Source organism: Sanguibacter massiliensis (assembly GCF_900240335.1).
GTDB classification, from domain to species: Bacteria; Actinomycetota; Actinomycetes; order Actinomycetales; family Cellulomonadaceae; genus Flavimobilis; species Flavimobilis massiliensis.
Map to the genome: position 1 here is coordinate 2,021,470 of NZ_LT964979.1, position 56,666 is coordinate 2,078,135.

The 56,666-nt window shown below is 71.7% G+C and carries 51 protein-coding genes and 1 tRNA gene (2 of these 52 only partly in view); 24 read left to right on the top strand and 28 right to left on the bottom strand.

The window, feature by feature from the left end:
* Together nagB and C1729_RS09435 are read right to left on the bottom strand one after the other, a co-directional pair.
* Positions 1-761 carry the 5' portion of a glucosamine-6-phosphate deaminase gene (gene nagB / locus C1729_RS09430; protein ID WP_102509715.1) on the bottom strand. 22 nt of this gene lie to the left of the window's left edge, so 761 of the gene's 783 nt are visible here — the first part of the coding sequence; it begins with the start codon at positions 759-761; the stop codon falls past the left edge of the window.
* 95 nt (positions 762-856) lie between these two features.
* Positions 857-2,014 (bottom strand): ROK family protein, encoded by a 1,158-nt coding sequence (locus tag C1729_RS09435; RefSeq protein ID WP_102509716.1) that lies wholly within the window; start codon positions 2,012-2,014, stop codon positions 857-859.
* Positions 2,015-2,152: 138 nt separating this feature from the next.
* On the opposite strand from C1729_RS09435, the gene C1729_RS09440 reads away from it, so the two are divergent.
* From C1729_RS09440 to C1729_RS09455, 4 genes are all read left to right on the top strand, one after another.
* Positions 2,153-2,695, top strand: a complete 543-nt coding sequence (locus C1729_RS09440) for a PH domain-containing protein (protein WP_102509717.1) — start codon at positions 2,153-2,155, stop codon at positions 2,693-2,695.
* Between the two features lie 196 nt (positions 2,696-2,891).
* Positions 2,892-3,893: a methylenetetrahydrofolate reductase gene (locus tag C1729_RS09445; RefSeq protein ID WP_102509718.1), complete on the top strand. Its 1,002-nt coding sequence runs from the start codon at positions 2,892-2,894 to the stop codon at positions 3,891-3,893.
* Between the two features lie 22 nt (positions 3,894-3,915).
* Complete coding sequence (metE, locus tag C1729_RS09450; protein WP_102509719.1) at positions 3,916-6,303, top strand: 5-methyltetrahydropteroyltriglutamate--homocysteine S-methyltransferase; 2,388 nt, start codon at positions 3,916-3,918, stop codon at positions 6,301-6,303.
* A gap of 142 nt (positions 6,304-6,445) precedes the next feature.
* A complete protein-coding gene (locus tag C1729_RS09455) occupies positions 6,446-7,243 on the top strand; it encodes a DUF2510 domain-containing protein (protein ID WP_207204595.1) in 798 nt (265 codons plus the stop codon).
* Positions 7,244-7,250: 7 nt separating this feature from the next.
* Here C1729_RS09455 and C1729_RS09460 read toward each other — a convergent pair whose 3' ends face one another.
* Positions 7,251-7,958 carry a Type 1 glutamine amidotransferase-like domain-containing protein gene (locus C1729_RS09460; protein ID WP_102509721.1) on the bottom strand — a complete coding sequence of 236 codons (708 nt, stop codon included), beginning with the start codon at positions 7,956-7,958 and terminating at the stop codon, positions 7,251-7,253.
* Between the two features lie 157 nt (positions 7,959-8,115).
* Here C1729_RS09460 and C1729_RS09465 point away from each other — a divergent pair, with 157 nt between their 5' ends.
* The gene (locus C1729_RS09465) at positions 8,116-9,171 is read left to right on the top strand and encodes a hypothetical protein (RefSeq protein WP_129590718.1); all 1,056 of its coding nucleotides are present in this window, start codon (positions 8,116-8,118) and stop codon (positions 9,169-9,171) included.
* Here the strand turns inward: C1729_RS09465 and C1729_RS09470 are convergent.
* Entirely contained in the window at positions 9,151-10,050 is a 900-nt protein-coding gene (locus C1729_RS09470) for a formate/nitrite transporter family protein (RefSeq protein WP_102509723.1), read from the bottom strand. The genes C1729_RS09465 and C1729_RS09470 overlap by 21 nt on opposite strands.
* 104 nt (positions 10,051-10,154) lie before the next feature.
* On the opposite strand from C1729_RS09470, the gene C1729_RS09475 reads away from it, so the two are divergent.
* Entirely contained in the window at positions 10,155-11,012 is an 858-nt protein-coding gene (locus tag C1729_RS09475; protein WP_102509724.1) for a sugar phosphate isomerase/epimerase family protein, read from the top strand.
* A 39-nt stretch (positions 11,013-11,051) separates the two neighbouring features.
* Here the strand turns inward: C1729_RS09475 and C1729_RS09480 are convergent, their stop codons facing one another.
* A complete protein-coding gene (locus C1729_RS09480) occupies positions 11,052-12,596 on the bottom strand; it encodes a hypothetical protein (protein WP_102509725.1) in 1,545 nt (514 codons plus the stop codon).
* The gene (locus C1729_RS09485) at positions 12,578-13,363 is read right to left on the bottom strand and encodes an ABC transporter ATP-binding protein (RefSeq protein WP_242493887.1); all 786 of its coding nucleotides are present in this window, start codon (positions 13,361-13,363) and stop codon (positions 12,578-12,580) included. The genes C1729_RS09480 and C1729_RS09485 overlap by 19 nt, the downstream gene beginning before the upstream one ends.
* 222 nt (positions 13,364-13,585) lie before the next feature.
* On the opposite strand from C1729_RS09485, the gene C1729_RS09490 reads away from it, so the two are divergent.
* The 5 genes from C1729_RS09490 (at position 13,586) to rlmC (ending at position 17,547) form a co-directional block, all read left to right on the top strand.
* Positions 13,586-13,894 carry a hypothetical protein gene (locus C1729_RS09490; RefSeq protein WP_102509727.1) on the top strand — a complete coding sequence of 103 codons (309 nt, stop codon included), beginning with the start codon at positions 13,586-13,588 and terminating at the stop codon, positions 13,892-13,894.
* A gap of 20 nt (positions 13,895-13,914) precedes the next feature.
* Positions 13,915-14,175 carry a hypothetical protein gene (locus C1729_RS15050; protein ID WP_102509728.1) on the top strand — a complete coding sequence of 87 codons (261 nt, stop codon included), beginning with the start codon at positions 13,915-13,917 and terminating at the stop codon, positions 14,173-14,175.
* Positions 14,176-14,251: 76 nt separating this feature from the next.
* A complete protein-coding gene (locus C1729_RS09500) occupies positions 14,252-15,739 on the top strand; it encodes an SDR family NAD(P)-dependent oxidoreductase (RefSeq protein ID WP_242493777.1) in 1,488 nt (495 codons plus the stop codon).
* Between the two features lie 77 nt (positions 15,740-15,816).
* Positions 15,817-16,260, top strand: a complete 444-nt coding sequence (locus C1729_RS15290; RefSeq protein WP_102509729.1) for a cation transporter — start codon at positions 15,817-15,819, stop codon at positions 16,258-16,260.
* A gap of 108 nt (positions 16,261-16,368) precedes the next feature.
* On the top strand, positions 16,369-17,547 hold the full coding sequence (gene rlmC, locus C1729_RS09510) for a 23S rRNA (uracil(747)-C(5))-methyltransferase RlmC (protein WP_102510621.1): 1,179 nt from the start codon (positions 16,369-16,371) through the stop codon (positions 17,545-17,547).
* 13 nt (positions 17,548-17,560) lie between these two features.
* On the opposite strand, the gene C1729_RS09515 is transcribed toward rlmC, so the two are convergent.
* From C1729_RS09515 to C1729_RS09530, 4 genes are all read right to left on the bottom strand, one after another.
* The gene (locus tag C1729_RS09515; RefSeq protein ID WP_129590719.1) at positions 17,561-18,562 is read right to left on the bottom strand and encodes a type IV toxin-antitoxin system AbiEi family antitoxin domain-containing protein; all 1,002 of its coding nucleotides are present in this window, start codon (positions 18,560-18,562) and stop codon (positions 17,561-17,563) included.
* Positions 18,563-18,747: 185 nt separating this feature from the next.
* A complete protein-coding gene (locus C1729_RS09520; RefSeq protein ID WP_102509731.1) occupies positions 18,748-20,022 on the bottom strand; it encodes a hemolysin family protein in 1,275 nt (424 codons plus the stop codon).
* 147 nt (positions 20,023-20,169) lie between these two features.
* The gene (locus tag C1729_RS09525) at positions 20,170-20,583 is read right to left on the bottom strand and encodes a (deoxy)nucleoside triphosphate pyrophosphohydrolase (RefSeq protein ID WP_102510622.1); all 414 of its coding nucleotides are present in this window, start codon (positions 20,581-20,583) and stop codon (positions 20,170-20,172) included.
* A gap of 24 nt (positions 20,584-20,607) precedes the next feature.
* On the bottom strand, positions 20,608-20,838 hold the full coding sequence (locus C1729_RS09530) for a helix-turn-helix domain-containing protein (protein ID WP_102509732.1): 231 nt from the start codon (positions 20,836-20,838) through the stop codon (positions 20,608-20,610).
* 327 nt (positions 20,839-21,165) lie between these two features.
* Between C1729_RS09530 and C1729_RS09535 the strand changes: the two genes are divergently transcribed.
* Together C1729_RS09535 and C1729_RS09540 are read left to right on the top strand one after the other, a co-directional pair.
* Entirely contained in the window at positions 21,166-22,254 is a 1,089-nt protein-coding gene (locus C1729_RS09535) for an ABC transporter ATP-binding protein (RefSeq protein WP_102509733.1), read from the top strand.
* A complete protein-coding gene (locus tag C1729_RS09540) occupies positions 22,254-23,246 on the top strand; it encodes an ABC transporter permease subunit (RefSeq protein WP_102509734.1) in 993 nt (330 codons plus the stop codon). Before C1729_RS09535 ends, C1729_RS09540 begins: the two co-directional genes overlap by 1 nt.
* 85 nt (positions 23,247-23,331) lie before the next feature.
* Here the strand turns inward: C1729_RS09540 and C1729_RS09545 are convergent, their stop codons facing one another.
* The 3 genes from C1729_RS09545 to C1729_RS09555 all read right to left on the bottom strand — a co-directional run bounded on the left by C1729_RS09545 (position 23,332) and on the right by C1729_RS09555 (position 26,273).
* Positions 23,332-24,519 carry a pyridoxal phosphate-dependent aminotransferase gene (locus C1729_RS09545; protein ID WP_102509735.1) on the bottom strand — a complete coding sequence of 396 codons (1,188 nt, stop codon included), beginning with the start codon at positions 24,517-24,519 and terminating at the stop codon, positions 23,332-23,334.
* A 57-nt stretch (positions 24,520-24,576) separates the two neighbouring features.
* Complete coding sequence (locus C1729_RS09550; RefSeq protein WP_242493778.1) at positions 24,577-25,080, bottom strand: low molecular weight protein-tyrosine-phosphatase; 504 nt, start codon at positions 25,078-25,080, stop codon at positions 24,577-24,579.
* A gap of 287 nt (positions 25,081-25,367) precedes the next feature.
* The gene (locus tag C1729_RS09555; RefSeq protein ID WP_102509736.1) at positions 25,368-26,273 is read right to left on the bottom strand and encodes a LysR family transcriptional regulator; all 906 of its coding nucleotides are present in this window, start codon (positions 26,271-26,273) and stop codon (positions 25,368-25,370) included.
* Between the two features lie 107 nt (positions 26,274-26,380).
* Between C1729_RS09555 and C1729_RS14625 the strand changes: the two genes are divergently transcribed.
* Together C1729_RS14625 and C1729_RS09560 are read left to right on the top strand one after the other, a co-directional pair.
* Positions 26,381-26,527, top strand: coding sequence for a hypothetical protein (locus C1729_RS14625; RefSeq protein WP_165375473.1), 147 nt, complete (start codon positions 26,381-26,383; stop codon positions 26,525-26,527).
* A gap of 189 nt (positions 26,528-26,716) precedes the next feature.
* On the top strand, positions 26,717-27,514 hold the full coding sequence (locus C1729_RS09560) for a hypothetical protein (RefSeq protein WP_102509737.1): 798 nt from the start codon (positions 26,717-26,719) through the stop codon (positions 27,512-27,514).
* 2 nt (positions 27,515-27,516) lie between these two features.
* Here the strand turns inward: C1729_RS09560 and C1729_RS09565 are convergent, their stop codons facing one another.
* Together C1729_RS09565 and C1729_RS09570 are read right to left on the bottom strand one after the other, a co-directional pair.
* Positions 27,517-28,617: an FAD-dependent oxidoreductase gene (locus C1729_RS09565; protein WP_102509738.1), complete on the bottom strand. Its 1,101-nt coding sequence runs from the start codon at positions 28,615-28,617 to the stop codon at positions 27,517-27,519.
* Between the two features lies 1 nt (position 28,618).
* On the bottom strand, positions 28,619-29,443 hold the full coding sequence (locus tag C1729_RS09570) for a YwiC-like family protein (RefSeq protein WP_277985811.1): 825 nt from the start codon (positions 29,441-29,443) through the stop codon (positions 28,619-28,621).
* Between the two features lie 161 nt (positions 29,444-29,604).
* Here C1729_RS09570 and C1729_RS09575 point away from each other — a divergent pair, with 161 nt between their 5' ends.
* Positions 29,605-31,176 carry an aspartate:alanine exchanger family transporter gene (locus C1729_RS09575; RefSeq protein WP_102509740.1) on the top strand — a complete coding sequence of 524 codons (1,572 nt, stop codon included), beginning with the start codon at positions 29,605-29,607 and terminating at the stop codon, positions 31,174-31,176.
* 41 nt (positions 31,177-31,217) lie between these two features.
* Here C1729_RS09575 and C1729_RS09580 read toward each other — a convergent pair whose 3' ends face one another.
* Both C1729_RS09580 and C1729_RS09585 read right to left on the bottom strand, forming a co-directional pair.
* Positions 31,218-31,562 (bottom strand): HepT-like ribonuclease domain-containing protein, encoded by a 345-nt coding sequence (locus C1729_RS09580; RefSeq protein ID WP_102509741.1) that lies wholly within the window; start codon positions 31,560-31,562, stop codon positions 31,218-31,220.
* The gene (locus tag C1729_RS09585; protein ID WP_102509742.1) at positions 31,559-32,002 is read right to left on the bottom strand and encodes a helix-turn-helix domain-containing protein; all 444 of its coding nucleotides are present in this window, start codon (positions 32,000-32,002) and stop codon (positions 31,559-31,561) included. Before C1729_RS09585 ends, C1729_RS09580 begins: the two co-directional genes overlap by 4 nt.
* Before the next feature lie 272 nt (positions 32,003-32,274).
* On the opposite strand from C1729_RS09585, the gene C1729_RS09590 reads away from it, so the two are divergent.
* Positions 32,275-33,234: a glycosyltransferase gene (locus C1729_RS09590; protein WP_102509743.1), complete on the top strand. Its 960-nt coding sequence runs from the start codon at positions 32,275-32,277 to the stop codon at positions 33,232-33,234.
* Here C1729_RS09590 and C1729_RS09595 read toward each other — a convergent pair.
* The 11 genes from C1729_RS09595 to C1729_RS09650 form a co-directional block, all read right to left on the bottom strand.
* The gene (locus C1729_RS09595; RefSeq protein ID WP_129590720.1) at positions 33,134-34,561 is read right to left on the bottom strand and encodes a hypothetical protein; all 1,428 of its coding nucleotides are present in this window, start codon (positions 34,559-34,561) and stop codon (positions 33,134-33,136) included. The genes C1729_RS09590 and C1729_RS09595 overlap by 101 nt on opposite strands.
* Positions 34,562-34,710: 149 nt before the next feature.
* Positions 34,711-36,036 (bottom strand): anaerobic C4-dicarboxylate transporter, encoded by a 1,326-nt coding sequence (locus C1729_RS09600; protein ID WP_277985812.1) that lies wholly within the window; start codon positions 36,034-36,036, stop codon positions 34,711-34,713.
* A complete protein-coding gene (gene aspA / locus C1729_RS09605; protein ID WP_102509746.1) occupies positions 36,033-37,487 on the bottom strand; it encodes an aspartate ammonia-lyase in 1,455 nt (484 codons plus the stop codon). The genes C1729_RS09600 and aspA overlap by 4 nt, the downstream gene beginning before the upstream one ends.
* A gap of 108 nt (positions 37,488-37,595) precedes the next feature.
* A complete protein-coding gene (locus C1729_RS09610) occupies positions 37,596-38,345 on the bottom strand; it encodes a succinate dehydrogenase/fumarate reductase iron-sulfur subunit (protein ID WP_102509747.1) in 750 nt (249 codons plus the stop codon).
* Entirely contained in the window at positions 38,342-40,306 is a 1,965-nt protein-coding gene (locus tag C1729_RS09615) for a fumarate reductase/succinate dehydrogenase flavoprotein subunit (protein ID WP_207204597.1), read from the bottom strand. The genes C1729_RS09610 and C1729_RS09615 overlap by 4 nt, the downstream gene beginning before the upstream one ends.
* Complete coding sequence (locus C1729_RS09620; protein WP_102509749.1) at positions 40,303-41,112, bottom strand: succinate dehydrogenase cytochrome b subunit; 810 nt, start codon at positions 41,110-41,112, stop codon at positions 40,303-40,305. The genes C1729_RS09615 and C1729_RS09620 overlap by 4 nt, the downstream gene beginning before the upstream one ends.
* Before the next feature lie 254 nt (positions 41,113-41,366).
* On the bottom strand, positions 41,367-42,032 hold the full coding sequence (locus tag C1729_RS09625; protein WP_102509750.1) for an SPFH domain-containing protein: 666 nt from the start codon (positions 42,030-42,032) through the stop codon (positions 41,367-41,369).
* 322 nt (positions 42,033-42,354) lie between these two features.
* Positions 42,355-43,299, bottom strand: coding sequence for a class C sortase (locus tag C1729_RS09630; protein ID WP_102509751.1), 945 nt, complete (start codon positions 43,297-43,299; stop codon positions 42,355-42,357).
* A 53-nt stretch (positions 43,300-43,352) separates the two neighbouring features.
* The gene (locus C1729_RS09640) at positions 43,353-44,888 is read right to left on the bottom strand and encodes a SpaH/EbpB family LPXTG-anchored major pilin (protein WP_102509752.1); all 1,536 of its coding nucleotides are present in this window, start codon (positions 44,886-44,888) and stop codon (positions 43,353-43,355) included.
* Between the two features lie 94 nt (positions 44,889-44,982).
* On the bottom strand, positions 44,983-48,561 hold the full coding sequence (locus C1729_RS09645) for a DUF7927 domain-containing protein (RefSeq protein WP_129590721.1): 3,579 nt from the start codon (positions 48,559-48,561) through the stop codon (positions 44,983-44,985).
* Between the two features lie 292 nt (positions 48,562-48,853).
* Positions 48,854-48,936 (bottom strand) — tRNA-Leu (locus C1729_RS09650).
* Between the two features lie 218 nt (positions 48,937-49,154).
* On the opposite strand from C1729_RS09650, the gene C1729_RS09655 reads away from it, so the two are divergent.
* The 7 genes in view from C1729_RS09655 to pknB are tightly spaced (at most 22 nt apart) and all read left to right on the top strand, a layout consistent with a single transcriptional unit that may run on beyond the window.
* Complete coding sequence (locus C1729_RS09655; protein ID WP_102509754.1) at positions 49,155-49,865, top strand: FhaA domain-containing protein; 711 nt, start codon at positions 49,155-49,157, stop codon at positions 49,863-49,865.
* Between the two features lie 10 nt (positions 49,866-49,875).
* On the top strand, positions 49,876-50,376 hold the full coding sequence (locus C1729_RS09660; RefSeq protein WP_102509755.1) for an FHA domain-containing protein FhaB/FipA: 501 nt from the start codon (positions 49,876-49,878) through the stop codon (positions 50,374-50,376).
* A 5-nt stretch (positions 50,377-50,381) separates the two neighbouring features.
* Positions 50,382-51,752, top strand: coding sequence for a PP2C family protein-serine/threonine phosphatase (locus C1729_RS09665; protein WP_102509756.1), 1,371 nt, complete (start codon positions 50,382-50,384; stop codon positions 51,750-51,752).
* 22 nt (positions 51,753-51,774) lie between these two features.
* Entirely contained in the window at positions 51,775-53,253 is a 1,479-nt protein-coding gene (locus tag C1729_RS09670; RefSeq protein WP_102509757.1) for an FtsW/RodA/SpoVE family cell cycle protein, read from the top strand.
* Entirely contained in the window at positions 53,250-54,698 is a 1,449-nt protein-coding gene (locus tag C1729_RS09675) for a peptidoglycan D,D-transpeptidase FtsI family protein (RefSeq protein ID WP_102509758.1), read from the top strand. The genes C1729_RS09670 and C1729_RS09675 overlap by 4 nt, the downstream gene beginning before the upstream one ends.
* Positions 54,695-56,494 carry a serine/threonine-protein kinase gene (locus tag C1729_RS09680; protein ID WP_102509759.1) on the top strand — a complete coding sequence of 600 codons (1,800 nt, stop codon included), beginning with the start codon at positions 54,695-54,697 and terminating at the stop codon, positions 56,492-56,494. The genes C1729_RS09675 and C1729_RS09680 overlap by 4 nt, the downstream gene beginning before the upstream one ends.
* Positions 56,494-56,666 carry the 5' portion of a Stk1 family PASTA domain-containing Ser/Thr kinase gene (pknB, locus tag C1729_RS09685; protein WP_129590722.1) on the top strand. 1,939 nt of this gene lie beyond the right edge of the window, so 173 of the gene's 2,112 nt are visible here — the first part of the coding sequence; it begins with the start codon at positions 56,494-56,496; its stop codon lies off the right edge, out of view. The genes C1729_RS09680 and pknB overlap by 1 nt, the downstream gene beginning before the upstream one ends.

Below are 56,666 nucleotides of genomic sequence, written 5' to 3' on the forward strand. Positions count from 1 at the left end.
TTGGTCGCGAAGACGCAGCGGTAATGCTCGGCGTTCGCCAGGTCGGCTGCGGCGTCCTCGTCGACGAGCAGCGTGACGTGCGGGTGCATCTGGACGATCGAACCGGGGCAGCTCGTGGTGACAGGGCCCTCGGCCGCCGCAGCGACGGCGGCGGCCTTGCCGGCGCCGGTCGCGACGATGAGGAGGTGACGTGCCTCCATGACCGTCCCGAGGCCCTGCGTGAGGGCGTATCGCGGCACGTCGTCGATCGAGTCGAAGAAGCGCGCGTTGTCGGAGCGGGTCTGCTCGGTGAGCGTGACGATCCGGGTGCGCGACGCGAGCGACGAGCCGGGCTCGTTGAACGCGAGGTGGCCGTTGGTACCGATGCCGAGGATCTGCACGTCGACGCCGCCGGCAGCCTTGATGGACTCGTCGTACGCGCGACCGGCGGCTGGAATGTCGTCGGCGGCGCCGTCGGGGCTGTGGACCGCGGTGTCGGCGATGTCGAGGTGGCTCGTGAACACGCGCCGGATGAACTGGTGGTACGACTCGGGGTGCCCGACGGGCAGGCCGATGTACTCGTCGAGGCAGAATGCCTCGGCCGCGGCGAAGGAGAGGCCTTCCTCGCGGTGGCGGCGGATGAGCTCGGTGTAGACGGGGAGCGGCGAGGATCCGGTCGCGAGGCCGAGCACAGGGTGTGCGTTCTCGCGGACGGTGCGTTCGAAGATGTCGGCCCCGACCTTCCCGACGACGTCGGCGGACGGCAGGATCAGGATCTCCATGGGGGTGCCTTTCTCAGGGGTGGGTGCGCCCGGCGTCACGCCGGACGCACCCGTGGATGCTGCTGTCAGCCCTTGGTGCAGGTACTGCTGTTCCGTCAGGAGAGCCCGAGCTCTCCGTCGAGGACGAGTGCGGCTGCGCCGTGGAGGACGCCGTCGCGACCCAGCGCGGACATGCGAACGGTGACCTGCTCGTCCGCGAAGGGGCGTGTGAGGGCCAGGATCGTGGACTCGGTCGCTTGGCGGAACGGGCCGTCGATGAGCTCGGGCGGGCCGGAGAGCACGACGTCGCGGAGGCCGAGGGCCTGGACGACGGGTGCGAGGACGGTGCCGAGCTGACGCCCGGCTGAGGAGAGCTCGCTCGCGGACTGCGCCTCGGAGAGGCCTGCGACGCGTGCGCGGAGGCGTGGCGCGGCGACGAGGGACTCGAGGCAGCCGTGGCGGCCGCACGTGCAGGGGTCTCCGTCGGGGACGACGGTGACGTGGCCGATTTCGCCTGCGGTGCCGTAGGGGCCGCGGAGGAGGTTGCCGTCGAGGAGGATGCCGGCGCCGACGCCTCGTCCGATCTCGACGAGGAGGAGGCCTGCACCACCGCCCTTGATGAAGGTGTCCTCGGCGAGGGCGGCGCTGTCGGCGTCGTTCGCGACGTGGACGGGGACGCCAAGGGCATCGCGCAGGTGCTGGCCGAGCGCGAGGCGCTCCCAGCGGAGGTTGGGGGCGTTGCGCACCTCGCCGTCGACGGTGACGATGCCGGGGGCTCCGACGCCGAGGCCGAGGACCTTGCCGGGCGCGTCGAGGAGGAGGCGGCGGGCGAACTCGACGGTGCGGTCGACGGCATCGTCGCCGCGGTCGTCGCCGAGGGTGACCTGGTGGGTGACGACGACGGTGCCCTCGAGGTCGACGACGGAGCCGCGGAGGTCGTGGTCGCCGGAGAGGTCGAGGCAGGCGATGTAGGCGCCGGTCGGGTTGATCCCGACGAGCGTCGCGGGCTTGCCCAGGTGGGTTCCGGGGCGGACTCCGAGCTCGATGACGAGATCGTCGGCGATGAGTCCTGAGACGACGTCCGAGATCGTGACGCGCGCAAGCTTCGTGAGTCGGGCGAGGTCGGCTCGCGACTGGGGGCCGTCGTCGACTAGATGCTGCAGGACGAGGGCACGGTGGTGCCGGCGGGTGTCTGAGGGCAGGATCTTTCCTGCCGGCGCAGCGACGCGCGGGGTCGCCTGCCGCGCGTCTCGTGACGATGTCGTCCTTGCCATGAAAGTCAGTACACCTCACCGGCGCCGAGGTCGGCTCCAGCACGGTCGACCTCACGTCCGACGGCTCGCGTGGGCGGCGCACGCCGCCCACGCGAGCACGGGGTGCCGCGCCGCCCGGCGATCTGCAAGGATCGCCCCATGTCGATCGATCGCAGCCTGGGTGACGACGAGCGCGTCGTCCTGCAGACCCGTCCGCACGTCAAGATGGTCTTCGTGCCGTTCCTCGTCCTGCTGCTCGCCGCGGCGGGCGTCGTCGCGGCCCTCCTGCTGCTGCCGGACAACGACTCCAAGACGTGGCTCATGCTCGCGATCGGGGTGGTCGCGCTCGTCGTCATCGTCGTGTGGTCGCTCGTGCCCTACCTGCGGTGGCGCACGACGTCGTACACGTTCACGACGCGTCGTCTCATCACGCGCTCAGGGATCCTCACGAAGACGGGCCGCGACATCCCGCTGTTCCGCATCAACGACTTCACGTACGAGCGGGACCTGCTCGACCAGATGCTCGGCTGCGGGACGATCGTCGTCTCGGACGCGACGGAGAAGGCGGGCGTGCTCCTCTACGACGTGCCGCGCGTCGCCGAGGTGAAGAAGCAGCTCTCCGAGCTGCTGTTCAAGGCCGACGACGGCTCGGACGACGGCGAGTTCCCGCCGACGGACCCGCGCAACGGCCGCCGCCGCTGACCGCCTGCCGGACCGCCGTCTCACGATCCGGGACGGCTTGGGTGGGGGTCCGGCGCACCCCTAGGCTCGCACCACCATCCAGAGCGGCCGAGAGTCCTGGCTCGTCGACGCCGCAGCAACCCGCCCAAGAGGAAGCCTCCTGAGGGAACGGGTGCTCACGCCAGGTCCGATGGACCGACCCTGCGGAGGCTGACCCATGAGCATCACCGGCACCGGCGGCGCGACCGCGCGCCCGACCGTCTCCTTCGAGCTCATGCCCCCGCGCAACCCCGACGCGGCCCCGAAGTTCTGGGCGACCGCCCGCGCGCTCCTCGCCGCACGCCCCGACTTCGTCTCCGTCACCTACGGCGCCGCCGGGACCGACCGCGCGACGACGCGCCAGGTCGTCCAGACGATCGCCCGCGAGACTCCCGTCCTGCCGATCGCACATCTCACGTGCGTCGCAGCGACGCGCGAGCACGTCACCGAGGTCGTCCGCGAATTCCTCGACGCGGGCATCCGCTCGTTCCTCGCGCTGCGTGGCGACCCGCCCGTCGGGCAGCCCGACTGGACCCCGAGCCCGGGCGGCGTCAACTCCTCCGAGGACCTCATCCGCCTCCTCCAGCAGGTTGAGGCCGTGCGCTGCGGCGAGTCGCCAGCGAGCGCGCTCCGCGGCGCGACCCGCCCCCTGACGATCGCGGTCGCGACGTTCCCCGGCGGCAACCTCGCCGCGGGCACGACGCCCGCGCAGGAGGTCGAGCGCCTGCTCGTCAAGCAGGAGGCGGGCGCGACGTTCGCGATCACCCAGCTCTTCTACGAGGCATCGACATACGTCGACTTCGTCGAGCGCGCCCGCACCGCGGGCGTCACCATCCCCATCCTCGCCGGCATCCTGCCGACGACCGAGCCCCGCCGCCTCCACCGGGTCGCGGAGCTCACGGGCGTGCCCGCACCGGTGCGACTCACGGCCGAGCTCGAGTCCCTGCCCGAGGACGAGAGGCACGCGCACGGCATGCGCGCGTCGATCGACCTCGCGCGGGCCGTGCTCGACGCCGGGGCGCCTGGCCTGCACGTCTACACCTTCAACAACGCTGCACCAGCACTGGACCTGCTCGAGGGTGTACACCTCGGCGGCGACGCGCAGATCGCGTCGGACCTGGCCGGAGGGCCGCGGGTCGGTGAACCCCTCAGGGACGTCGCACGAGTCGACGGCCCCTGATCTCACCTCCAGGAGCACCAGCATGACCATCTCCCAGGGCACCCGTGTCCCCACTGCCGGAACGGTTCCCGCATTTCCGACCGCGACGATCCTCGGCTACCCCCGCATCGGGCCGCGCCGCGAGCTCAAGCGTGCGCTCGAGTCCTTCTGGGCCGGGCGGACGACCGCGGCGGAGCTCGAGGCCGTCGCGGCGGACCTGCGCGCGACGACCCGCGCCCGCCTCGTCGCGCTCGGCCTCACCGGTGACTCCGCGGTCCCCGCGGCGTTCTCCTTCTACGACCAGGTCCTCGACGCGGCCGTCACCGTCGGCGCCGTCCCCGAGCGCTTCGCGCACCTCGTCGCGTCCGACGGCACGCTCGACCTCGCCGGGTACTCGACGATCGCCCGCGGCGCGGGCGCGCTCGCGCCGCTCGAGATGACGAAGTGGTTCGACACGAACTACCACTACCTCGTCCCCGAGATCGGCCCCGCGACGGCGTTCCGCCTCGCGTCGGACCGCCTCGTCGCCGAGGTCGCCGAGTCCGTCGCGTCGGGGGTCGTCCCACGTCCCGTCGTCGTCGGGCCCGTCACCTTCCTCGCGCTGTCGAAGGCCGCGGACGGTGCGCCCGACGGCTACGAGCCGCTCGACCGGCTCGACGACCTCCTCCCGGTCTACGTCGCCCTGCTCGAGCGCCTCGCGGCCGCGGGCGCGCAGTGGGTGCAGCTCGACGAGCCCGCGCTCGTCACCGACACGCTGCGCACGGCGCCCGACGCCCTCGCGGCGGCCGCCTCCCGCGCGTACGCCGTGCTCACCGCCGCACCCGTCGGAGCGCAGCGTCCCGCGATCCTCCTCGCCGCACCGTACGGCGAGCTGCGTGAGTCCCTCCCCGCGGTCGCCCTGAGCGGCGTCGAGGCAGTCGCGCTCGACCTCGTCGAGGGATCCGTGCCCTCCGGGCTCACCGACGAGGTCCGCGCGGGGCTCGCCGCCAAGGTGCTCGTCGGCGGCGTCGTCGACGGCCACAACGTGTGGCGCACCGACCTTGCGGGCGCGCTCGACCGGCTCGACGCGCTGCGCGAGATCTCCGGCGCGGTGGCTGCCGCGACGTCGACGTCCCTCCTCCATGTGCCGCACACTCTCGCCGACGAGCCGCAGCTGGACGACGGGCTGCGCTCGTGGCTCGCGTTCGCCGACGAGAAGGTCGGCGAGGTCGCGGCGCTCGGCCGCGCGCTCACGTCGGGCAGGGACGCCGTCGCCGCCGAGGTCGAGGCCGCGAGCGCGGCCCTCGCTGCGCGGGCGGTCGCACCGGGCGTGCGCGTCGACGACGTCCGCGCGCGGACGTCCGCTGTCACCGACGCTGACCGCAAGCGCGGCGACGTCGCCGCGCGACGTACCGCCCAGGCCGAGCGCCTGCGTCTTCCGGCGCTGCCCACGACGACGATCGGCTCGTTCCCGCAGACCGTCGAGATCCGCAAGGCGCGCGCCGCCCACGCCCGGGGTGAGCTCGCGACCGACGCGTACGAGGCCGCGATGCGCGCCGAGATCGAGCGCGTCGTGCGCCTCCAGGAGGAGCTCGGGCTCGACGTCCTCGTTCACGGCGAGGCCGAGCGCAACGACATGGTCCAGTACTTCGCGGAGCTGCTCGACGGCTTCGCGGTAACCGAGAACGGCTGGGTCCAGTCCTACGGCTCGCGCTGCACGCGGCCCTCGCTCCTGTGGGGCGACGTGTCACGGCCCGCGCCCATGACGGTCGGCTGGGCGTCGTACGCGCAGTCGCTCTCCGACAAGCCCGTCAAGGGCATGCTCACGGGCCCCGTGACGATCATGGCGTGGTCGTTCGTGCGTGACGACGTGCCCGCGGCCGAGGTCGCCGACCAGCTCGGGCTCGCGCTGCGCGACGAGGTCGCGGACCTCGAGGCGGCCGGGATCGCGGTCGTCCAGGTCGACGAGCCCGCGCTGCGCGAGCTCCTGCCGCTGCGCCGCGAGGCGCACGCCGACTACCTCGCGTGGTCCGTCGGCTCGTTCCGCCTCGCGACGGCCGGGGCGACACCGTCGACGCAGGTGCACACGCACCTGTGCTACTCCGAGTTCGGCGAGGTCATCGGCGCGATCGACGCCCTCGACGCGGACGTCACGTCGATCGAGGCGGCGCGCTCCCGCATGGAGGTGCTCGACGAGCTCGAGGCCGCCGGGTTCTCGCGGGGCGTCGGGCCGGGCGTGTGGGACATCCACTCCCCGCGCGTGCCGTCGGCGGAGGAGATCTCGGAGCTGCTCGGGCTTGCGCTCGGGTCCGTCGACCCGAGCCTGCTGTGGGTCAACCCGGACTGCGGTCTCAAGACCCGCGGCTACGCGGAGACGGAGGCGTCGCTGAGGAACCTCGTGTCGGCGACCCTCACGGCGCGAGCGTCGCTCGCCGCCTCCACCCCGGCCTGACCCCACCCGACCCACCTNCCAGCGTCATATGTGTATAAGGCCCACCACCCGCCCCCCCCCCCCCCCCCCCGTCTGGTGGGTCTCCAGCACTGTTCGATGGTGCTGGAGACCTACGAGTCGGGGTTTCGGTACGCTCGCAGGCGTGACCGCTCAGCCGCCGCCCCTGCCCGGTTCCACGCCCGACGGCTCAGTCCCGTCCGCCAAGCCCGACGGCCAGGCCCCCGCCGGTTCCGGGGGCGCCCCGCGCCCGTCGGGCGCCGGTGCCGTTCCTCGCGGGACCGTCACCGCCCCCGGCGGTGGCGGCGACGTGCTCGTCGGTCCGGCCGGCTGGTACCCGCACCCCGACGGCCGCGAACGCTGGTGGGACGGCACCGCGTGGACGGAGCTCGCACGCTCGGGTGGCAAGGTCGCGCACGTCCGTGGCGACGGCTCGACGATCGAGGACGACGCCCGCGACCGTCGGCGCGGCGCGTTGAAGTTCTTCGGGGCCCTCGTCGTGGTCTTCCTCCTGTGGTCGCTCGGCGTCGCGGGGTGGGAGATGCTCATCGAGCGGTACCCACAGCTCGAGCGCGTCACGCCCACGGAGCGGGCGACCGCGGTGCTCAGCGCGCCGCGCGGCCTCGGCACGGGGAACGCGTGCCCGACGACGGACAGGCAGCTCGTCGACCCCGCCTCCGACACGGTCGCGCGCTGGCGCGAGCTGCGTGGCTGCGACCTCACGCCCGCGCTCGACCGCAAGCGCTGGGAGTGGGTGACGAAGCCGACGGAGGACTCGCCGACTGCCGTCGTCGACTACACGTTCGCGGAGGTCGAGGACGCGGAGCGGCCCGACGCGAAACTCGGCGGGACGACCGTCCGGCTCACCCTCACGCTCGAGAAGGTGTTCCTCGGCTGGAAGGTTTCCGCGGTCGAGGGCCTGCCGGCGCGCGCGAAGGGCTGAGCGGCGCTCAGAACTGCGTCATGTCCTGCGCGACGACGCTCGCCCCGCCCCTCCCGTCGGCCTCGACGCGGTAGGTCCGCGCCCCCGGGCGCTCGGCCAGGTGCGCGCGCACGACGCCGTCGACGACGTGCACCGCGGCGCCGTCGTCAGCCGCCCATCCTGCGGGAAGCACGCCGGACGCGACAGCGGCCGCGTAGTCGTCGACGCGGCCCTCGCCGTCGGCGTGCGGGCAGAAACTGCCCGCGACGAACCCCGTCCCACCGCGCCACGGCACGACCTCGGGCCCGAACGAGTCGGTCGTGCAGCCCTCGAACCAGCAGTTCGCGCCGGCGGACAGGCCCGCGAGCACGAGGTCGCGCCCGGCGGCGAGGCGCCTCAGCTCGCGCGTCACGCCGTGGATGTCCCACAGCGCCACGAGGTTGACGGTGTTGCCGCCGCCGACCATGAGAACGTCGACTCCGTCGAGCGTGCGTGCGACGGACTGTGCGCCGTCGGCGACGAGCCGCAGCACGCGCGTCTCGCAGTCGAGCGGCGCGTACGCGGCCTCGAAGCGCTCGATGTACAAGGTGGCGTCGCCGCTCGCCGTCGGCGCGAAGCAGACGGTGGGCCGGTCGACGCCGGCCAGGCCGAGCGCGTAGCGGTCGAGCGCGGTCGCCGCGTAGCCGTCGGACATCGAGAAGCCGCCGCCACCGAGGGCGAGCACGTGCGTCGTCATCGTCCCACCCCACCGTACGGGCGCCCGTCCCGCAATCTCTTTCGCACGCCGCCCGCCGCGGGACGTGGCGGACGCCACGTCCGAGCTCGCCAGGCCCCACGGCGTGGTCCCGTCCTCTTCACGCGAGGTCCACGGCCGCTCACTAGGGTTGAAGGTGATGAGCCCGCGCCCCGCAGCCCCGCGCACGCCGTCGGAGAACCCTCCGTCGGCGGAGCATTCGCGCCCGCAGCCGCCCATGCCGACGCGACCGTCGCTCGTGACGATCGCCGCGAGCGCGCTCACGGCCGTGACGTCGACCATCGCGCTGTCGTATCTGGGGGTCGCCGGGACGATTGTCGGCGCGGTCGTCGCCGCGATCCTCACGGCGTTCGCGAACTACGCGTACACGCGCTCGCTTGTGCGGACGCAGGTCGTCGTCACGCAGCTTGCGCCTCGCTACCTGCGGACCGCGACGTCCGCGGAGGACACCGCGGTCCTCGATCCGGTCCCCGCAGGTCCGGCCGACGTGCCGCCGCTCCGCGAGGAGACCCCGACCGGCTTGCTCGAACCGACCGTGACGACGGACGCCATCCCAGTCGCTGCTGCTCCCGAGGTCGCGATCGTCACGCGGGAGACGCCCGTCGTCGCGCGCGTCACCGAGGAGTCGACCGGTCCGTCGGTCCCGCCACCGGCCACATCTCCGGTCGACGAACGCGTCGGCCGCGACCTCATGGCGCCGACGCGGCGCAGCCCGCGCCGCACGTTCGCGCTCGTCGCGGTGACGACGTTCGTCGTCATCATCCTCACGCTCACGGTCGTCGAGCTCGGGCTCGGCCGCCCGCTGTCGAAGGCGCTGCGCGGCGTCGAGGGATCCGGCACGACGATCTCGCGCGTCCGTGAGAAGGCGCGCCCCGTCACCCCGACGGAGAAGCCCACGACGACACCGTCGGACGAACCGACGACGGACGCGCCGACAACGCCCACGGAGGAGCCCACGACGGACGCGCCCACTGTGACGCCGTCGCCCACCCCGACCGACGAGCCGACGGACCCTGCGACGCCCGTGCCGCCCGCGACGCCGACCGACGTGCCCACCGACGCCCCGACGACGGAGCTTCCGCAGCCGGGCGGAACGCCCGTCCCGGAGCCGCCGGCCCCGCAGGACGACGCGTCGGCCCCCGCCGACGAGCCTGCGGCGGACGACGTCAGCGCGTCATCGTCCCTCGGTGCCTGACCCCGCGCGTGCCGCTTCACGCGTGACGAGCCGCGCCTCGCGCAGGAGCGCACGCTGCGTGCGCTCCGGGTCGTTCGCGTACGCGTAGTACCAGCCGATGAGCAGGCCTCCGCCGACGAAGTTGCCGACGAGCGCGATGCCGACGTTCGCGAGGGCGAGCCAGATGTCGATGCCGCCGTGGAAGCCCTGGATGGTGAAGAGGACCGTGTTGGCGACGGAGTGCTCGTAGCCGAGGAAGGCGAAGAGCATGACGGCGACGTTCATCGCGAGGACCTTGACGCCGTCGGCCTTGACGAGCCCGTTGTAGACGAGCAGCATCGCGAGGTTGATGAGGAGGTTGCAGAGGATCGCGCGGACGAAGAGGTCGAGCATCCCGCTCGACCCTGAGGTCACGTAGTCGAGCTTGTGCTCGACGGCCTGCGTGACGAGCTCGCCGGTCGCGCCGTCGATCATCGACGACCCGGCGACGAGCAGCGCGATGAGCAGCCCGCCGAGGGCGTTGCCGAGGAGGCAGAGGGCGAGGAGCGCGCTCGCACGGCGTACGCGCATGCGGCGGTGGTAGACGGCGATCGTCGCGATCATCATGTTCGAGGTGAGCAGTTCGGAGCGCGTGAAGTAGATGAAAGCGAGGGCAAACCCGAAGACGACGGCGCCGACGAGCTTGCCGATCGTGCGCAGTTCAGGATCGACCGCGACGAAGCCGGCGATGATCGTGTAGTTCGCGAGGTAAAAGATGCCGATGAGGATGCCGGCCATCGCAGCACGCATGAGGTACACCTGCGTGATCGAGCGCGACATCTCGGCCTTCGTGTCGGCGGCCTCGAGGACTGTCGAGACGAAGGTCTTGCCGGGGAAGAGCTTCTCGGGTGCTTCGGCCATGCCCCTAGTCTCCCTGGAGCACACCGTAAAGTCATGGGCCCACTTGGCGGGGCGAGTGCCGCGTGGCGGTGGCGCGCGTCACGACGCGGACTAGTGTGGATGTCATGGCTGGTGAGACATCGGCACGACCGCACGTGACGCTCTCGACGGCGAGCGTCTACCCCCGCAAGGCCCCGCTCGCCTTCGAGCTCGCGGCCGAGCTCGGGTACGACGGCGTCGAGGTCATGGTGTGGAACGACAAGATCTCCCGCGACGACCTCGCCCTCGCGCGCCTGGCACAGGAGACGGGCGTGCCGATCCGTTCGGTGCACGCACCGACGCTCATCGTCTCCCAGCAGGTGTGGGGCACGAAGCCCGGGCACAAGCTCGCGAAGACCGTCGACATGGCCCTCACGCTCGGTGCGTCGACGGTCGTCGTGCACCCGCCGTTCGCGTGGCAGCGTGGCTACTCGCGGCACTTCGCAGAGCAGGTGCGCGCCCTGTCGGAGGACTCGGGGCTCACCATCGCGGTCGAGAACATGTACCCGTGGCGGGGCCGGAAGCGTGAGTTCATGGGTTACCTGCCGGGTTGGGACCCGACGGAGCACGACTACGACCGTGTGACGCTCGACGTGTCGCACGCGGCGACGTCGCGGCAGTCGTGCGTCGACCTCGCGGCACTCTTCGGTCCGCGTCTGGCACACGTGCATCTCACGGACGGCACCGACTCCGGGTTCGACGAGCACCTCGTGCCGGGCCGCGGGACGCAGCCCGTCCGCGAGCTCCTCGAGGGTTTGGCGCGCAGCGGCTTCGCGGGTGACGTCGTCGTCGAGATCGGCACGCGCAAGGCGCGGGACGCGACGGAACGTCGCGCCGACATCGCGCAGTCGTTGCACTTCGCGAGGACGTACCTCGCGGTCGACGCGCACGCGGAGTACTCGCCCGCGCCGGAGCACCACCGGCCGGAGTCGCCCTGGGTGTGAGGCCGGCTGGCCACGACGCCCGGCGCGGCACGACCGACCTCAGAACGACGCGAGCCGCGTGAGCAGCTCCGGCGCGCGTGCGTCGAGCCGTCGGGCGCCGAGGCGCACGCCGACAAGCAGCACGACGACTCCGAGCGCAATCCCGACGACGGCCGCCGCCCACCCAAGCGCCGCGGATCCGCGGACGATCGCGAAGACTGCGAGCACCGCGGCGGGCGCGAGGACGACTGCGAGCGCGAGTGTGCCGAGCATCTGCGAGAGCATCATGCCCATCGAGCCACCCTGCTTCGCACCGAACGGGTTGTCGCCGGGCTGGTTGACGGGGAAGACGACGAGTGCCGAGACGAGCGACGCAAGACCGAGCGACGCGAGGAGCGTCGACGCCCCGACGCCGAGGACGGCAGGCGCCATGTCCCACCGGTCGGCGCGACCGAGGGTCCACAGGGTCGTGACGAGGGTGAGGAGCGCACCCGGCACGCCGATGGCGACGACGCGTCCCCACCGGTCGTCGGCCCAGCGCATCGGTGCGGCGACGTGCGTCCAGAAGGCCGTCGAGTCGAGGGCGATGTCGACGGAGATCGCCCAGCCGCACGTCCACGCGACGAGGGGGCCGGCGACGAGCAGCCATGGGCCGTTGCCCGCGAGGAACGCGACGATGACGACGAGGACGGGAACGGAGATGAGCGACGTCGCGTAGCGGGGGTCACGGACCCAGTACGTGAGGCAGCGCGCGAGCACCGCGCCGAGGGGCGAGTCGGGGACGCGACCGAGGACGCCGAGGCCTTTGCCGTGCCCCGCGGAGGCGTGGGCCGGTCGGGTGAGCTGGGTCGTGAGCGACCGCCGCCACCACAGGACGAGGAGTGCGGGGGTCGCGAGCGCGATGACGAGGTGGCCCGCGAGCGCGGCCCACGCGCCCGCGGCGACGTCGGCGGGCAGCGCGAAGGCCGCGCCGAACGGCGTCCACGACGCCCAGGCCGCGATGCCGGCGACCGTCTCGGGCGTGATCGAGATCGAGTCGACGAGGAGGATCGCGGGCGTGACGACGCTCACGAGAAGGACTGCGACGACGACGGCGAGATCCCGCCCTCGACGGCCGTCGACGAGGGGCCGTGCTGCCGTCGTCGTCGCGCGCCCGCCGAGCACGGCGGTCACGAGGCCGAGCGGGACGCCGACGAGCGCGGCGAGCAGCGCAGCCGGCTCGGTCACCCACGCGAGGACGAGGCCGAGCGCGGCGACGACGGTGAAGATCCCGCCGGGGCCGAGGAGCGTCGCGACCGAGGTGCCGACCATGAGGTCACGGCGCGAGAGCGGGAACGGCGCGAGGCGCCGGGGGTCGAAGGTGTCGTCGAGCCCGAACGCGACGAGCGGTCCGACGGTCCAGACGAGGACGAGGATCGCACCGCCGACGACGACCTCGGCCGAGAGGTCGCTGCGCAGGCCCCCAACGAGACCCGAGACAGCGAGGAGGCCGCCGAGGCTCAGCGCGTAGAGCATCGCGACCACGGCGCCGATCGTCTGCCACACGCTGCGCCGCAGCGTGCCGAGGTACACCTGCCAGCGCAGGCTCAGGAGCTGTGCAACCACTCGAGCCCCTCCCCCGAGCGGCGTCCGCCGACGAGCTCGACGAAGCGGTCCTCGAGGCTCGCGCCGCCGCGCACCTCGTCGACGGTGCCGGCCGCGAGGACGCGGCCAGCGGCGAGCACGGCGACGTGGTCGCACATGCGCTCGACGAGGTCCATGACGTGAGAGGAGACGACGACGGTGCCGCCCGTGCCGACGTAGTCGGCAAGGATCGCGCGGATCGACGCGGCGGAGACGGGATCGACGGCCTCGAAGGGCTCGTCGAGCACGAGGAGCCGCGGAGCGTGGACGAGCGCGCACGCGAGCGCGATCTTCTTCGTCATGCCCGCGGAGTAGTCGGCGACGAACGTGTTGGCGTCGGCCTCGAGGTCGAGGGCGCGCAGGAGCGCCTCGGCGCGCTCGCGCGCCGTCGCGCGCGGCAGGCGGTGGAGCATGCCGGCGTGGACGACGAGCTGCAGCCCGGTGAGGCGGTCGAACAGCCGCACGCCGTCGGGCAGGACCCCGAGCAGGGACTTCGCCCTGACCGGGTCGGCCCAGAGGTCCGTTCCTCGGACCGTCACCCGTCCTGCGTCGGGTCGCAGCAGGCCCGTCGCTATCGAGAGCGTCGTCGTCTTGCCAGCCCCGTTGGGGCCAACGAGACCGAAGAACGAGCCCGCCGGGACAGCGAGGTCGACCCTCTCGACCGCGACCTTCTCACCGAAGGTCTTGCGCAGGCCCTCGAGCCCGAGCGCGACGCCCATGTGCTGCTCCCCTCCCGGCGACGGCCGCATGCCGTCGTCGCGGACGACGCTACCGGGGACGACCGACATTCGAGATCCGACCAGAGTCGACGGGCGTGCGACGCAGGTCGACCACGCAACCGCGGTCGTGGAAGATCACGGTCGTCCGAACTACTCTGGTACCGCACCGATGGCCGCCCCTCATGGACGTGTCCCGTTGAGACGCTCGTCGAGCACAGCCCGCCCACCCACGCCGCCGACGACCGGAGCCCCATGCCTGACCTCGACGCCGTCGCCTGGATCCTTCACGCCGCATGCGCTGCCATGGCCGTCTTCTTCGGCCACTGGGCCGTGCGCGCTCGCCATGGGCACGGTCGCGGCGACGACGCCGATCCGCGGCGCAGCAAGTTCCTCTCGGCCGTCATGCTCGTCTGCGTCGTCGCGAGCGGCACGAGCCTCCTGGGCCTCGGCGACGGATCGACGCTGCCATTGCTCGCGAGCATGACCACCGCCGCCCTCGTCGGAGTCGTCTCGGGCGCCCTCGCGCGCCGCGACGACGCGACGTCGCGGCCCGCGGCGTGAGCGACCAAGGAGCCATCCCCATGAATGTGCGTGCCTACCTCGGCCTGGAGCGCGGACAGTACGCTCGCCAGAGCCGCACTCGCCGCATCGCCGGTGGCCTGCTCCTCGGCGCCGTCCTCGCGACCGTCGCGGCCGTGCTCGCAGGCGACCGCGCCTGGTACGTGCAGATCGGGATCATCGTCGCGGCCGGCGCCGTGCTCGGAGTGCTCATCGGGACGGCGACCCTGCTCGTCGAACGCCGTCAGGACGCTGCGACGCAGGATCCTGGGACCGACGCCTGACAGGCATGGCGGCGCTCGTCGCCAGCGCGCCACCACTGTGTCCGGCGTCATTGCGCGCTCTGGGATACTTGAGCACGTGTCCGACACCCCCCAGCTGAACCCTGACGAGCTCGCGCGCGCCCTCGAGATCCTCGAGGCCGCGAATGCGCTGCCTCCCGAGCACCCTGACAAGGTCGCGCTGCAGCGCGCCACGGCCAAGCTCTACAAGACCGTGAAGAAGCAGCGACGTGACGAGGCCAAGGCGGCGATCCAGGACGCCGACCGCGCCGTCATCGAGGCGACCGCGACGGGCGCCCCGACGCGCATCGACGACGAGACCGAGGGCGTCGACATCCGTCCCGGCACGGCGACAGGCCCGTTCGCGGGGCGGCTCTCGAAGCCGCAGGGCTGCTACGTGTGCAAGGAGCCCTACCAAGACATCGACGTCTTCTACCACCAGCTGTGCCCGCGCTGCGCCGCGGAGAACCGCGCCAAGCGGGACGCGCGCACCAACCTCACCGGGCGTCGGGCCCTGCTCACGGGCGGCCGCGCGAAGATCGGCATGTACATCGCGCTGCGCCTCCTGCGCGACGGTGCGCAGCTGACGATCACGACGCGCTTCCCCAACGACGCCGTCCGCCGTTACGCGCAGATGGAGGACGCGGCGGACTGGATCCACAACCTCAAGGTCGTCGGCATCGACCTGCGCGACCCGGCGCAGGTCATCGCGCTCGCCGACGACGTCGCGGCCGAGGGCCCGCTCGACATCCTCATCAACAACGCGGCCCAGACTGTCCGGCGGTCGCCCGGCGCGTATGCGCCGCTCGCCGCGGCCGAGTCCGCGCCGCTGCCCGAGCTGCCGTACCTGCCGCCCGTGACGACGTACGGCCGGTCGGTCGACGCGCACCCCGCGGCCCTCGAGGCCTCCGTGCGGGCGGGCGGCCGCGACCACGGCATGCCTGTGTCGACGCACGTCGAGGAGTCCGTCACCGCGCCCGGCCTCCTCACGAAGCTCGCGCTCACCGCAGGCTCCGCGTCCCTCGACCGCGTCGCGACCGGCACGGCGATCGACGCGGGCGGCCTCGTGCCGGACCTCGTCTCGCAGAACTCGTGGGTCGACAAGGTGGATCAGGTCGACCCCCTCGAGATGCTCGAGGTCCAGCTGTGCAACGAGACCGCGCCGTTCATCCTCGTCTCACGCCTGCGCGCGTCGCTCGCCGCGTCGCCGGCCCGCCGCACGTACGTCGTCAACGTCTCCGCGATGGAGGGACAGTTCAACCGCGGCTACAAGGGCCCCGGCCACCCGCACACGAACATGGCGAAGGCCTCCGTCAACATGCTCACGCGCACGAGCTCGCGCGAGATGTTCGAGACCGACCAGATCCTCATGACGAGCGTCGACACGGGCTGGATCACGGACGAGCGCCCGCACACGACGAAGGCGCGCCTCCACGAAGAGGGTTTCCACGCGCCGCTCGACCTCGTCGACGGCGCCGCCCGCGTCTACGACCCGATCGTCCGCGGCGAGGCCGGCGAGGACGTCTTCGGTGTCTTCCTCAAGGACTACAAGCCCTACCCCTGGTGACGCATCTCGCCCGTCCTGCACCGTCCCTCGGTGCGAGAATGGGAATGCACGCGTCGAACCCGAACGTTGGAGATCACATGCCTACCATCACCACCCTCGACGTCACCGGCATGACCTGCGGCCACTGCGTGTCCGCCGTCACCAAGGAGCTCGAGGCCGTCAGCGGCGTCAAGAACGTCTCGGTCGACCTCAACGTCGGCGAGGCCTCCGAGGTCACCGTCGTCTCCGACGACGTCCTCGAGGAGGACGCGCTGCGCGCCGCGATCGACGAGGCCGGCTACGAGATCACTGGCATCTCCACGCACGGCTCCGCCGAGGAGTTCTCGCAGCTCGCCGACACGCGCTCGGAGGTGTACGCGGGCACGAGCCACATCGGTTCTGGCTCCGCGACGGCCGTCGGCCCTGTCGGCATCTCGATCACGCCGCGGGAGGACGTCGACGCGGCGACCCTCGCGGCGGCCGACGCACCCGCTGCGTCATCGGGCGGTTGCGGCTGCGGTGGCTGCGGCTGCGGGAACTGACCGCTCCCTGCTCATGACGCCGCGGCTGCCGTCACCCCGGGTGGCGGCAGCCGCGGCGTCGTCACCGGACCTGAGGTTGTCGTGACCATCTCCCTCGCACCGGACGTGCTGCGCTGCGACTACTTCGACGCGGGCGTGTGCAGGTCGTGCACGCACCTCGGCGAGCCGTCCGCGGACCAGCTCGCGGCGAAGGTTGCGCACGTCCGTCGCCTGTTCGCGGACGTGCCGTCCGCGGCGGACGCCGTGTGGCTCGACCCGGTCGCGTCGCCGCCCGCGGGCTTCCGCAACAAGGCGAAGATGGTCGTCGGCGGGACGGTCGACGCACCGACGCTCGGGATCCTCGACGCCTCCGGGCGGGGCGTCGACCTGCAGCGGTGCGGGCTGCACGAGGCGCCGCTCGCGGCGGCGCTACCCGTGCTCGCCGCGTTCGTCACGCGGGCTCGGCTCGAGCCGTACGACGTTCCTGCGCGACGTGGCGAGCTCAAGCACGTCCTCGTCACCCTGTCGGCGGACGACGAGATCATGGTGCGGTTCGTCGTCCGTTCGACGGAGCCCGAGGCGCGCGTCCGCAAGCATCTGCCGTGGCTGCTCGACGCCCTGCCGGGCCTGCGCGTCGTGTCGCTCAACGTGCAGCCCGAGCACAAGGCGGTGCTCGAGGGGCCGCGCGAGATCGTCCTCACGGAGGAGTCGTCGCTGCTCATGCGCGTCGGCGGGCTCGGGCTGCACCTGCGGCCGCAGTCGTTCTTCCAGACGAACACGCAGGTCGCGGCGGCGCTGTACGCGCGTGGCGCCGCGTGGGTCGCGGACGTTCGGCCGCGGTCGGTGTGGGACCTGTACTGCGGCGTCGGGGGTTTCGCGCTCGCTGCGGCGCGGGCGCTGGGCCCGCAGCCCGACGGCTCCGTGCCCGACGTCGTCGGCGTCGAGGTGAGCGAGGAGGCGATCGTGTCGGCGACGCTCACGGCGACGTCCCAGGGCATTCCAGCGCGGTTCGTCGCGGGCGATGCGACGGCGTTCGCGCTGTCCGCGGCCCCGGACGAGGTCCCGGACCTGGTGATCGTCAACCCTCCCCGACGTGGGATCGGCAATGAGCTGGCGGGCTGGCTGGAGAGCTCCGGGGTGCCGAACGTCGTCTACTCGAGCTGCAACGCGAGAACCCTCGCGAGCGACCTGCGCGCGATGCCCTCCCTCACGGTGCGCGAGGTGGTCCTCCTCGACATGTTCCCCCAGACCCCCCACTACGAGGTCGCCACCCTTCTCTCGCGAGATAGCGCTCCTCGATCGAGATAGCGTGCGTCACGCGCTATCTCGTCCGGCGAGCGCTATCTCGCGGGGTGCGAAGCGGCTTGAGGTAGGGGCGGGGGTAGACCGGGAGCCCTTCGGGGAGCTTGCTGCGGATCCGCGCCACCAGCTGCTCAGGTGACCGGAGATCGGGACGGGTGACGTGCACGAGCCTCTGCCCGGTCTCCGCAATGGCATCGTCGCGCCGCTTCTGGCGGAAGAAGACCTCGTTCGCAGCAGCGCCGTACTTGCCCTCTCCGTCGTACTCCGCGAGAACCCCGAGCTCGGGCCATCCGAGATCCGTCCAGAAGTCTCCGATCGTTGTCCTCACCCCCACCTGCGTCTGGGGAGCGGGCAGGCCTGCCGCGAGCACGTGGCAGCGCGTCACGGACTCCCCGGGTGACTCGGCACCCGCGTCGGCAACTCTGACAAGCTCCCTCGCCCGGCGCACGCCTCGTTGGCCGACGCACGCCATGGCGGCGGCACGGAGCTCCTCGTCACCGATCCCCGCGCGCAGCGCGGCATCCGCGACGACGAGGCCGTCGAGCGGATCGAGCGTGCGGAGACAGTCGACGACGGTGCGCAGGAGACTCGTCACTGGCAGGCCCAGAACCGTCGTCCGTTCGTCGTCGCCCACGTCGACGATGTGCCGGACCACGTCGTCGGGCCGTCGGACATGCGCGCCGACCTGCTGCGTCACGTGCGTCTGGCATGGAACGTGCCACACGGGGAGACCGTGGAGCAGTGCGGCGGACGCATGCGAGACGACTTTGCCCTCGGGCATCCTCTCCGCGACGGCTCTGAGGCGCGCGAGAGCGACGGCAGTCGCCCCCGCAGCGGACGTGTCCGACGCGATCTCGGCATCGACATAGACCCCTGGAGCCAGGCGAGCCCAGCCGCCGTCGCGCACCGAGGCGCGGACAGAACTCTCGGCATGGTCCGCGGCGTAGTGGACCGCCGGGAGGGAGGGTGGTGCGAGCGGTGAGCGGGTTGACCGAGACTCGGTCCGGGGCGTCGTCAGCATGCCCCCGACCGTGCCCGAGATTCACGCCTCCCGCACCGCTCCCCGCGAACCCTGTGCCTCCGCACGCCGGTCCTGCGGCTGTGGTCAGCCACACGACCCCACCCCCAACTCCCGCGAGATAGCGCGTCTCGGTCGAGATAGCGTGCGTTGAGCGCAATCTCGGAGGAGACGCGCTATCTCGCGATCTACGGGGACGGGAGGGTGACCTCGAGGGTTCTGATGCGGCGGTTGTCGACCTCCGCGACGCGGAGCTTCGCACCGTCGACCTCGACCTCGTCGCCCTCCTCCGCCAGGCGGCCCAGACGGTCGACGACGAACCCCGCCGCCGTCTCGTAGGGGCCGTCAGCCAGGACGACACCCGTCTCCTCCGCGAACTCCTCGATCGTCACGCCCGCGTCGAGCCGGACGACGCCGTCGTCCGCACGGACGTGCGCGGGCTCGTCCGCGTCGTACTCGTCCCGGATGTCGCCGACGAGCTCCTCGACGAGGTCCTCGAGCGTGACGATGCCGTCGGTGCCGCCGTACTCGTCCACGACGACCGCGATGTGCACGCCGTCCCGACGCATCTGCGACATCGACGGCAGCAGCCGGTTGGTGCTGGGCAGCAGCAGGATGTCGCGCGTGAGATCGCGCACGCACACGTCGCGTTCGGCGCGCAGCAGGTCTCGCACGTGGAGGAACCCGAGGATGTCGTCGAAGTTCTCCCCAATGACGGGGTAGCGGGAATACGGCGCGTCCGCGACGACGTCGAGGGCCGCCGCCACGGTGAGGTCGGCGCTCATGAACTCGACCTCGGTGCGCGGCCGCATGACCTCGGCGAGCGACCTCGCGCCCGCGTCGAGCACGTCCCCGAGGATCCGCTTCTCGTCCGGGGCGAGCCCCTCGTGACCCGTGACGATGCCCCGCAGTTCCTCCTCGCTCATCTCGTCGCCCGACGCGTTCGGGTCGCCACCGAGCAGGCGCACGACTCCGTTCGTCGACTTCGAGAGCAGCCAGACGACGGGGCGCATGAGCCGCGCGAAGACGTCGAGCGGTGGGCCGACGGCACGCGAGAGCTTCTCGGTGTGCTGCATCGCGAGACGCTTGGGCACGAGCTCGCCGAGCACGAGCGACAGGTAGGCGATGACGAGCGTCAGGACGATGAGCGCCGTCGTCGCGGCCGAGGTCTGCGAGAGCCCGAGGTCGACGAGCAGCGGCGCGAAGTCGGGAGCGAGTGTCGAGGCGCCGTACGCCGCCGAGAGGAACCCAGCGACGGTCACGCCGATCTGCACGGCCGCGAGGAACCGGTTGGGGTCGCGCGCGAGTCGCGCGGTGAGGGCGGCCCGGCCGCCCTCCTTCTCCATCTTGTCGATCTGCCCCTCGCGGAGCGAGACGAGCGCCAGCTCGGTCGCGGCGAATACGCCGCCGACGAGGACGAAGGCGATGACCAGCAGGACGTTGAGCACCGTGTCCTGATCCATCAGGCCGCCCTCCCGGTCATCGAGGAGAGGGGGCCCGGGGTACTACTACCAGCATCATCCATGCATGTCAGTAGAAGATGTGGGCGCGGGCATCGTCAAGGCGAACCCGTGTGACGTGGACCGGCTGCTGCGTCCCGCGGCCTGTGGTCAGCCGAGCATCGGGCGGAGCGCCTCGACGATCTCGAGGTCGCCGTCGAGCCACGGGACGTCGCCGAGGGTCGTCGCGTCGAGCCAGCGCAGCTCGTCGTGCTCGGTGAGCGGGACGGGCTCGGGGCTCGTGAGGACCGCGAACCACAGGCGCATCGCGTGGCGGTCGGTGACGTGCCAGCCGTCGTCGTGCGGCCCCCGTAGCTCGTCGCCGACGAGCACGGTCACCGCGAGTTCCTCCTGGAGCTCACGCACGAGCGCAGCGTGCGAGCTCTCCCCCGGTTCGACCTTGCCGCCGGGGAACTCCCACCGACCTGCGAGCCGCTCGGGCCGGACCCTGCGCGCACCGAGCACCCGCGTGGGCGCGTCGAGGTCGTCGACGATGATCGCCGCGACGACATGTGTGCGCTCCATGACCGGCATTCTGCCAGTCCATGGTCAACCGTCCTCGCGGAGGCCCAGCCTGCGGGCATGGACGACGGCCTCGGCGCGCGTCGAGATGCCGAGCTTGCGGTAGACGCTGCGCACCTGGGTCTTCACCGTGTTGCGGCTGACGAAGAGCTCGCGCGCGACATCGTCGAGCGTGACGTCATCGCTGAGGTGCGCCAGGACGACGAGCTCGCGGCGCGTGAGCGGCGCGCGGTCCTCGGTGGTGCCGGTGGTCTGCATGGTTCTCCTCCTGCGTCGCGGCGGGTCGATCCGCCGTTCATCCGATGAGAGGGAGACGACATCCGGTCATGACGCGACTCTGGGCGACGAACTGCTTTCACCCGCGTCGCTGGTGTCGTGAGCCAGGCCATGTCCGCGTCTGCGCAGGTCAGGACGACGCAAAGCACGCCCAGACTCCGATGTGAGCTGCATCATACTCGGGCGCGCGGCGTGGGACACGTCCAGCAGAACCCCCATGTCACCCGTGACGCCGCTACCCTCCGTAGTGGCGCCGGACACACCGGTCGACCAGCGACCCGGCGGCCCCGGGCCCATCACAGGGGGATCATGACGACGACGTTGGACGGCGCCTCTCCGGGCGACCTCGCGATCGTGACGCGCGGACTACGCAAGACGTACCGCAGCGTCACCGGACGACGCTCCGTCGCCGTCCAGGGCCTCGACCTCGACGTCCCGCGCGGGGGCGTCCACGGGTTCCTCGGCCCCAACGGCTCGGGCAAGACGACGTCGATCCGCATGCTCCTCGGGCTCATCCATGCCGACGCGGGCACGATGAACGTCCTCGGCCACGAGATCCCCCGCCAGTTGCCGGCCGTCATCAAGCGCGTCGGCGCGATCGTCGAGCAGCCGAAGTTCTTCCCGACGATCTCCGCACGCCGCAACCTCGAGATCCTCGCGAAGGGCATCGGAGCGCCCGAGCGCGCCGTCGCCCAGGTGCTCGAGGACGTCGGCCTCACGGACCGCGGCAAGGACCTCTTCAAGACGTACTCGCTCGGCATGAAGCAGCGCCTCGCGATCGCCGCGACGCTCCTCAAGGACCCGGACCTGCTGATCTTCGACGAGCCGACGAACGGGCTCGACCCCGCGGGCATCCACGAGATCCGCGAGACCATGCGATCGCTTGGCGCGTCGGGCAAGACGGTGCTCGTCTCGAGTCACATCCTCAGCGAGGTCGAGCACGTCGCCGACACCGTGACGATCATCGGCCGTGGCCGCACGCTCGCGCAGGGCCGCGTCAAGGACCTCCTCGACGCGCAGGCGACGACGACGGTCCGCGTCGGCGTCGCCGACCCGGACGGTGCGGAGCGCGTCCTGCGCGAGGGCGGGATGACCGTCGTGCGTGACGGCGCCCTCCTCAACGTCACCGGGGTGGACGACCCGGCAGAGATCACGCGTCGGCTCGCGCACCACGAGCACTACGTGTCCGAGCTCGTCGCGCAGCGCGCGGGTCTCGAGGCGTTCTTCCTCGAGCTCACCGCGGGCGAGGGCCCTGGCACCACGGCTGGCGTGCCACTTCCGTCCCACGCGGCTGGCCACCACGCCGCGTCGCCGACACACGGAGCGCCGCAACCGCCCCAGGGCCCGCCCACGAACCCCTACGGCCGACCGACGAGCACCGAGGGAGGGGAGGCGTGATGCGACTCATCGCTGCAGAGCTTCTTCGTGCCCGGTCGCGCCGTGCGACGTGGATCATCCTCAGCGGGCTCGTCGGCCTGTGCTTGTTCTTCCTCGGCGGCAACTTCGTCTCGACGTCGATGCCGAGCGATCAAGAGCTCGCGGAGCAACGCGTGTACTTCGAGCGGGACCTCGCTGACTGGAAGCTCAACCACCAGCAGTACTACGACAGCTGCGTCAGCGACGCTGCGGCCAACGAGCAGTCCCCGGTGGACTGGGGCTGCGAGGGCTACCTCGAGGAACCGACGTTCGAGAACTACACCTGGTCTCCTGACGGCTTCGCCGAGCGCGTCACCCGCGAGACGACAGGGCTGCTCATCCTTGCCGCAGCGCTCATGTTCCTTCTCGGGGCTTCGCTCACCGCCGCCGAGCACGCGACCGGGTCTCTCGGCAACTGGCTGACGTTCGAGCCGCGTCGGTCCCGCGTGTTCTTCTCCAAGCTCGCCGCGCCCGCCGTCGTCGCGGTGTGCGCCGCGGCACTCGTCACGGCGCTCGGTGTCCTCGGCACTGCCGCGTGGACCGAGCTGCGGGGCATCCCCTCGCCCGAACCGCTCGACACGGGCAAGCTCGTCGGGGCGATCCTGCGCACGTCGGGGGTCGTCGTCGCCGCGGCTGTGCTCGGGGCCGCGCTCGGCTCGCTCCTGCGGCACACGGCTGCGGTCATCGGCGTCGTCGCGGGGTACTTCGTCGTCGTCGAAATGGTGTTCCGGGGCATGTTCTGGGAGTCGGCGCTGCACGGTTGGTTCGTCTCGACGCGGCTGCTCGCGATCACCGAGGGCAAGACCTCGTACTTCGTCAACGTCTGCGCGTGGAACCAGGACGAGCTGTACCGCGAGTGCACGCAGGTCGAGAAGTTCATCACGGCGGCTGACGCGACGCTCTACCTCGGCTCGATCGGGCTCGTGCTCGTCGTCGTGTCGTGGCTCGCGTTCCGGCGGCGCGACGTGCACTGACGCTCGGTCGACGCCGTCCGCTCCCGGGGCGTTGAAGGGGCGGGCGGGTCCTCCATCACGGGAGGGCCCGCCCGTCGTCGTTCCGTCATCGTCCGGACGACGCGAGGGTCTTCTGCCACGCGACAATGCGGTCGACGGCGGTCGTGATCGTCGCGGGTTCCTGGGCGAACGACAGCCGCACCCACCGGTGCCCGTCGACGGGGTCGAAGTCAGTCCCGGGAGTGAGGGCGACGCCTGCCTCGTCGAGGAGCCGCGCGCACCAGTCCCGCGAGTCGAGGCCTGACGCGGAGATGTCGGCGTAGAGGTAGAAGGCGCCGTCGGCCGGGGCCACGTCGTGCCAGCCGAGCTCGTCGAGCCGTGCGAGCAGCACCGCGCGCGAGCGTCCGTACTGCTCGGCGTCGCGAGCCGCGGCGGCGTAGCCGTCGGGCTCGAGCGCGGCGACGGCCGCGTGCTGCGCGAGCGCGGGCGGGCAGAGCGCGACGTTGCCCGCGAGCGCGTCGACGGGGGCGAGGAGGTCCTCGGGCAGGACGAGCCAGCCGAGCCGCCACCCGGTCATCGCCCAGTACTTCGAGAACGACGAGACAACGACGGCGCCCGTGCCAAGGTGGTGGGCCGCGGTCGCGCCGGGCCACCGGGACGGGTCGTGGACGATGCCGTGGTAGATCTCGTCGCTCACGAGGCGGACGTCGTGCGCGGCGCACCACGCGGCGAGCTCGGCGAGCCGGGTCGCGTCGATCATCGTGCCGGTGGGGTTAGCGGGGCTCGCGAGGACGAGCCCCGCGAGCGGGGCGTCGGCGTGCGCGGCGTCGAGCATCGCGGGGGTCGGGGCGTAGCCGACGTCGGCGCCGGCGGCGAGCTCGACGACCTCGCAGCCGAGCGACGCGAGGATGTTGCGGTAGGCGGGGTACCCGGGGCGGACGAGCGCGACGCGGTCGCCGACGTCGAACGCCGCGAGGAACGCGAGCATGAACCCGCCCGACGATCCCGTCGTCACCGCGATGCGGGTTGGGTCGACGTCGATCCCGTACCAGCGCTCGTAGTGCGCGGCGAGGGCCGCGCGCAGCGGCGGCGCGCCGAGCGCCTCGGTGTAGCCGAGGCTGCGCCCGTCGAGGAAGTCGCGGGCGCGCTCGCGCACGGCGTCCGACGCGCCCGTGACGGGCTCGCCCGCGCACAGGTTGATGACGTCCTGACCGGCGGCGCGGCGCGCGTTGGCGGCCGCGATGATCTCCATGACGGCGAACGGCGGGACGGCGGAGCGCTGCGAGACCTTCATACGGTCATCCTGCCGGACGAGCCGGGCCGACGGAGCGGTCCTCGAGCGTGGGTCGGGTCAGGCCCGGGCGCTGTGGAGGGCACGCAGGTGCGCGACGATCCCGTCGGCCGCCGCCTCGACCTCGTCGAGGCACGTCTCGAAGTCCTCGGGCCCGCCGTACCAGGGATCGGCGACGTCGAGGACGCGCTCGTCCCCGTCGACGACGGCTGGCGCCTCCGGGTCGAACGACCGGAACATCACGACCCGCTCGTCACCGGGGGGCAGCATGGACCGCAGAACCAGCGCGTGGTGCTGCGTCATCGCGAGGACGAGGTCACGGTCGCGCAGCTCGTCGGCACGGACGCGTCGGGCACGGTGGGGTCCGACGTGGTACCCGCGCGCCTCGAGCGCCGTCCGTGCCCGACGGTCGACGGGCCGGCCGTGCTCCTCGTCGGAGATGCCCGTCGAGTCGAGCGTCACGCGGTCCCCGAGGCCCGCGGCCTCGACCCGGTGCCGCAGCACGATCTCTGCCATGGGTGACCGGCAGATGTTGCCCGTGCACACCGTCATGACCCTGAGCATGAGTCCTCCTTCGTCGGTTCCATCCTGCCCCTCCTGGGGGCCGCGCGGGAAATAACGGTGCGCCGCGCGGCGGGGCGCGCGTAGCGTCGGGGACACCGACGAAAGGAGGTGATCCGCGAGATGAAGATCGAGTGGACTCTCGAGGTGGTCGCCGGCTGACGCCCGGCTCACCCGGTCGCCGGCACGGGGCGACCACCGGGGCCCGTGAGGGTGCGGTTGTCCGCCGCACGCGCTAGCACCTCACGGGCCCTTCTCGTGCCCGGGGTGAGGGTCGATCCCGGGTCACGTCACCCGAGGCCGAGGCGGGCGGCCGCGTCGACGACGGCCTCGAGCACCGTCGCGACGGCGGGGCCGGGCTCGTGCCTGGTCTGGCGGTGGCGCGCGACGATGCGTCGCGACCCGAGCCCGGGCATTGTCACGACCTCGACGCCGTCGGGCACGCCTGCGCGCAGGGCGAGCGCGGGGAGAAGAGCAACGCCCTCGCCGGCTGCGACGAGGGCGAGCGCGACGCCGAAGTCGTAGAAGGAGTGGCGCACGACGGGTTCGACACCGATCTCCGCGCCGAGGCGCCCAAGCGCGCGCGCCGCCGCCGTGCCTGGGTCCGGCCCGACCCAGCGGACACCATCGAGCTCGTGGAGCGAGGACGGCGTCGGCATCGACGTGGGGATCGCGAGCCACCACGGCTCGTCGAGCACGGGCAGGTCGCGGTGACCGCGTCCAGCGTTGGGCTTCGTGTGCTCGTCGCGCTCGTGGAGGACGACGTCGACCTCGCCGGCGCGCAGCGCGCGCACGCCGTCGGCGTACTCCATGTCCTTGATGACGACGTCGACGCCGGGGTGCTCGTCCTTGAGTGCGACGAGCGCGGGGACGAGCACCGAGACGGTGACGGTCTGGAACGACGCGACGGTCACCGTTCCGGCGACGTCGTCGCCGAGCGTCGCGAGCTCCTTGCGCGCCGAGACGAGCTCGGCCTCGATGCGCTCGGCGGCCTCGGCGAGCACGCGCCCGGCGGGCGTGAGGGTGACGCCGCGCGGCCCACGGTCGAGGACCGTCACCCCTTCCTCCATCTCAAGCCGCTGGATCTGCTGCGACACCGCCGACGGCGTGACGTGCAGCAGATCTGCTGCCGCCAGGACTCCTCCAGCCCTGTGGACCGCCAAGAGGAAGGAAAGCCTGCGTGCATCCGTTGCCATGTAGCAATGCTAAACCCTGGGTCCACAACAATTCAATTGTGCTAAAGCAAGATCCGCACCATCATTGAGGTATCAGCACGACCCCGAACCCCAGGAAGGTGAGAGAGATGTCCTCCGTCCAGCAGCCCGTCGCCAAGGTCGTCCGGTGGCTCAAGCGTCACGCGGTCCCCGCGATCCCGACGCCCCAGGGTGAGCTCCGGATGAAGATGGACCTCCACCGGGTGCCCGACCAGTCCCCGATGATCCTCCGCTGAGACCCCGGCGGCCCGTCAGCAGCCACTGACCGACCGTCCGCCGCGACGCATCCTCCCGCGTCGTCCCCAAGAGCCGCGATCCACGACGGATCGCGGCTCTTCGGCTGTCCGGGCCTTCCCAGCGCGGCCGCGCACGCCCTACGCTCGGACCGGCCCCGTACGAGGGCTTACGCGACCCCGGAGGAACCCATGACGACGCTTGACGCCCGTGCACGTTTTGACGCCTGGACCGATGCGCTCGTTGCGCGCCTCGCGCAGCGGCCCGAGGTGCTCGGGCTCGTCCTCCTCGGTTCGGGGGCCGAGCGTGCCCGCCTCGACGAATGGTCCGACCACGACTTCTACCTCGTCGTCGAGCCCGACGTCGCCGAGCGCTACCGCCAGGACCTCTCGTGGCTCCCCGAGGGACCCGACATCGTGCTCTCCCCGCGCGAGACCGGCCATGGGCTCAAGGTCGTCCTCGCCGACGGCCACGTCATGGAGTTCGCCGTCGCCTCGCTCGAGGACGTGGCGACCTTCGCCGCGCACCACTGGCGCGTCGTCCACGACACGGGGCCCGTCACCTCCGTCCTCGAGGCGTGCGCCGCGCGCACGGCGCACGAGATCGCCGCGCGACCCGCACCCGACCTGCCGCGCGCGGCGGGGCTCTTCTGCTCGCTCCTGCTCATCGGTGTCGGCCGCGCGCGCCGCGGCGAGCTCGTCGCCGCGAACGCGCACGTGCGGATGTACGCGCTCGGCGAGCTGCTCGACCTCGTGGGCGCGCTCGTGCCCGCCGACCCGGCGGCGCTGCGCGACGGCCTCGACCCGCGACGCCGGGTCGAGGACACCTTTCCCGGCGTCGGCGCGCGCATCGGCGCGGCACTCGACCAGCCGGTCGAAGACTGCGCCCGGGCGCTCCTCGGGATCGCCGAGGACGTCGTCGCGCCACGCTTGCCGCAGTGGCCCGCAGCGGGCGCCACGACCGTGCGCCGGACGCTCGGCTGGGCCTGAGCTCACTCGAGCCCGAGCAGCTCCTTGAGCGGCGCGACCATGAGGTCCTGCCCCTTGATGCGGCTCGTCTCGTGGGCGTCGAGCACGGTGCGCGACCCGTCGCGCTTCATCACCTGCGACGCGCCGCCCTCGGGCCCCAGCGGGATGACGACGATCTCGGGCTCGGGCCGGTAGAGGACCGTCGGCTCGCCGCCCGCGAGGACGGAGCGGAGGTTCTCCGCCACGACGCGGGCGTGCGCGATCGCGTGCTGGGCGCGCTTCGACTCCTTGACGTCGGCGACGTCGCCGATGGCCCACACGGTTCCGTGCCCGGCGACGCGGAGGTGGCCGTCGACGCGGATGGAGCCGTCGCCGCGGCGCACGGCGGCGAGCGTGCCGTCGAGGGCGTCGGACTCGGCGCGGTTGCCGTAGGCGCGGAACCAGATGTCGGCCTCGATCTTCTCCCCGGTCGTCGTCTCGACGACGAACGGCTGGTGGATGCCGACGTCGACGGGCGGCAGGTAGCCGAGCCGGGCGCCGAGGACGAAGCGCACACCGGCGTCCTCGAGCTGGGTGCGGAGGCTCTCGCGGAGGGGTTCCATGAGTTCAGGCGACGGGAGGATGCGTTCGGCCTGCTCGACGATCGTGATCTTCATGTCGGGGTAGGCGTGGTGGAGCTCGCCGGCGAGCTCGAGGCCGACGGGCCCGGCGCCGACGAGGAGGGCGTGACTGCTCGTCGCGAGGGCTTCGCGGAGGCGGCCGAGGCGTGCGCGAGCGACCCAGCCCTCGGACTCGATGAACTTCGCGGGGAAGGGGTAGGAGGTGCCGGTCGCGATGACGACGTGGTCGGCCTCGAGGACGTCAGTCGACGTGAGGTGGACGGAGCGCGGGGTGATGCGTCGGGCGCGGTCGTGGACGACGCGGCCGTTCGTCAGCAGGTGGTCGTAGGAGAGGAAGACGTTGGGTTCCCACGCGACGTCGACGGCTGCGCGCAGGGCGGCTGTCGCGTGGACGAACTCGCTCTTCGGCTCGACGAGCGTGACGTCGGCGACGTCGTCGAGCTCGCGGGCGACGACGATGCCGGCGTAGCCTCCGCCAACGACGACCACTCGGTTTCCGGACATCTCAGAGCACCTCCATGATGACGACGGCGGTGAGCAGGACCGACGCGACGATCTCGCCGATGCCCACCTGTCGCGGCGTCGCACCCCGGAGGGGGACGAGTGCCGCGCGTACTACCAGCATCGCGTAGAAGATCGTCAGGGGCACGGGACCAAAGGGGACCGGTGTCGTCGTGGCGAGCAGCCATGGCAGGGCGCAGAGCGCGACGTGGAACGCGACGGAGCCGACGTACCAGGCGCGGGAGCCCTTCTCGCGGATGAGGGTCTTGACGTAGGGCACGGTGCCGATGAAGTAGCCGGCAGTGAGGGCGGTCGCAACCCAGGTGGCGGCCCAGCCGCCGGGGGCGGCGACGTCGAGCCCGGCGTCGTGGGCGACGGGCAGGACGAGGCAGGCGGCGACGACGGTGACGACGTCGTTGAGGAGGCTGCGGTCCTCGCGGCGGTGGTGGAGGACGAGGCTCGTGGCGAGCAGCGGGAGGAAGAGGGGGACCCAGGCGAGGAGGTCGGGGCGGAGGGCGACGACGGCGAGGCCGGGCGGGATGCAGGCGAGGACGTAGGCGCGCACCGGGGGAAACCAGCGCTTCTTGCGGTGCGAACGGAGCCACTGGCCGGTCGCGTAGAAGGCGAGGTAGCCGAGGATCCACACGATGGCGAGGGGCAGGTGGACCCAGGCGGGTCCGGTCTGGACGATGCCGAGGCCGAGGGGGACGGCGAGCATCGCCCAGGCGCCATGCTGGTCGGGGACCCACCCGGGTCCGCGGCGTCTCTTGCGGGGGCGCGGGGGTGTGGGGCGTTTTGGTGCGGTGTGCGGTGCGTCGACGTCAGCCACGCACTCATGATGACACAATCGTATCTGACGTCAGATCCACTTCCTCGGGCTGTGACAAGGTCGACCTGTCAGCCGCGTCACTCGCCCCGCCGCAACGCATTCATCCCACCTATCCTGGTGGGTGCCCAACCAGCGACCTCCACCAGCCCCGGGAGCCCGCCGTGCAGCTCGACGTCCTCGCGTCGTCCCCCCTCCTCACCGTCTTCCTCGTCGTCGCCCTCGGCACGGCGTTCGGCGCGATTCCCTTCGGCCCCCTGCGCTTCGGCGCCTCGGGCGCGCTCTTCGTCGGCCTCGCGCTCGGCGCGACCGACCCGCGCCTCGGCGAAGGCCTCGGCCTCCTGTCGACCCTCGGCCTCGGGATCTTCGTCTACACCGTCGGCCTCGCCGCCGGCTCGACGTTCTTCCGCGACCTCCGCCGCCAGTGGCCCCTCATGGTCGTCGCGTCCCTCGCGCTCGTCGCCTCCGCCGCCGTCGCCGCTGGCGCCGGCAAGCTCTTCGGCTTCAACGGCGCGATCGCCGCCGGCATGTACACCGGCTCCCTCACGTCGACGCCCGCGCTCGCCGCCGCGGTCGACGCGGCCGGCAACAACGACCCCGCGGTCGGCTACTCGCTCGGCTACCCCGTCGGCGTCGTCGTCGCGATCCTCGTCGTCTCGACCATGGTCAACAAGGTCTGGGACTCACGACGCGACCCCGCGAGCGCGTCGGGCGCAGGCCTCTTCGCGACGACGGTCGAGGTCGAGCGGCCGAGCTGGCTCGCCGACATCCCCGGCTGGGACGAGCAGGAGGTCCGCATGTCGTACCTCGCGCGCGGCGGGCACACGCGCGTCGTCGCCGCTGACGACGAGCTCCGGCCCGGCGACCAGGTCGTCGTCGTCGGCCCTGCCGAGGCCGTCGCTCTTGTCGTCGCGCACCTCGGCCGCGAGGTCGAGCACCACCTCGCCGACGACCGCCGTTCGGTCGACTCCCGACGCGTCGTCGTCTCCAACCGGCACGTCGCCGGCCGCCCCGTTGGCTCGCTCGACATCCCCGGCCGCTACGGCGGCGTCATCACGCGCATCCGCCGCGGCGACGCGGACCTCCTTGCGAAGGACGACCTCGTTCTCGAGCTCGGCGACCGTGTCCTGCCCGTCGTGCCTCGCGACCGCCTCAAGGAGGTCCGCAAGCTTCTCGGCGACTCCGAGCGGCGCGTCTCCGAGGTCGACGCCCTCACCATGGGCTTCGGCATGGCGCTCGGCCTCCTCGCGGGCCTCGTGACGATTCCCCTGCCGGGCGGCATCGAGTTCTCCCTCGGCTCCGCGGCCGGGCCGCTCGTCGTCGGCATGATCCTCGGCGGGCTCGAGCGCTCGGGCCCCGTCGTGTGGGGGATGCCGCACGCCGCGAACCTCACGCTGCGCCAGCTCGGCCTCGTCCTCTTCCTCGCTGCCGTCGGGCTCTCGTCGGGCGAGGACTTCGCCGCCCGCGCCTTCAGCCTCGAGGGCGTGCTCATCGGCCTGTCGGCCGCGGCGGTCGTCATCGTCGGGGCGCTCGTGCTCTTTGGCGGCGCCAAGCACCTCGGGGTCTCCGCCCAGCGCACGACGGGCGCGTTCGCCGGGTTCCTCGGCCAGCCGGCGATCCTCGCGGACGCGAACGGCCGCGCGATGGACGACCGCATCGACGCGGGCTACGCGGCGACGTTCGCGCTCGGCATGGTCGTGAAGATCCTCCTCGTCCAGATCATCGTCGTGCTCTGAGCACGGCCGCGGGTCCCGCGTGCCGCGCGCGGCCGCACGTGTCAGCGGTCGAGCGCGGGGAGGACCACGTCGACGAGGTAGGTCCGTAGTGCCGGCACGTCGCGGGTCACGGTCCGCCACACACGGCCCGGGTCAAGATCGTCGTACTGGTGCGCGGCGAGGTTCCGCATTCCGATGATCTGACGCCAGGGCTGCGCAGGATGTTCGTCCCGGAGCTCGGCCGGGAGCCGGGCGACCCCCTCTCCGATGCGGATGAGCCCCATCTCGACCGCCCACTGGCTGCGGACGTCCGCACGCAGCTCGTCGAGCGTCGCCGGAAGGATGTCCGCGAGCGCGTCGCACACGGCGACCACACGGACGACCGCGTCCCTCGGCCGTCCGCTCACAGCGTCCGCGCCTCGCGCAGGACCCGCTCGCGCAGCTCCCCACGGAGCGTGTCCGCCCCGACGACGTCGACCTCGACGCCGAGGAGATGGGCGAGGTCGATCCTCAGGCCGGCCTCGTCGAGGAGGCTCGCCTCGTCCGTGAAGTCGACGAGCAGGTCGAGGTCGGACCCGGGCGTGTCCTCGCCGCGTGCCACGGAGCCGAAGACCCGCGGGTTCGCGGCGCGGTACGACGCGACGATCCGACGGATCTCGTCGCGGTGCGCGTCGACCCGCGCCGACGGTCGCGCACGGAGCGCCCGGTCGAGCCGCTCGAGCACCTCGGCGCTCGGCCGACGTCGGCCCGTCTCGTACGCGGAGACGTTCGGCTGGGGGACGTCCGCGGCGCGCGCGAGCTCGGCCTGGGTCATCCCCGCCGCGAGTCGTCGTGCTCTGAGGTCCATGCGTCCACGCTACGCCCGCTATAGCGCCGGCGCTATAGCGGGCTTGTCGGCCGCAGCACTGCTGGCTGCGGCTCCGACGCCAGCCAGGATCCCGCGTGCCCGCAACTTTGTGCCCTACCCGCAAGGCTGAACCTGCGGGTAGGGCACAAACTTTCGGGTCGACGACCGGCTGCGCCGTGACGGCGGAGCTCGGGCGCGTCAGTCGCGCCGGTGCGGGGACGCTGTCCACCGGTAGGCTTCGTCTCAGATCAGACGACCCACCCGGAGGCGACGTGCCCGACAGCCTGACGATCGCGGCGATCGTCCCGTGCCACGACGAGGAGGTCGCGATCGGCACGGTCGTCGACGACCTGCGCGCCGCCGTCCCCGGCATCGACGTCTACGTGTATGACAACTGCTCGACCGACCGCACCGCCGAGGTCGCGGCCGCGCACGGCGCGATCGTCCGCACCGAGCACGCGAAGGGCAAGGGCAACGTCGTGCGCCGCGCGTTCGCTGACATCGACGCGGACGTCTACCTCATGATCGACGGCGACGACACGTACGACGCGAGCGCGGCCCCCGAGATGATCCAGACGCTGCTCGAGGGCCCGTACGACCACGTGCTCGGGTGCCGCACCGACGACCCGCAAGCATCCGCGCACCGCCCGGGTCACGCGCGCGGCAACGCCGCGTTCAACATGGTCGTCGGCAGGCTCTTCGGCACGCCCGTCACCGACATGTTCTCGGGCTACCGCGTCTTCTCGCGCCGCTTCGTCAAGTCCTTCCCCGCGCTCTCTCGCGAGTTCGAGATCGAGACCGAGCTGACGATCCACTCGATGGCACTGCGCGTCCCGCAGCGCGAGGTTCCGGTCGGGTTCAAGGAGCGCCCCGAGGGTTCGGCGTCGAAGCTCCGGACGGTGCGCGACGGCTTGCGGATCTGCTGGGCGATCGCGCGCATGTTCGTCCACGAGCGGCCGTTCGCGGCGTACGGCGGTGTGGCTGCGCTCCTGCTCGTCGCGTCGCTCGTGCTCGGCCTCCCGGTCGTCTACGAGTTCACGCAGACCGGTCTCGTCGAGCGGTTCCCGACGGCGATCCTCGCGTCGAGCCTCGCGATCCTCGGCATGCTCGCCGGGAGTGTCGGGCTGCTCCTCACGGGTGTGCTGCGGCTCCGTCGGGAGTCGATGCGTCTCGCGTACCTGCGTCTTCCCGCAGTGAGCGCGCCGGCCGAGGAGCCCCTGCCCATCCGATGACGAGGGCCGCGACGCAGATCGCGGTCGCCGCGCCGAGGCTACGGTGCGTGAAGAACGCATGGATCTGGCTGTGGTTGCGAAGGAACTCGTACCAGATGACGACGAGCAGCGCGGGAGCAGCGAGGGCCGCGACGGCTGGCCACCCGCCGCGGGCGGCCACGCCTGCGACGACGGTCGTGCGGCGACGCCAGACGACGACGGCGAGGGCGAGGACGAGGACGACGGCTGCCCACAGGCCCACGGTCATCGCCCAGTAGCCGAGGTTCTTGCCCAGCGAGCCGAGCGGGACGGTGCTGAGCTCGACCGGCTTGCCCGTGAACGTCGTGTCGCCGTCGATGCGGAAGCGCGCGGTCGTCAGCACGTCGTCGACGACGCCCTGGATTCCGACGTAGGCGGTCGCGTACACCCAGCGAAGGGCCCACGAGACTCCGTAGCCAGCACCCCACGCGACGGCGCCGCCGGCAGCGGCGAGCAGCGCGGGACGCGCGGGCCGCGTCGTGCGGGGGCCGGCGGCCCACGTCGACCAGGCCCGGAGTGCGACGGCGAACACCGTGAGCGCCCACGACGTGCCGGGGACGGTGAGGAGGTCGACGAACACGAAGGCCGACGCGGCGACGGCGGCGGCGGGAAGCGTCCAGCGGCGCGGGACGAGCAGGACGAGGGCCGCACCTGCGAGGGCGACGGACTCGGAGACGGCCATCGTGTAGGCGAGCGGCGTCGTCGTGACGTTCGAGGTGAGGGCGTACGCGCCGACGAGCGCGACCGCGGCCGGCGTCCCGGCGCGGCGCCGGGTGCCGTGCGCGAGGAGCGCGAGGGCGCCCACGAGGAGGATCGCGCTGCCGGTCTGTGCGGCGCGGATGCCGCCGAGGGCGAGGAGAGGGCGCGAGACGATCGAAAAGCCGGACCAGTAGCGGATGTATCCGAAGGCGTCGCCGCGGTCGGGGTGGGCGAAGGGTCCGCCGTCGGCGAGCCGGCCGAAGTATCCGGGCAGCTCGGAGCAGTCGCCGGGCCCGCGCGGCACCATCGTCACCCTCGCGGGCAGGGGTATGCCCGACGTTGTCGGCAGGACGCCGCTCGTCGTGCTCAGGCACTGCGTGTAGCCGTCGAGCCGGCCTCCGAGCGGGTTGTCGGGGTAGGTGTCGGCGAGTCGTCCGGCGGCGAGGTCGGCCGTGACGTGGCGGATGATCGGTGCGTCGGGTACCGCGTACGTCGCGGCGAAGAGGCCGACGAGCACGAGGTGCGCGACGACGATCGCGAGGAGCGTGCGCACGCTGGTCCCCGCGAACTTTCGCCACGGGATCGTCCGGCGGGATCCGGCGCTGGTCACGGGGGCGGCTCCTCGCCGGTGGTCGTCGTGCGGGACGGCCGGGAATCGCCCAGGCCGCGACAGATCATACCGGCTCGGACACGCCGGGAGCAGCCGATAGCCGATCCGTGCGCGTGGCGCGCACGGATAGGCTATCGAGTCAGGTCAGGTCAGATCGCGAGCACCCCGAACCCGTAGCCGAGCGCCACCGCGATCGCGATGTTGATGAGCCCGGGCACGAGGAACGGGTGGTTGAAGATCGCCTTGCCGATCTGCGTCGACCCGGTGTCGTCCATCTCGACGGCCGCGAGCAGCGTCGGGTACGTCGGGAGGATGAAGAGCGCGGACACGGCCGGGAAGGCCGCGACCATGCCGAGCGGCGAGACCCCGGCGGCGACGGCGAGCGGCATGAGCGCCTTCGACGTCGCGGCCTGCGAGTACAGGAGCGCGGCCGCGAAGACGAGGATGACCGCGAGCAGCCACGTGTTGTCGCGCAGGAGGTCGCCCGACGCGGTGAGGATCGCCTCCTCGTGCGCCTTGACGAACGTCGTGCCGAGCCACGCGACACCGAGCACGCAGATCGCGGCCGACATGCCGGACTTGAACGTCGACGCCCCGAGGATCTCCGAGGTCTGCACCTTGCCCACCATGACGATGATCGCTGCGACGCCGAGCATGATCGAGATAATCGCGGCATCGCGGCCCATGACGGGCTCCTCGACGAGGCCGACCTTGTCGCTGATGATCGTCGCGTACGTCATGACGGTGAGCAGGCCAAGGCAGAAGATGAGCACCGAGAGGCGCGCGCCCTTCGTGATCTCGCGCTCCGTGCGGCCCGTCGGCGGCGCGACCGTGCCGGCCTCGAGGCGACGCTGGTACTCAGGCAGCGTCGAGAGCTTCGACGTGCCGCGCACCCGGTCGATGCCCATCATGATCGCGGCGGTTGCCATGCACGCGAAGAACGTCGACGGGATCGCGACCATGAGGAGCGTGATGTAGTCGACGCCCGTGCCGGCCTCCTCGAGCATGCCCGAGAAGAACACGACGGCCGCCGAGATGGGCGACGCCGTGATGGCGATCTGCGACGCGACGACGGCGATCGACAGGGGCCGCGAGGGCCGGATGTCGTTCTCCTTGGCGACCTCGGTGATGACGGGCATCGTCGAGAATGCCGTGTGACCGGTGCCCGCCATGATCGTCATGAGGTACGTGATGAGGGGCGCGAGGAAGTTGAGGTACTTGGGGTTCTTCCGCAACGCCCGGTCGGCGAGGTCGACGAGGTAGTCCATGCCGCCCGCGACCTGCATCGCCGCGATGGCCGCGATGACGGACATGATGATCGAGACGACCTCGAGCGGCATATCGCCGGGTGTGACGCCGAGCAGCGCGAGGACGAGCACACCGAGGCCACCGGCGAAGCCGATGCCGATGCCGCCGAGGCGCGCGCCGAGGAAGATCGCCGCGAGGACGACGAGGAACTGCAGTGCCATCATCATCGTGCGTCCACCTGCCTCGTCACGTCGTCGGGGGTGTAGAGGTGACCGCTGTACTGCGGTCGCATGAGGTTCTCGGGCGAGAGGATCTCGTCGAGTGTCTCCTCGTCGAGGAGGCCCATCTCGAGGACGACCTCCCGCACCGAGCGTCCGGACCGCGCGCACTCCTTGCCGACGAGGTCACCGTTGTGGTGGCCGATGACGGGGTTGAGGTACGTGACGATGCCGATCGACCCCATGACGTACGCGAGGCAGACCTCCTTGTTCGCGGTGATGCCGTCGACGCACTTCTCGCGCAGCGAGCGGGCGGCGTTGCGCAGGAGCGACACGGACTCGAAGAGGCACTGGGCGATGACGGGCTCCATGACGTTGAGCTGGAGCTGTCCGGCCTCGGCCGCCATGGTGAGCGTGACGTCGTTGCCGACGACCTTGAAGCACACCTGGTTGACGACCTCGGGCAGGACGGGGTTGACCTTCGCGGGCATGATCGACGAGCCGGCCTGGAGCTCGGGCAGGTTGATCTCGCCGAGGCCTGCGCGCGGGCCGGAGGACAGCAGGCGCAGGTCGTTGCAGATCATGCCGAGCTTGGCGGCGACACGCTTGAGGCCCGCGTGCACGGCGACGTACGCGCCGGTGTCGCTCGTCGCCTCGATGAGGTTCTCGGCGGAGACGACGGGCAGGCCGGTGACCTCGGCGAGCCGGGCGACGGCACGCTCGGGGTAGCCGAGGGGCGTGTTGATGCCGGTACCGATCGCGGTGGCCCCGAGGTTGACCTCGAGGAGCAGCTCGATCTGGCGTGCGAGGTAGCGGATCTCCTCGCGCATGAGGAGTCCGAACGCGCCGAACTCCTGGCCGAGGGTCATGGGGACGGCGTCCTGCAGCTGGGTGCGCCCCATCTTGAGGACGTCCGCGAACTCGGTGCCCTTCGCGTCGAACGCCTCGGCGAGGCGTCCGAGCTCGGCCATAAGGTCTGCGACGACGGCGTGGACGGCGAGCCGGAAGCCCGTCGGGTACGCGTCGTTCGTCGACTGGCACTGGTTGACGTGGTCGTTGGGGTTGATGACGTCGTACGTGCCCTTGGGGAGCCCTCGGAGCTCGAGGGCGAGGTTCGCAACGACCTCGTTGGTGTTCATGTTGACGCTCGTTCCCGCGCCTCCCTGGAAGACGTCGATGGGGAACTGGTCCATGCACCTGCCCTCGTCGAGGATCGCGTCGCACGCGGCGACGATCGAGTCCGCGACGTCGGCGGGCAGGGTGTACATGTCCTTGTTGGCGAGGGCCGAGGCCTTCTTCACCTGGACCATGGCGCGCACGAACTCGGGGACGTCCCCGATGCGCGTGGTGCTGATCGTGAAGTTCTCGACGGCCCGCTGGGTGTGGACGCCGTAGTAGGCGTCGGCGGGCACGTCCTTGGGTCCGAGGAGGTCGACCTCGGTGCGGTACTGCTCAGACATCTTCTTTCTCCATTTCGTCCGTACACAAGCGTCGGTGCTCGGCACGGGGCGAGGTCCGGCGACACTGCCGGATCGGCTGGGCGACGTCGTTGTCGCCCGGGAGAGGTGTCAGTCGTTCCTGCCCCGGAGCACCACCCTCATCCTCTCTCGGTTGACGGCCGCGATCGCGGCGAGCGGGATGCCGGCGGGGCACACGTCGGCGCACTCGCCGAACGACGAGCACGGACCGAAGTCCTGCTCCATCTCGGCGATCATCGCGCGGGCACGCTTTCCGCGTTCCTCGCGTCCCCCGGGGAGGGAGGCGAGGTGCGTGAGCTTCGACCCGACGAAGAGGTGCGCGGCGCCGTTGGGGCACGCGGCGACGCAGGCGCCGCAGCCGATGCAGGCTGCGAAGTCGAGCGCCATCTCGGCGAGGGCGTGGTCGACGGGTGTCGTGTCGGCGTCGGGCGCGGTGCCCGCCTGGATCGCGACGTGACCGCCGGCCTGGACGATGCGGTCGAGCGCGGAGCGGTCGACGACGAGGTCACGGACGACGGGGTAGGCGCCCGAACGCAGGGGCTCGAGGCGGACGGTCTCGCCGTCCTTCCACGACGAGAGACGTTGGTGGCACGACGGCGTGTTGGGCTGGGGCCCGTGCGGTCGGTCGTCGACGGTGACGCCGCACGCGCCGCAGATGCCCTCACGGCAGTCGGACTCGAACGCGACGGGTTCGCGCCCGTCCTCGACGAGGGACTCGTTGAGACGGTCGAGGAGCTCGACGACGCTCATCTCGGGGGTGGCGTCGTCGACGACGTGCGTCTCGAAGCGGCCGGTGTCGGCGGGGTCGGTCTGCCGCCAGACTTCCAGGGTGAGTCTCACTTGTAGTTCCTCCTCGTGAGCGGGACGGCGTCGAAGGTCAGGGGTTCGGCGTGGCGGACGAAGCGTCCGTCGCCGGGGACGCCCCAGGCGGAGACGAACGCCCAGAGGTCGTCATCGCGGAGCGCCTCGCCGTCGGCCTCGTGCTCGGCGCGGAAGTGGGCGCCGCACGACTCCTCGCGGTCGAGGGCGTCGATGCACATGAGCTCGGCGAGCTCGAGGTAGTCGGCGACGCGGCCGGCCTTCTCGAGCTCCTGGTTGAGGCGGTCCTCGTCGCCGAGGACGCGCAGCTCGGTCCAGAAGCGCTTGCTGAGGTCGCGGATCTTGCCGAGCGCGGTCGTGAGCGACTCCTTGGTGCGGACGACGCCGCAGCCTTCGTAAAGGATGTCGCCGAGCTCGCGGTGGAAGTACGTCGGGCCGTGCTCACCCTGGATGGCGAGCAGCTTGGCGACGCGCGCCTCAGCGCGGCCGACGGCCTCGGTGACGGCAGGTGCGTCGTCGGGGAGTCGCTCGGTGCCGAGGAGCGGTGCGAGGTAGTTCGGCACGGAGTAGGGCAGCGTAAACCAGCCGTCGACGCATGCGGAGAGCAGCGAGTTCGCGCCGAGCCGGTTGGCACCGTGGTAGCCCCAGCCTGCCTCACCGCCGACGAAGAGCCCGGGGACGGACGTCATCTGGTCGTAGTCAGACCACAGGCCGCCCATGGTGAAGTGGGCGCCGGGCGCGATGCGCATGGGGGCGGTGTACGGGTCCTCGCCGGTCGCGTGGGTGTACATCTCGAAGAGGTTGCCGTAGCGCTCGGCGATCTTCTTTTTGCCGACACGCTTGATGGCGTCGCGGAAGTCGAGGTAGACGGAGTTCTTCAGGGGGCCGACGCCGCGGCCGGACTGGATCTGCTCGTGCGCGTTGCGGGAGGCGACGTCGCGGGGCGTGAGGTTGCCGAACGCGGGGTACTTGCGTTCGAGGTAGTAGTCGCGCTCGTCCTCGGGGATGTCGGCAGGGGCGCGGGTGTCGTCGGCCTTGGCGGGCACCCAGATGCGGCCGTCGTTGCGAAGCGACTCGCTCATGAGGATGGTCTTCGACTGCCAGCGGCTCGAGACGGGCAGCGCGGTCGGGTGGAACTGGATGAAGCTCGGGCTCGCGAGGAGCGCGCCGCGCTGGACGGCCCGCCACGCTGCGGAGGCGTTGGAGTTCTTCGCGAGCGTCGAGAAGTAGAAGACGTTGCCGTAGCCGCCGGTCGCGAGGACGACGGCGTGCGCGGTGTGCGCGGTGATCTCTCCGGTGAGGAGGTTGCGCATGACGACGCCCTGGACGCGGCCGTCGTCGACGACGAGGTCGAGCATCTCGTGGCGGGTGCGGAGGTTGACGGTGCCGACGTCGACCTGGCGCAGGAGCGCCTGGGCGCTGGCGATCTGCAGCTGCTGACCCGTCTGGCCGCGCGTGTAGTAGGTGCGAGAGACCTGGACGCCGCCGAAGGAGCGGGTGGCGAGCTGGCCGCCGTACTCGCGGGCGAAGGGTGCGCCGATCGCGGCGAGGTGGTCGATGACGCGGACGGACTCTTCGCCGAGGCGGAAGGCGTCGGCCTCGCGGCCGCGGAAGTCGCCGCCCTTGACGGTGTCGATGACGAAGCGGTCGACGGAGTCGTTGTCGACCTTGCGCGCGCGGGCAGCGTTGATGCCGCCCTGGGCGGCGACGGAGTGCGCGCGGCGCGGGGCGTCATGGTACGTGAACGCGTGGACGTCGTAGCCGAGCTCGCCGAGCGCGGCGGCGGCTCCTGCGCCGGCGAGGCCGGTGCCGACGACGATGACGCGGAACTTGCGCCGGTTGGCAGGGTTGACGAGCTTGTAGCCGAGGCGGCGGCGCTCCCAGGCGGTGCGGGGGTCGCCGCCCGGGATCTGGCCGTCGAGGATGCTGCCGATCTCGACGCCCTCGACGACGGCGTCGGGCGCGTGGAACTCGGTGGTCACTTGACGACTCCTGTCAGCACAGCGATGGGGATGAGGATGTTGCCGAGGAGGATCGCGAGGGGGATCGCCCCGGCGAGGAAGAGGCCGACGGCGCGCGTGCGGCGGCCGGTCGCGCCGAGGTCCTGGACGACGGTCCACAGCCCGTGGGCGAGGTGCACGAACAGCACGACGAGCGCGAACATGTAGAACGCGGCGACGGGCCAGCGCGAGAAGCTCGCGACGACGTTCTCGTAGGCGTAGGCCTCGCCGTTCTCGATGTGCTGGTAGCCGTCGGCGGCGACGACCTTGCCGAGCGTGAGGTCGAGCAGGTGGAAGACGATGAACGCGAGGAGCACGGTGCCGGTGACGAGCATGTTGCGGGCGGCGAAGGAGCGCAGGTTCGTCATGCCGCGGCGCTTGTGGGTGCCGCGCGAGGCGCGGGAGCGCGCGGAGATCATCACGGCGGCGGCGATGTGCGCGACGAGGCACGCGAGGAGGACAACGCGCATGATCCACAGGAGGCCCTCGTAGGGCAGGAGCGGCTCGAACGCGGTGCGCAGCCAGTACGCGTACGTGTTGAGGTGCTCGGGGTCCATGAAGATCTTGAGGTTGCCGATCATGTGGACGAGCACGAAGAGCGCGAAGACCGTGCCGGTGACCGCCATGATGATCTTCAGCACCCAGGAGGGGACCTTGGGGGCGGGCCGGACGCGGGCGTCGCGGACGCGGCCTGTCGCGAGGGCTGCGGGCTCGGCTCCTGGGAGCGGTCGGCGCTCGGTGGGCGCGGGGGCGGGCTCGGCGTCCTTGACGTCCTGCGGATCGGCCATCGGGTTCCTCCTGTGGTCTCTCTCACGAACCTACGGAGCGCTTTCAGCGTTCACGTGGGACGCAAGGCCCGGGATTCTCACGGCGGCGACCGTGCCCAGCTGGGCCTGCGGTCCCCACCCACCCGTGTCGACGGATTGACGGTTTCCGCCCGTTGAATGGGCCGAATCCGTCAATCCGTCGGAACGCTGGGCGGCAGTCCACGGACGACGAGGCCGCCCGCACCCGAGGGTGCGGGCGGCCTCGTCGTCGGGCGTCAGGCCTTCGCGTCGTCCCCGAGGTGGAGGACGACCTGCGCTCCGGGCGTCACCGACTCGACGAGCCGCACGCGCGCGAGCGCGGGGTGCTCCTCGAGCAGCCGCGCCCCGTTGGCAAGGGCGCGCAGCGCGGCGGTCTCGGCACGCGCCTCCTCGAGGCGCGCCTGGCCGCGCGTGCGGGCGGCGACGAGGTCCGTGCGGGCGTCGCGCACGGCGGGCGGCAGGATGACGTCGCGGAGGACGACGTCGACGACCTCGGCGCCGATGCCGTCGGCTGCGGGGGCGACCGCCGCGGTGAGCGCGGCCGTGCTCACGGTGGCGGGCCGGGACGCGACGTCGTCGGCCGTCACCTCCGCGATCGCGGTCCGCAGCGCGAGCTGCGCGGCGAGGTGGAGCTCCGCCTCGGCGTCGGCCGAGGCACCGTGGAACGTCACAGGGTCGACGACGCGCCAGCGGACGGCGACGGTCGCGCGCACGCCGACGCCGTCGGCGGTGAGCACGTCCTGCGGCGCGAGGACGAGGAGCCGGCGACGCATGTCGACGCGGACGACGACGGTGCGGCTGCGCCGTGCGTGCCGGCCGGGACCGAGGACGTCGACGAGGGCGCCGTCGCGGAACGCGAGCACCTTCTCGTCGGGCTGGACGGTGAGGTGACGGGTGAACATGTGGGCGACCCCCTTCGGATCGGCTCAGCGGTGGGTCCTGCGCGGTCGCGCAGGACGAGGTTGTGGCCGCCGCCCGGCCGTCCTGCCGTGGCGGGGGCTGCGACACGTGGTCGCGGCCCGCAGGGCCGTGGGCGGGGGTGGTCGGCCGGGCGACGGCCGAGGGAGTTGAACCCTGGGCGTTGAGAGCGCCTTGCCACGCGTGCGTGAGCACGCGTACCGACCCTGGTGACGTGCGGGACCGCTGGTCCGTACCCGGCCGCGGCCGCTCCCCGGGGGCCGGCAGGACGACCGTAGCGGCTCGGTGCCGCGTGGCGCGAGGGTTTTAGGCGGGCACCGGGGCGTCGCCGCCCGGGGCAGCGGCCGCAGGGCGGACGCGCGGGGGACGCACAAGGAAGAACGTACCGACCGCGGGGCCGAGGGTCACGAGGATCCACCACGGGACACCGACGGACGGTGCGGTGACGAGCCGCGTCGTGCCGGTGTCGGCGCCGGTCGCTGCGGGCCCGTCGATGCGTTCGCCCCGGACGAGGAGGCGGTGGGTGTTGACGTAGCGCGGGGTGCACGTGACGAGCGTGACGTAGTCCCTGCCGGGCACCTGGCGCAGCAGCTCGGACTCGTCGGGCAGGACCGTGGCGATGTTGTCGATCCGGTAGTGGAGAAGCTCGCCGAGGACCTGGATCGCGAAGGTGTCGCCGACCTGCAGCTTGTCGAGGTCGTCGAAGAGCGTCGCGTCGACGTACCCGGAGTGGGCCGTGAGGACGGGGTGCACGCCCGAGCCGCCGACTGGCAGCCCTGAACCGTAGAAGTGCCCGACGCCGCGGGCGAGCGTCTCCTCGGACGTGCCGTGGTAGATGGGCAGGTTGACGCTGATCGCGGGGATCGTCAGCTGGGCCATGGGCGTGTCGGCACCGGTGTCGGGGATGCGCAGCTCGGAGTCGTACCGGGTGCGTCCCTCGTCGAGGCTCACGGCCTCGCCGCTCGCGTTGAGCACGTACGGGTCGCGGAGCGGCCCGTTGGGCAGGTTCGCGTTGTAGTCGTGGGCCGAGTCGAGCAGGCGGGCGATCTCGGCAGGGTCGAGCGCGTCGACGCCTCGGCGGTAGGTGACGAGCTGGTCGGCCTGGATGACGTCGGTGATCCAGGGTGCGGCGATCGGGTAGGAGAGGATCGTCCCCCCGACGAGCGCGACGACGACGGCGACGACACCGGACATCGCCCAGGGGCGTCGCCTCCGGGTGTGTCTGCGGTGCCGCGCCGTCGTTATGCTCATGCTGGGTCCTCGGTCCGTGCGGCGGGCGGTGCCCGCCGCACGGACCTTCGGTGTCAGCCCCTGGCGCCCTGGCGGCGCGCGCGGATGACGAGGAGGACGCCGCCCGTGAGGACGAGCGCGCCGAGCAGGCCGAAGACGCCGGTCGCGATCTGTCCACCGGTGAGCGGGAGCTCAGGCTTGCCGACGTTGGGGACGGTGATGTCGCCGTGCGGCAGGACGGTCGGTGCGTTCTGGTCGTAGAGGACCGTGATCGCGCCGATCGGCGCGGTCGCGAGCTCGTAGCCGGTGGGCGCCTTCGTCTCGAGGAGCCAGTAGTTCTGGAACGTCGTCGAGTCCGTGAGACGCACGCCGTCCTGCCAGTTGGAGGCGCGCAGGCCCGTGATCGAGACGGTGCCGTCGGCTCCCGTGACGAACGTGCTCACGAGCGCACCCGTGCCGTTCTGCTGCGCCGTGAGGGCGCGGTCGGCGTTGGCGACCGGGTCGGCCGCGTACGCGCTGGCGTCGGCCTCGGACGCGAAGACCTTGAACTCGGCGGCCGCGAGCGGGGTGTTCGTCGCGGAGTCCCGCTTGAGGATGTTGATCTCGCCGAAGCGGGAGACGACGGGCGGCGTCGTGATGCCGGGGCCCGTCTCGGGGAAGGAGTCGTTCGGGAAGACCGTGGCGGTGTTCTCGATGACGCCGTTCGTCGGCAGGGAGAGGACGGTCGTCGTGAACGCGAGGGCGATCTTGTCGGTCGTGCCGACGCGGTCGTTGAGCTTGACGAGGCCCGCCGGGGTGAGGCGCACGACGAGGGTGTTGTCGTCCGCGAGCGCGTCGGCGTCGATCGTGTAGTCGGTCGTCGGGACGAGCGTCGTGGCGCCGACGGTGACGGCGACGGTGTCGGCGACAGGCGCCGTGACCTCGAGCTGCTCGACGAGGACGTCCTTGAAGACGAACTGGGTCGTCGTCTGCGCGGGCACCTGGGTCGTCACGGTCCAGCCGATCCTGTCGCCGACCTGGTATGTCGTGTCGGGGCCGTCGTCGACGGTCTTCGTGACGGTCGACTGGAGGTTCTTCGGGTAGACGTTGACGTCGTAGATCCACGTGTCGAGGTCCGTCGGGTGCGTCATGGGCACGGTGACGACGAACGGCGGGGCGGGCGTGAGGCCGTCCGCGACCTGGGCGGGCGTCAGCTGCTCGGTGACGAGGTAGGCGCCGACGACGAGCGGCGAGAACGTCGCGGTGCCGCCCGCCCCCGCGGTCGTCTGCGTCGTCGCGGGGGCGAGGTCGCCCGCGGAGATCGTGCTCGGGTTCGCGGCGTAGCCGTTCGCGGCGGTCCAGCCGGCGGTCGTCGTGAGGTCGACCGTCGTGATCCGCTGGACGTCGAACTCGATGCCCTCGAGCGGGGTGCCAGGCGCGGACGCGTCGGGCAGTCCGTTGCCGGGCAGGAGCGTCCCGGTCGGGTTGAGGCGCTTGTGGACGACGATCGAGCCCGTCGTGGCGGGGTCGATGATCGGTGCGGCCTGGGCGGCACCGGCAGCGCCGACGGCGGCGAGCGCGCCGACCGCGAGCACGGCCGCTGCGCGGCGCCAGATGGTGGAACGAGTCACTGTGTTGTCTCCCTAGTAAAGAACCCTGAGGTGGTCGAGGAGCCGGGGCGTCGCGTGCGGGCGGCCCGACGGGGCGGTGGCTGGTGGTCGGTCGTCACGGCCTCCCGGTGGTGCTGCGGCGCGCGCGCACGGCGACGGCGCCAGCCAGGAGGGTGAGGAGGAGCCCGGTGGCGGCGAGGCCCGCGGGGCTGCGCCCACCGGCCTCGGGCAGGTCGAGCGCGGGCACGTCCTGGACGACGACGGTCCAGGCGTGGTCGTCGGCCGTGTCGTCGCGCACGGACAGGAAGCTCGTCGGGTCGAGGAGGGTCACGGTGCCGTCGGCCGCCACGGTGAGACGCACCGGCGCGGGGAGGAGCTGGAACCCGTCGAGCGCCTGGGTCTCGACGAGCCAGTACGTCCCGGGCTCGAGCTGTGCGCGGAAGAGCCCGGTCTCGCCGGGGACCGCGGCGAGGGGGTCGACGACGACGTCCGTGAGGGTGGCGTCCGCGTAGACCGCCCACTGCGAGCCGTCCATGGGGACGACGGTGCCGGTGAGGTCCTCGCCGCGCTTCTCGACCTGGACGAGGAGCGGGGTGCGCTGGTCGGTCGAGCAGGGGTCGGTGGGGGTGCAGTCGAGGGGCGGGAGATCGCCGCCGCCGACAGGGTCGGTGCCGGTCCCGCTGACGACGTTGCGGAGGGTCGTGGCCCAGGCGTCGACGGCGACGGTGACGCGGTAGGTGAGGACCGCGACCTTGGGGCTCGCGGGGGTGCCGGCGGGGAGGGTCACGGGTCCGACCTCGAGCAGGTGGTCGGTGCCGGGTGTGCTCGGGAGGGTGCCGGTCGTGGGGGTGCCGTCGACGGTGAGGCTCACGGATTCGGGGTCGAACGTGGCCTTGGGGCCGTCGGCGCCTGCGGGGTCCTCGAGGAGGTCGCTGAGGTCGTCGGTGAGCGTCACGTCGACGGCGGCCGGGCCGGAGTTCTGCGCGGTGACGGTGTAGACGAGGGTCGTGCCGGGCTGCACGAGCGTGCCGTCGGGCAGCGGGGTGCCTGGGGCTGCGGCGTCGGCGACGGTCTTACCGAGGGTCCAGGCGGGGGTCGTGTGGACGGTCGAGCAGGTCGGGTCACCGGGGTCGGCGGGCGGCGCGCAGGTCTCGGGGTCGCCCGAGGTCGCGTTGCCGACGACGACGTTGCGAAGGGTCGTGCCGCCGGTGACGTCCGCGTCGACTCTGACCCGGTAAGTGAGGGTCGCGGTCGTGCCGTGCGGGAGGTCGAAGGGTGCGGTGGTGAGAGTCGTGCCGACGGGGTCGGTGACAGCGACGGGGGTCGTGGAACCGACCTTGAGGGTTGCGGACCCGGCGACGAACGCCGCGTCGTCGAGGACGTCGGTGAGGTCATCGGTAAGGACGACGCCGCGGACGTCGCCGCGGCCTGCGGTGCCGTCGGCGGTCGCGGTGACGCTGTAGGTGATCTCGGTGCCGGCGGTGACGGTGGCGCCGCTCGCCGGGGTGGCGGTCTTGGCGACGCGCCACGTGTCGCCGGCGCGCAGAACGAGCTGGGCGGCGTCGGTGTTGTTGGCGAGGTTGGTCTCCTGGGGTCCGCCTGCGGTGGACGCGGCGACGGTCGCGGTGTTGGGGTAGGTGCCGACCGCAGCGCTCGTCGAGACGGTTCCCGTGACGACGACGGTGACGGCGGCGGTGGGCGTCGTCGTGCGGTCGGGCGAGTGCCACTCGAGGGCGTTCGCCCCGGTGAGGGGTCCTGTCCCTGAGACGGTGGTCGTCCACGGGTCGTTCGAGGTCGCGCGGACCTGGGCGCCGCCGGTCGCGGTCGCGGTCCAGGTGACGGATTGCGGGGCGGCGAACGGAACGGCCGTCATAGGGTCGGAGAGCTTCGCGGGGTAGGCGGCGTCGAGGGGCGAGGGGCCTTCGTTCGTCGCGACGAGGCGGTAGGAGACGGTATCGCCGGCCTGGCCGGTGACGGTGTTCGCCCAGTTCGTCGAGCCGGTCGGGGTGCCAAGCGCGACGGTCTTGTCGACGGCGAGGTCGGTGGGCGAAGTCACGCGCACGTTACGGATCTGGTGGAAGTTCACGGCCCAGCCGGTCGAGGCGGCGAAGCCGAGCTTGAACTGCGCGGGCATTGACGCCTGGTACTGGCTGTCAGAGAGGTTGTAGCGGAACTGCTCGGTGAACGTCGGGGTCGTCCCGGGGCGCCACTCTCCTGCGGCGCCGCCGCAAGCGGTGCCGGTGAGCGAGTTGGGCACCTTCGTCACGGGGTCGACGCAGACGTCGGCGGACATGGAGAGCTTGGGGGTCCAGGAGACGGAGACGTTCCGGGAGCCGTCGGCGCGGGGGGTGAGCGTGACGCGGACCCGCCGGTACTCGCGGGCGTCGTTCTTCGTGTTGTCGATCCAGGCGCCGGTCGTGGTGTCGCCGTGCGCGCCTGTCCCGGCGAGCCAGCGGTACCCGCCCTTGCGGGCGGTGAGGATGTCGAACGTGGTCGCACCGGTGAAGCTCACGTCGGGCCACGTGCCGAGGAAGGCGTTGCGGGGCACGGAGATCGTGCGGTAGCCCTGGTCGCCTCCGGTCGTGCGCCGGTAGCGGACGTCGTAGGTCCCGGTGTGCGCGTTGTCGACGGGGATGCGTGCGACGGCGTAGCCGCGCGGGTCGTCGAACCCGTTCACGGTGCCAGCGGGGACGAGCTCGGTCGGGACGGACGTCCACGTGCTGTCGGTGGACCTCTTGTACTCCCACGCGTAGGTCGCGGGGTCGTCGCCGGCGTTCCACCGGACCTGGAACGCGGAGAGGTGACCGGGGCGTGTCGTGATGGGGACGCGGATCATGCCGTAGCTGCGGTCGAGGTCGGCCTGGGTGTTCTGGTTGCAGCTCGTGGCGTTCTTGAAGCGGACGCCGGAGCCGCGCAGACCGATGGACTGCATGAGGCGGTTGTTGAGGGCGCTCGGGTGGTTGCCGGAGACGGAGGCGGGTCGTGTGGCGCGGTTGGCGCCGAAGCTCGGGCTGCTCTCGGCCTTCTGGAAGTTGCCGTAGACGTCGAAGCCGACGCCGAGGTAGGCGCCTGCGAGCCCGGGCTGGGCGGGGCACCATGCGTCGCCGGTGTTGGAGACGCTCGAGTATCCGAGGGCTGCGCCGTAGCCGCCGGGGAGTGTGCTCGACGTCTCGACCTCGGTGGGCCGGTCGTAGTCGGGGGCGTTGGCGTCGACGAGGAAGAGCGAGATGCCGTCGCCGCCGCCCTGGACGATGCCGCCCATGTTGCCGTTGTTGGTGCGGTACACGCGCTGGTCGTACTCGATGACGACGCCGCGCGAGGAGGAGAACGCGGAGTTGTTGAGGACGAATCCCGCCTCGCCCGCGCCGTTGCGGGAGTTGTCGCTCGTGAGGGTGAGCCAGTTGCCGTCGCGGGTGGAGTCGTAGGTCGCGGTGCACTTCGGCCACCCGACACAGTCCGCGGTGTTCGTCGCGTGGTCGATGAGGTTGTTCTGCGCGATGGTCGTCAGCTGCGGGGTCCAGCCGGTGCCTGCCACGGTCCACGACGTGCCGAGGGGCCCGCTCTGGAGGGCATCGTCGATGAAGACGGTGTCTCCGTTGCTGGCGGCGTCGGCGACGTCGGGCGCGGCGAGGAGGGTGAGTCCTCCTGCCACGAGCGCGAGGGCGCTCAGCACGGCAGCGGGGCGAAGTGTCATCACTCTGTTCCGGTGGGGGTCTGGGGCCTCGGGGCGGCGACTTCACCAGCGATCAACCGACGGTCCCCCCCACCCTTGCGCCACGTGCTGTAGGTTTCAAGACCCTTGCGCGTCACGTTTCGGACACCTTGTGCCTTCAGCGGGTGACTCTCGCCACGATCGCACACTGGGAGCGATTTCATCCCATGACCAGTGCTGCGCCGCCGACGTCCCGTCGTCCTGACAGAGCACGACGAAGGCCCCGAGCACGACGAAGGCCCCGGACCAAGGGTCCGGGGCCTTCGATCTCGCGTGCGTGAGGGGGGACTTGAACCCCCACGCCCTTGCGGGCACTGGCACCTGAAGCCAGCGCGTCTGCCATTCCGCCACTCACGCGAGCACTCTTGCGAGCCTCGAAAGGCTAGCACGGTCCGCGCGGCGCCACCGAATCACGCGCCCGAACGGCGGCGACGCACGTGATCCGCACAGGCCGTCCACGTGTTCAGGCCCCGTCCCGGGCCGTGCGCCGATACGATGCAAGCGCGTCCGTCGTGCCTGACGACGGCCCCGGCGCGCTGCGAGCGCGCCGGACGACAGCTGGGGATGGAGGTGCCATGGGCGTCCTGGACCGCTTCGAGAGGGGCGTGGAGAAGGTCGTCAGCACCGCGTTCTCCCGCGCTTTCCGCTCCGAGCTCAAGCCTGTCGAGCTGGCGAGCGCCCTGCGCCGCGAGGTGGACGACAAGGCTGCTGCGGTGGACCGTGACCGCACGGTTGTCCCCAACGAGTTCACGTTCGCGCTCGCGCCCGACGACTTCGACCGCATCGAGCAGTGGGGCGCGGAGACGCTCGCGGACGAGCTCGCGTCGAACGTCACGGATCATGCGGCGTCGCAGGGCTACGCGTTCGTCGGCCCGGTCACGGTGACGTTCGAGCTGCACGACGACGTCACGCCGGGCCGTTTCGAGCTCACGTCCCGGACGGTGCGCGGCGCGGTCGCGCCCGCGTCCGCGAGCCCGAGCTCGCGGCATCCGCTCGTCGACATCGACGGCCAGCGCTACCTGCTCACGGGTCCGGTGACGGTCATCGGCCGGGGCTCGGAGGCGGACATCGTCGTCGACGACCCGGGCGTGAGCCGCCGTCACCTCGAGATCCGCATCACGCCCGACGGCGTCGTCGCGACGGATCTCGGCTCGACGAACGGCCTGTTCGTCGAGGGGCACCAGGTGCCTGCGGCGACCCTGCTCGACGGCAACTCCTTGACGATCGGCCGGACCAGGATCATGTTCTGGACCGGGTCCGCGCCCCACGACGCCCAGGACCGGTGACCACAACCTCATGAGCGAGCTGACGATCACCCTGCTCCGGCTGGGCTACCTCGCCGCGCTGTGGCTGTTCGTCCTCGTCGCGATCGGCGTCCTCCGCCGTGACATCTACGGCACGCGAGTCTCGGCGCGTGCGACAGAGCACCGCGGCCAGCGGTCACGGGTCACGACGTCGACGGCGCCGTCGAACGGTCCTGAGCCGCGTCCCCGCCCGAGTGAGGCGCGTGCGACGCGTCTCGTCGTCACGGACGGCAACCTCACCGGTACGACGATCCCTCTGGGTGCGTCGGCCATCCTCATCGGCCGCGCGGCGGCGTGCACGCTCGTCCTCGACGACGACTACGCCTCCTCGCGCCACGCACGGATCTTCCCGCAGGGCGACCAGTGGGTCGTCGAGGATCTCGGGTCGACGAACGGCACGTTCGTCGGCTCGGAACGCCTCGTCGAACCGCTCGTCCTTGCGGTCGGGACGCCCGTGCGCATCGGTCAGAGCGTCCTCGAGCTGCAGAGGTGACCCCCGTGCCCATCGCGTTGCGCTACGCCCTTCGTTCTGACGTCGGGCTCGTGCGATCGAACAACCAGGACTCCGGCTTTGCGGGTCCGAACCTTCTCGTCGTCGCGGACGGCATGGGTGGGCATGCGGGGGGTGATGTGGCGTCGTCGATCGCGGTCGCGACGTTCGCTCCGCTCAACGACGACTCGTTCGGCGCGGATGACGCGGTCACCGAGCTCGAGCGGGCAGTCGACGAGGCGCAGCAGGCGCTCGTCGCCCGCTCGACGGCGGAGCCTGAGCTCTCGGGCATGGGGACGACGGTGACGGCGCTCCTGCGTGCGGGGTCGATGCTCGCGATGGCGCACATGGGCGACTCGCGGGCGTACCTGCTGCGCGACGGTGAGCTCACGCAGGTGACGACGGACCACACGTTCGTCCAGCACCTCGTCGACACGGGCAAGATCACGCCCGAGGAGGCGGAGGTCCACCCGCAGCGGTCGGTCGTCATGCGGGTGCTGTGCGACTTCGGTCTGGGCCTGCGGCCGGATCTGTCGATGCGTGAGGGGCGGCCGGGCGACCGGTGGCTCCTGTGCTCGGATGGTCTGTCTGGGTATGTCTCGCACGAGACGATGCAGTCGACGCTCGTCGAGATCGACGATCCTGACCTGTGCACGGAGCGGCTCGTCCAGCTGGCGCTGCGCGCCGGTGGGCCGGACAACATCACGTGCATCGTCGCGGACGTCATCGACCGTGATGCTCCGCCTGCGGGTGTCGAGCCGACGTCGACGATCGAGGTCGCCGGGGCTGCGGCGGTCGAGCGTGACGTGCCGTCTGCAGCGGCGGAGAGCCCTGCCGCGAAGGCTGCCGCGCTCGTCGCGTCGACGGCGACGGCGACGCCAGAGGCTGAGGAGACTGCGGACGACGTGCCCGTCGACGACGTCGAGGCGAACGCTTCCGCCCTGCCCCGCCGGCGGCGGCGCACGGTCGCGCGCGTCCTGTGGACGCTCGTGACGCTCGTCGTGCTCGGCGGCGCTGGCTGGGGCGCGTACGCGTGGACGCAGACGCAGTACTACCTGGGGGTCGACGACGGTCGTGTCGCGATCTTCCGCGGGATCCCGCAGGACCTCGGTCCGTTGTCGCTCTCGCACGTCGTCATGACGACGGAGACGCGCGTCGACGACCTCGACCCGTTCAAGGCGGACCGGCTGCGCGCGACGATCCATCAGCCGTCGTTCGTCGCCGCGCACACGCACGCCCTGTCGCTCGCGGTCGAGGCGGTGACGCCGACGACTCCCCCGGCGACGCCGACGGGGACGCCGACGATCGACCCGACGATCGACCCGACGGCGCCGGCCGACGACGCATCGACGCCGTCCGACGGTGGTTCGACGTCATGACGCGGATCTTCAGGGCGGCGTGATGGCCACTGTCGAGCCCGGCACCACGAGGACGGGCCGCGCGCGGGAGCTGGGGCTCCTCGTCGGCGCGGTCGTCCTCGGCATGGGCGCGTTCGCCCAGGTCGAGCTCGCGATGAACGACACCCTGCCCGCGGACTTCTATCTCAGCACGGCTGGTCTCGTCGTCCTCGCGACGGCGCTGCACCTCCTCGTGCGCCGCGTCGCGCCGTTCGCGGACCAGGTGATCCTTCCTGTCGCGGTGGCGCTCAACGGCATCGGGCTCGCGATGATCCACCGTCTCGACCTTGCCGAGCAGGCGAGCGGCCGCACGTCGGAGCTCGCCGGCAAGCAGCTGGGCATCACGGCGGTGGGGGTCGTCGCGGCGGCGGTCGTGCTCGTCGTCCTGCGCGACCATCGGGTGCTCCGCAAGCGTGCGTATCTGGCGATGGTTCTCGCGATCGGACTCATCGTGCTGCCGTTCGTGCCGGGGCTCGGCGTCGCGAACTATGGCGCGCGCATCTGGATCTCGGTCGCCGGTTTCTCGTTGCAGCCGGCGGAACTCGCGAAGATCGCGCTCGCGATCTTCTTCGCGGGGTACCTCGTGACGAACCGTGACACGCTCGCGCTGGCCGGTCCGCGGGTCCTGGGCGTCCAACTGCCTCGTGCACGTGACCTCGGCCCGCTCATCGTCGTGTGGGCGGTGTGTCTGGCGATCCTCGTGCTGCAGCGGGACCTCGGCACGTCGCTGCTCATCTTCGGGCTGTTCGTCGCGATGCTCTACGTCGCGACGGAACGCATCTCGTGGATCGCGATCGGCATGGTGCTCTTCGCGGGCGGGGCGGTTCTCGCAGCGAAGACGTTCGGGCACGTCGCGGCGCGTTTCGACGTGTGGCTCAACCCGATGGACCCGGCGATCTACGATCGTGCGCCCGGAGGCTCGCACCAGCTGGTCCAGGGCCTCTTCGGTCTCGCGTCGGGCGGCCTGCTGGGCACGGGCTGGGGCCAGGGGCACCCGGACCTCGTGACGTTCGCGGAGTCGGACTTCATCATCGCGGCGCTCGGTGAGGAGCTTGGTCTCACGGGGCTGCTCGGGGTCCTCATGCTCTACGTGATCCTCGTCCAGCGGGGTTTCCGTACGGCGATCGGCGTACGTGACGGCTTCGGCAAGCTTCTCGCCTCGGGTCTCGCGTTCGTCATCGCGTGGCAGGTGTTCGTCGTCGTCGGCGGCATCACGCGCGTCATCCCGCTCACGGGTCTGACGACGCCGTTCCTCGCGTACGGCGGCTCGTCGCTGCTCGCGAACTGGATCATCGTGGCGATCCTCCTGAGGATCTCGGACGCCGCGCGGCGCCCTGCGCCGCTGCCGGTGCGCGGCGGCTCGGCTCCCGTCATCCATGAGGCGTCGGCGACGCCCGAGGAGGACGCGGACGACGAGCCCGACGACGCGGTCCCCTACCCGGGTCCTGAGCCCGACACGCAGGCGACAGAGGTGATCCGGTGAACGACGCGATCCGCCGTGTGTCGACCGTCGCGATCGTCCTCCTTCTCGCGCTCATGGTCGCGGCGACGAACATCCAGGTGAGGGAGGCGCCCTCGCTCAACGCGGACGGACGGAACGTCCGATCGATCTACCGTGAGTTCGGGGTGTCGCGCGGGCCGATCATCGTCGACGGCAAGTCGGTCGTCTCGTCCGTGCCGTCGGACGACGCGTTCGGGTACCAGCGCACGTACACCGACGGACCACTGTTCTCCCACGTCACAGGCTATTTCTCGATCGTCTTCGGACGTGACGGGATCGAGCGCGCGGAGAACGAGGTCCTCAACGGCACGGCCGACTCGTTCTTCCTGCGGCGCATGCAGGACCTCGTCACGGGACATCAGCAGCGGGGCGGCTCGGTCGAGCTCACGCTGTCGCGCGAACTCCAGGAGGTGGCGACGGAGGCTCTCGGCGACCAGCGGGGCGCAGTCGTCGCGCTCGACGTGAGGACCGGTGCGGTGCTCGCGATGGTGTCGACGCCGACGTACGACCCGGCGCGCCTCGCGAAGCACAGCTCGTCGAAGGTCAACGACGCCTACCAGGAGCTTCTCGCGGACGACTCGCACCCGCTGCGCAACCGTGCGACGTCGTCCGTCTACCCGCCCGGGTCGACGTTCAAGGTGCTCACGGCGGCGGCAGCGCTCGAGTCGGGCGCCTACCAGGCGGACACGGTCATTCCGGCACCGGACACGCTCACCCTGCCGCAGTCGACGTCCGTCCTCCAGAACTTCGGTGGTTCGCGCTGCTCGCCGACGGGCGAGCAGACGCTCGCGGACGCGCTGCGCATCTCGTGCAACACGGCTTTCGCGATGCTCGGTGGCGAGGTCGGCCAGGAGCAGCTGCGGAAGACCGCCGAGGCGTTCGGCTTCAACGAGCGCTCGTCCGTGCCGATCCCGGTCGCGGCGTCGCGGATCCCGGCGGACCTCACGGCTCCTGAGCTCGCACTCAGCTCGATCGGCCAGATGGACATCGCGGCGACGCCGTTGCAGATGGCGTCAGTTGCGCAGGCGATCGCGAACGGCGGCGACCGGCTCGAGCCGTACCTCGTCGAGCGGGTGCGCGACGCGAACCTCGACGTCGTCTCGGAGGCGGATCCGTCGAGCGCGGGGCGCGCGGTGTCGGGCACGACCGCGCGTGCGCTCACGGAGATGATGGTCGGTGTCGTCGAGTCGGGCTCGGGCACGGCGGCCCGGATCCCGGGCGTCAGGGTCGCGGGCAAGACGGGCACAGCACAGACGACGAAGGATGCTGCGCCGCACGCGTGGTTCATGGGCTTCGCCCCGGCCGACTCGCCCCAGATCGCGGTCGCCGTCCTCGTCGAGAACGGTGGCTCGATGGGCTCGGAGGCGACGGGCGGCGCGGTCGCCGCACCGATCGCGCGCAAGGTGCTTGAGGCGGGTCTGCGGTGAGGCCCACGGCGGGGCTCGTCCTCGGGAACAGGTACCGGCTCGTCCGGCAGATCGCCGTCGGCGGCATGGGTGAGGTGTGGGTCGCACACGACCAGTCGCTCGCGCGTGACGTCGCTGCCAAGGTCCTCAAGGAGGAGTACGCGGGCAACGAGGACTTCCTCGAGCGTCTGCGCACGGAGGCGCGCAACGCGGCGGGCCTCAGCCACGAGAACATCGCGCAGCTCTTCGACTACGGCGAGCAGGACGGCTCGGGCTTCCTCATCCTCGAGCTCGTCGTCGGCGAGCCGATGAGCGACCTGCTCGAGCGGGAGCCGGTGCTGCCGCTACGACGGCTGCTGCCGATCCTCTCGCAGGCGGCCCGTGGCCTTCATGCGGCCCACGTCGGTGGGGTGGTCCATCGTGACGTCAAGCCCGGCAACATCCTGCTCGAGCACGGTGTCACGGTGAAGATCACGGACTTCGGCGTGTCGCTCGGGGCGAACCAGGTGCCGATGACGGCCGCCGGCATGGTCATGGGCACGGCGCAGTACCTGTCCCCGGAGCAGGCGATCGGGCGTGCTGCGACGGGGGCGTCCGACATCTATGCGCTCGGCATCGTCGCGTACGAGTCGCTCGTCGGGCACCGGCCGTTCACGGGGGCGACGGCCGTCGACATCGCGGTCGCGCACGTCAACGAGGCGGTCCCGCCGCTTCCGTCGACGGTGCACAAGGGTCTCGCGACGCTCGTCATGCAGATGCTCGAGAAGGATCCTGAGAAGCGCCCCCGTTCGGCGGCGGCACTCGCGCTGCGCCTCGACGAGCTCGCGCGTGTCTCCGAGCTCGACCCGTTGGGTCACCTCACGGACCGGGTTGCCCGTCATGGGGTGTCGGGCGGGAGCGTCGCGTCGACGGTGTCGCCGTCGTCAGCGTCGGCCGGTGTCCCCGCCTCGACGGCGGCAGCGGCTGATCCGGCACCGGCAGCGGTTCCGGCGCCGGGTGGCAGGATGCCGCCCTCGTTCGCGCCGCGCACGCGCCGCGAGCTGCGCGCCCGGCCGTCGGACCCCGCCCCCGTGGCCGCTGAGCCTGCGGGTCCTGCGCCTGCGGCGTCGGCCGCGGTTCCCGTCGTCGTCCCCGCTGCGGCGGCGACGCGTGCGGTGTTTCACCGACGGCCCGGCCCACCGGCACCACGCACCGCTGTCGAGCTGCCGTCGGACGTCGAGTCGGGTCCTGTGCGGACGACACGCGGCGCCACCGTCACGCCGGGCGACGGTGCGGCGGCGCACGGCGCCGGTGCTGCTGCGGTCCCGCCGGTTCCGCCGGCGCCCCGTCCACCGCGGACGACGCCTCCGCCGCCGCCCGCGGACGTGGCGACGCCCCCGGCCCGGGGCACGCACGACGGGCCGGCGGCGCGCGCGACGCGGCAGTCCGTCGGCTGGGAACCCGGTGGGACGTCGATCCCCGCCCCCCCTGGCGCACCGCCCGGGTGGTCGCCGTCCACTGCGACGTCACCCGCCTCGCGTCGGGCGACGTCACCGCCGCCGGTCCCTGCGCCGCCCTCAGTGCCGCGCGGGACGACGGGCCTGCGCCTCGGCGACCTCTCCTGGCCGCTCGTGGGGCTGCTCGTCCTCGTCGCAATCATCGTGGTGGCGGCGCTCCTCGGGAAACCTGGATCGGCGTCTGCAGCGCTCCTCGTACCGTTCGTGCGCCCGCCCCGCGGCCTCGGCGCACCGAGCCTCCGAACTGATGACAAGATTGCCGTGGTCGCGCGAGCGGCCCGGGACCGTAGGGCGGTCCCCCCGACGACGAAGGACGATTAGTGGATCACGAAGCACCCCGCATCCTTGCCGGACGCTACGAGGTCGGCGAGCTCATCGGCCGTGGCGGTATGGCCGAGGTCCACATCGGCCACGACGCTCGCCTGGGCCGGACCGTCGCGATCAAGATCCTCCGCTCGGACCTTGCGCGCGACCCGTCTTTCCAGGCGCGTTT

What these genes read in the sequence shown, in the direction of transcription:
- C1729_RS09600 (WP_277985812.1), bottom strand. Translation starts at nt 36,036, where the DNA reads ATGATGATGGCACTGCAGTTCCTCGTCGTCCTCGCGGCGATCTTCCTC.
- C1729_RS15290 (WP_102509729.1), top strand. Translation starts at nt 15,817, where the DNA reads ATGCCTACCATCACCACCCTCGACGTCACCGGCATGACCTGCGGCCAC.
- aspA (WP_102509746.1), bottom strand. Translation starts at nt 37,487, where the DNA reads ATGTCTGAGCAGTACCGCACCGAGGTCGACCTCCTCGGACCCAAGGAC.
- C1729_RS09530 (WP_102509732.1), bottom strand. Translation starts at nt 20,838, where the DNA reads ATGCAGACCACCGGCACCACCGAGGACCGCGCGCCGCTCACGCGCCGC.
- metE (WP_102509719.1), top strand. Translation starts at nt 3,916, where the DNA reads ATGACCATCTCCCAGGGCACCCGTGTCCCCACTGCCGGAACGGTTCCC.
- C1729_RS09560 (WP_102509737.1), top strand. Translation starts at nt 26,717, where the DNA reads ATGACGACGCTTGACGCCCGTGCACGTTTTGACGCCTGGACCGATGCG.
- C1729_RS09545 (WP_102509735.1), bottom strand. Translation starts at nt 24,519, where the DNA reads ATGAAGGTCTCGCAGCGCTCCGCCGTCCCGCCGTTCGCCGTCATGGAG.
- C1729_RS09645 (WP_129590721.1), bottom strand. Translation starts at nt 48,561, where the DNA reads ATGACACTTCGCCCCGCTGCCGTGCTGAGCGCCCTCGCGCTCGTGGCA.
- C1729_RS09625 (WP_102509750.1), bottom strand. Translation starts at nt 42,032, where the DNA reads ATGTTCACCCGTCACCTCACCGTCCAGCCCGACGAGAAGGTGCTCGCG.
- C1729_RS09485 (WP_242493887.1), bottom strand. Translation starts at nt 13,363, where the DNA reads ATGCGGCCGTCGCCGGGAGGGGAGCAGCACATGGGCGTCGCGCTCGGG.
- C1729_RS14625 (WP_165375473.1), top strand. Translation starts at nt 26,381, where the DNA reads ATGTCCTCCGTCCAGCAGCCCGTCGCCAAGGTCGTCCGGTGGCTCAAG.
- C1729_RS09460 (WP_102509721.1), bottom strand. Translation starts at nt 7,958, where the DNA reads ATGACGACGCACGTGCTCGCCCTCGGTGGCGGCGGCTTCTCGATGTCC.
- C1729_RS09540 (WP_102509734.1), top strand. Translation starts at nt 22,254, where the DNA reads ATGCGACTCATCGCTGCAGAGCTTCTTCGTGCCCGGTCGCGCCGTGCG.
- C1729_RS09520 (WP_102509731.1), bottom strand. Translation starts at nt 20,022, where the DNA reads ATGGATCAGGACACGGTGCTCAACGTCCTGCTGGTCATCGCCTTCGTC.
- C1729_RS09630 (WP_102509751.1), bottom strand. Translation starts at nt 43,299, where the DNA reads ATGAGCATAACGACGGCGCGGCACCGCAGACACACCCGGAGGCGACGC.
- C1729_RS09620 (WP_102509749.1), bottom strand. Translation starts at nt 41,112, where the DNA reads ATGGCCGATCCGCAGGACGTCAAGGACGCCGAGCCCGCCCCCGCGCCC.
- C1729_RS09670 (WP_102509757.1), top strand. Translation starts at nt 51,775, where the DNA reads ATGGCCACTGTCGAGCCCGGCACCACGAGGACGGGCCGCGCGCGGGAG.
- C1729_RS09440 (WP_102509717.1), top strand. Translation starts at nt 2,153, where the DNA reads ATGTCGATCGATCGCAGCCTGGGTGACGACGAGCGCGTCGTCCTGCAG.
- C1729_RS15050 (WP_102509728.1), top strand. Translation starts at nt 13,915, where the DNA reads ATGAATGTGCGTGCCTACCTCGGCCTGGAGCGCGGACAGTACGCTCGC.
- C1729_RS09585 (WP_102509742.1), bottom strand. Translation starts at nt 32,002, where the DNA reads ATGGACCTCAGAGCACGACGACTCGCGGCGGGGATGACCCAGGCCGAG.
- C1729_RS09490 (WP_102509727.1), top strand. Translation starts at nt 13,586, where the DNA reads ATGCCTGACCTCGACGCCGTCGCCTGGATCCTTCACGCCGCATGCGCT.
- C1729_RS09435 (WP_102509716.1), bottom strand. Translation starts at nt 2,014, where the DNA reads ATGGCAAGGACGACATCGTCACGAGACGCGCGGCAGGCGACCCCGCGC.
- C1729_RS09465 (WP_129590718.1), top strand. Translation starts at nt 8,116, where the DNA reads ATGAGCCCGCGCCCCGCAGCCCCGCGCACGCCGTCGGAGAACCCTCCG.
- C1729_RS09525 (WP_102510622.1), bottom strand. Translation starts at nt 20,583, where the DNA reads ATGGAGCGCACACATGTCGTCGCGGCGATCATCGTCGACGACCTCGAC.
- C1729_RS09660 (WP_102509755.1), top strand. Translation starts at nt 49,876, where the DNA reads ATGAGCGAGCTGACGATCACCCTGCTCCGGCTGGGCTACCTCGCCGCG.
- C1729_RS09475 (WP_102509724.1), top strand. Translation starts at nt 10,155, where the DNA reads ATGGCTGGTGAGACATCGGCACGACCGCACGTGACGCTCTCGACGGCG.
- C1729_RS09655 (WP_102509754.1), top strand. Translation starts at nt 49,155, where the DNA reads ATGGGCGTCCTGGACCGCTTCGAGAGGGGCGTGGAGAAGGTCGTCAGC.
- C1729_RS09470 (WP_102509723.1), bottom strand. Translation starts at nt 10,050, where the DNA reads ATGGCCGAAGCACCCGAGAAGCTCTTCCCCGGCAAGACCTTCGTCTCG.
- C1729_RS09445 (WP_102509718.1), top strand. Translation starts at nt 2,892, where the DNA reads ATGAGCATCACCGGCACCGGCGGCGCGACCGCGCGCCCGACCGTCTCC.
- C1729_RS09550 (WP_242493778.1), bottom strand. Translation starts at nt 25,080, where the DNA reads ATGCTCAGGGTCATGACGGTGTGCACGGGCAACATCTGCCGGTCACCC.
- C1729_RS09565 (WP_102509738.1), bottom strand. Translation starts at nt 28,617, where the DNA reads ATGTCCGGAAACCGAGTGGTCGTCGTTGGCGGAGGCTACGCCGGCATC.
- C1729_RS09555 (WP_102509736.1), bottom strand. Translation starts at nt 26,273, where the DNA reads ATGGCAACGGATGCACGCAGGCTTTCCTTCCTCTTGGCGGTCCACAGG.
- C1729_RS09535 (WP_102509733.1), top strand. Translation starts at nt 21,166, where the DNA reads ATGACGACGACGTTGGACGGCGCCTCTCCGGGCGACCTCGCGATCGTG.
- C1729_RS09515 (WP_129590719.1), bottom strand. Translation starts at nt 18,562, where the DNA reads ATGCTGACGACGCCCCGGACCGAGTCTCGGTCAACCCGCTCACCGCTC.